Source organism: Streptacidiphilus sp. ASG 303 (genome assembly GCF_020991365.1).
GTDB lineage: Bacteria > Actinomycetota > Actinomycetes > Streptomycetales > Streptomycetaceae > Peterkaempfera.
In genome coordinates this window covers 1-57671 of record NZ_JAJLRA010000005.1, presented here as the reverse complement: position 1 = coordinate 57671, position 57671 = coordinate 1, and the positions used below count along the sequence as shown (strand labels likewise).

At 77.2% G+C, this 57671-nt stretch carries 51 protein-coding genes, 1 other RNA gene, 1 pseudogene and 1 riboswitch; of the genes and pseudogenes, 26 read left to right on the top strand and 27 right to left on the bottom strand.

The features are described from left to right. The first annotated feature begins 20 nt into the window (after positions 1-20). The 3 genes from LO771_RS09055 (at position 21) to LO771_RS09045 (ending at position 4110) form a co-directional block, all read left to right on the top strand. On the top strand, positions 21-2411 hold the full coding sequence (locus LO771_RS09055; RefSeq protein WP_230649628.1) for a germacradienol/geosmin synthase: 2391 nt from the start codon (positions 21-23) through the stop codon (positions 2409-2411). A gap of 105 nt (positions 2412-2516) precedes the next feature. After that, positions 2517-3299, top strand: coding sequence for an ABC transporter permease (locus LO771_RS09050; RefSeq protein ID WP_230650209.1), 783 nt, complete (start codon positions 2517-2519; stop codon positions 3297-3299). A gap of 226 nt (positions 3300-3525) precedes the next feature. After that, a complete protein-coding gene (locus LO771_RS09045; protein ID WP_230649626.1) occupies positions 3526-4110 on the top strand; it encodes a TMEM165/GDT1 family protein in 585 nt (194 codons plus the stop codon). A 148-nt stretch (positions 4111-4258) separates the two neighbouring features. Here the strand turns inward: LO771_RS09045 and LO771_RS09040 are convergent, their stop codons facing one another. Further along, complete coding sequence (locus LO771_RS09040) at positions 4259-4864, bottom strand: hypothetical protein (RefSeq protein ID WP_374228115.1); 606 nt, start codon at positions 4862-4864, stop codon at positions 4259-4261. Between the two features lie 205 nt (positions 4865-5069). Beyond that, positions 5070-6137, bottom strand: coding sequence for a peptidoglycan-binding protein (locus LO771_RS31015; protein ID WP_304944783.1), 1068 nt, complete (start codon positions 6135-6137; stop codon positions 5070-5072). A 396-nt stretch (positions 6138-6533) separates the two neighbouring features. Between LO771_RS31015 and LO771_RS09030 the strand changes: the two genes are divergently transcribed. Continuing rightward, on the top strand, positions 6534-8705 hold the full coding sequence (locus LO771_RS09030) for an MDR family MFS transporter (protein WP_304944782.1): 2172 nt from the start codon (positions 6534-6536) through the stop codon (positions 8703-8705). 70 nt (positions 8706-8775) lie between these two features. On the opposite strand, the gene LO771_RS09025 is transcribed toward LO771_RS09030, so the two are convergent. Beyond that, entirely contained in the window at positions 8776-9591 is an 816-nt protein-coding gene (locus LO771_RS09025) for a trans-aconitate 2-methyltransferase (protein ID WP_230649624.1), read from the bottom strand. A 126-nt stretch (positions 9592-9717) separates the two neighbouring features. Between LO771_RS09025 and LO771_RS09020 the strand changes: the two genes are divergently transcribed. Beyond that, positions 9718-10341, top strand: a complete 624-nt coding sequence (locus LO771_RS09020; protein WP_230649622.1) for a hypothetical protein — start codon at positions 9718-9720, stop codon at positions 10339-10341. Positions 10342-10431: 90 nt separating this feature from the next. Here LO771_RS09020 and LO771_RS09015 read toward each other — a convergent pair whose 3' ends face one another. Further along, positions 10432-10854, bottom strand: a complete 423-nt coding sequence (locus tag LO771_RS09015; protein ID WP_230649621.1) for a hypothetical protein — start codon at positions 10852-10854, stop codon at positions 10432-10434. Between the two features lie 291 nt (positions 10855-11145). Between LO771_RS09015 and LO771_RS09010 the strand changes: the two genes are divergently transcribed. Next, positions 11146-11490, top strand: a complete 345-nt coding sequence (locus LO771_RS09010) for an antibiotic biosynthesis monooxygenase (RefSeq protein WP_230649620.1) — start codon at positions 11146-11148, stop codon at positions 11488-11490. Positions 11491-11610: 120 nt separating this feature from the next. On the opposite strand, the gene LO771_RS09005 is transcribed toward LO771_RS09010, so the two are convergent. From LO771_RS09005 to LO771_RS08970, 8 genes are all read right to left on the bottom strand, one after another. Then, positions 11611-12672, bottom strand: coding sequence for a hypothetical protein (locus LO771_RS09005; protein ID WP_230649619.1), 1062 nt, complete (start codon positions 12670-12672; stop codon positions 11611-11613). Positions 12673-12695: 23 nt separating this feature from the next. After that, positions 12696-13262 carry a hypothetical protein gene (locus tag LO771_RS09000; RefSeq protein ID WP_230649617.1) on the bottom strand — a complete coding sequence of 189 codons (567 nt, stop codon included), beginning with the start codon at positions 13260-13262 and terminating at the stop codon, positions 12696-12698. 193 nt (positions 13263-13455) lie between these two features. Next, a complete protein-coding gene (locus LO771_RS08995) occupies positions 13456-14418 on the bottom strand; it encodes an ECF transporter S component (protein ID WP_374228114.1) in 963 nt (320 codons plus the stop codon). Next, complete coding sequence (locus LO771_RS08990; protein WP_230649615.1) at positions 14415-16061, bottom strand: ABC transporter ATP-binding protein; 1647 nt, start codon at positions 16059-16061, stop codon at positions 14415-14417. The genes LO771_RS08995 and LO771_RS08990 overlap by 4 nt, the downstream gene beginning before the upstream one ends. After that, positions 16058-17425, bottom strand: a complete 1368-nt coding sequence (locus tag LO771_RS08985) for an energy-coupling factor transporter transmembrane protein EcfT (protein WP_374228113.1) — start codon at positions 17423-17425, stop codon at positions 16058-16060. Before LO771_RS08985 ends, LO771_RS08990 begins: the two co-directional genes overlap by 4 nt. Positions 17426-17451: 26 nt before the next feature. Continuing rightward, positions 17452-18171, bottom strand: a complete 720-nt coding sequence (locus tag LO771_RS08980; protein WP_230649614.1) for an SCO2322 family protein — start codon at positions 18169-18171, stop codon at positions 17452-17454. Next, complete coding sequence (locus tag LO771_RS08975; RefSeq protein WP_255744018.1) at positions 18168-19586, bottom strand: prenyltransferase/squalene oxidase repeat-containing protein; 1419 nt, start codon at positions 19584-19586, stop codon at positions 18168-18170. The genes LO771_RS08980 and LO771_RS08975 overlap by 4 nt, the downstream gene beginning before the upstream one ends. Positions 19587-19708: 122 nt before the next feature. Next, a riboswitch (cobalamin riboswitch) is annotated at positions 19709-19783 on the bottom strand. 161 nt (positions 19784-19944) lie between these two features. Then, complete coding sequence (locus LO771_RS08970) at positions 19945-20664, bottom strand: TetR family transcriptional regulator (RefSeq protein ID WP_230649612.1); 720 nt, start codon at positions 20662-20664, stop codon at positions 19945-19947. On the opposite strand from LO771_RS08970, the gene LO771_RS08965 reads away from it, so the two are divergent. The 3 genes from LO771_RS08965 to LO771_RS08955 all read left to right on the top strand — a co-directional run bounded on the left by LO771_RS08965 (position 20663) and on the right by LO771_RS08955 (position 24127). Continuing rightward, positions 20663-22168, top strand: coding sequence for a glycosyltransferase family 4 protein (locus LO771_RS08965; RefSeq protein WP_374228112.1), 1506 nt, complete (start codon positions 20663-20665; stop codon positions 22166-22168). The genes LO771_RS08970 and LO771_RS08965 overlap by 2 nt on opposite strands. Positions 22169-22253: 85 nt before the next feature. Beyond that, positions 22254-23027 (top strand): class I SAM-dependent methyltransferase, encoded by a 774-nt coding sequence (locus LO771_RS08960; RefSeq protein ID WP_230649608.1) that lies wholly within the window; start codon positions 22254-22256, stop codon positions 23025-23027. Continuing rightward, positions 23024-24127: a prenyltransferase gene (locus LO771_RS08955; protein ID WP_374228111.1), complete on the top strand. Its 1104-nt coding sequence runs from the start codon at positions 23024-23026 to the stop codon at positions 24125-24127. The genes LO771_RS08960 and LO771_RS08955 overlap by 4 nt, the downstream gene beginning before the upstream one ends. A gap of 140 nt (positions 24128-24267) precedes the next feature. Here the strand turns inward: LO771_RS08955 and LO771_RS08950 are convergent, their stop codons facing one another. The 5 genes from LO771_RS08950 to LO771_RS08930 all read right to left on the bottom strand — a co-directional run bounded on the left by LO771_RS08950 (position 24268) and on the right by LO771_RS08930 (position 29040). Continuing rightward, a complete protein-coding gene (locus tag LO771_RS08950) occupies positions 24268-24540 on the bottom strand; it encodes a hypothetical protein (protein WP_230649606.1) in 273 nt (90 codons plus the stop codon). Positions 24541-24621: 81 nt separating this feature from the next. After that, entirely contained in the window at positions 24622-25737 is a 1116-nt protein-coding gene (locus LO771_RS08945; RefSeq protein WP_230649604.1) for a hypothetical protein, read from the bottom strand. Positions 25738-25801: 64 nt separating this feature from the next. Next, positions 25802-26719, bottom strand: a complete 918-nt coding sequence (locus tag LO771_RS08940; protein ID WP_374228125.1) for an N-acetylmuramoyl-L-alanine amidase — start codon at positions 26717-26719, stop codon at positions 25802-25804. 184 nt (positions 26720-26903) lie between these two features. Beyond that, positions 26904-28229: a hypothetical protein gene (locus tag LO771_RS08935; protein WP_230650280.1), complete on the bottom strand. Its 1326-nt coding sequence runs from the start codon at positions 28227-28229 to the stop codon at positions 26904-26906. A 145-nt stretch (positions 28230-28374) separates the two neighbouring features. After that, positions 28375-29040, bottom strand: a complete 666-nt coding sequence (locus tag LO771_RS08930) for a class I SAM-dependent methyltransferase (protein WP_230649600.1) — start codon at positions 29038-29040, stop codon at positions 28375-28377. Positions 29041-29549: 509 nt separating this feature from the next. Here LO771_RS08930 and LO771_RS08925 point away from each other — a divergent pair. Next, on the top strand, positions 29550-30629 hold the full coding sequence (locus LO771_RS08925; RefSeq protein ID WP_230649598.1) for an alcohol dehydrogenase catalytic domain-containing protein: 1080 nt from the start codon (positions 29550-29552) through the stop codon (positions 30627-30629). A 47-nt stretch (positions 30630-30676) separates the two neighbouring features. Here LO771_RS08925 and LO771_RS08920 read toward each other — a convergent pair whose 3' ends face one another. From LO771_RS08920 to LO771_RS08880, 8 genes are all read right to left on the bottom strand, one after another. Continuing rightward, on the bottom strand, positions 30677-31729 hold the full coding sequence (locus LO771_RS08920; RefSeq protein ID WP_230649596.1) for a CU044_5270 family protein: 1053 nt from the start codon (positions 31727-31729) through the stop codon (positions 30677-30679). A 105-nt stretch (positions 31730-31834) separates the two neighbouring features. Beyond that, the gene (locus tag LO771_RS08915) at positions 31835-32254 is read right to left on the bottom strand and encodes a hypothetical protein (protein ID WP_230649594.1); all 420 of its coding nucleotides are present in this window, start codon (positions 32252-32254) and stop codon (positions 31835-31837) included. Between the two features lie 61 nt (positions 32255-32315). Further along, on the bottom strand, positions 32316-33017 hold the full coding sequence (locus tag LO771_RS08910) for a peptidase inhibitor family I36 protein (protein WP_230649592.1): 702 nt from the start codon (positions 33015-33017) through the stop codon (positions 32316-32318). A 376-nt stretch (positions 33018-33393) separates the two neighbouring features. After that, complete coding sequence (locus tag LO771_RS08905; RefSeq protein ID WP_230649590.1) at positions 33394-33609, bottom strand: hypothetical protein; 216 nt, start codon at positions 33607-33609, stop codon at positions 33394-33396. A 280-nt stretch (positions 33610-33889) separates the two neighbouring features. Beyond that, entirely contained in the window at positions 33890-35854 is a 1965-nt protein-coding gene (locus LO771_RS08895; RefSeq protein ID WP_230649588.1) for an alpha/beta fold hydrolase, read from the bottom strand. 962 nt (positions 35855-36816) lie between these two features. Then, complete coding sequence (locus LO771_RS31280) at positions 36817-38088, bottom strand: ATP-binding protein (protein WP_230649586.1); 1272 nt, start codon at positions 38086-38088, stop codon at positions 36817-36819. Beyond that, positions 38085-38948 carry a lipopolysaccharide assembly protein LapB gene (locus tag LO771_RS08885; RefSeq protein ID WP_230649584.1) on the bottom strand — a complete coding sequence of 288 codons (864 nt, stop codon included), beginning with the start codon at positions 38946-38948 and terminating at the stop codon, positions 38085-38087. The genes LO771_RS31280 and LO771_RS08885 overlap by 4 nt, the downstream gene beginning before the upstream one ends. Further along, a complete protein-coding gene (locus LO771_RS08880) occupies positions 38945-39412 on the bottom strand; it encodes a hypothetical protein (RefSeq protein WP_230649582.1) in 468 nt (155 codons plus the stop codon). The genes LO771_RS08885 and LO771_RS08880 overlap by 4 nt, the downstream gene beginning before the upstream one ends. Positions 39413-39530: 118 nt before the next feature. Between LO771_RS08880 and LO771_RS08875 the strand changes: the two genes are divergently transcribed. The 3 genes from LO771_RS08875 to LO771_RS08865 are packed head-to-tail and all read left to right on the top strand — an operon-like array spanning position 39531 to position 42314. After that, entirely contained in the window at positions 39531-40370 is an 840-nt protein-coding gene (locus tag LO771_RS08875; protein ID WP_230649580.1) for a Nif3-like dinuclear metal center hexameric protein, read from the top strand. Between the two features lie 32 nt (positions 40371-40402). Beyond that, positions 40403-41146, top strand: coding sequence for a zinc ribbon domain-containing protein (locus tag LO771_RS08870; RefSeq protein ID WP_230650186.1), 744 nt, complete (start codon positions 40403-40405; stop codon positions 41144-41146). A gap of 4 nt (positions 41147-41150) precedes the next feature. Further along, positions 41151-42314 carry a bifunctional RNase H/acid phosphatase gene (locus LO771_RS08865; RefSeq protein WP_230649578.1) on the top strand — a complete coding sequence of 388 codons (1164 nt, stop codon included), beginning with the start codon at positions 41151-41153 and terminating at the stop codon, positions 42312-42314. A gap of 72 nt (positions 42315-42386) precedes the next feature. On the opposite strand, the gene yaaA is transcribed toward LO771_RS08865, so the two are convergent. Both yaaA and LO771_RS08855 read right to left on the bottom strand, forming a co-directional pair. After that, positions 42387-43190: a peroxide stress protein YaaA gene (gene yaaA, locus LO771_RS08860; protein ID WP_230649576.1), complete on the bottom strand. Its 804-nt coding sequence runs from the start codon at positions 43188-43190 to the stop codon at positions 42387-42389. 218 nt (positions 43191-43408) lie between these two features. After that, entirely contained in the window at positions 43409-44998 is a 1590-nt protein-coding gene (locus LO771_RS08855) for an NAD(P)/FAD-dependent oxidoreductase (RefSeq protein WP_230649574.1), read from the bottom strand. A 390-nt stretch (positions 44999-45388) separates the two neighbouring features. On the opposite strand from LO771_RS08855, the gene LO771_RS08850 reads away from it, so the two are divergent. The 13 genes and pseudogenes from LO771_RS08850 to LO771_RS08795 form a co-directional block, all read left to right on the top strand. Continuing rightward, positions 45389-46825, top strand: coding sequence for an MFS transporter (locus LO771_RS08850; RefSeq protein ID WP_230650183.1), 1437 nt, complete (start codon positions 45389-45391; stop codon positions 46823-46825). Then, the gene (locus LO771_RS31275; RefSeq protein ID WP_230649572.1) at positions 46822-47454 is read left to right on the top strand and encodes a MarR family transcriptional regulator; all 633 of its coding nucleotides are present in this window, start codon (positions 46822-46824) and stop codon (positions 47452-47454) included. The genes LO771_RS08850 and LO771_RS31275 overlap by 4 nt, the downstream gene beginning before the upstream one ends. A gap of 330 nt (positions 47455-47784) precedes the next feature. After that, positions 47785-48894 carry a hypothetical protein gene (locus LO771_RS08840; protein ID WP_230649571.1) on the top strand — a complete coding sequence of 370 codons (1110 nt, stop codon included), beginning with the start codon at positions 47785-47787 and terminating at the stop codon, positions 48892-48894. 97 nt (positions 48895-48991) lie between these two features. Further along, positions 48992-49390, top strand: an RNA gene (gene rnpB, locus LO771_RS08835) — RNase P RNA component class A. Positions 49391-49712: 322 nt separating this feature from the next. Continuing rightward, positions 49713-51419 carry a proline--tRNA ligase gene (locus LO771_RS08830; protein WP_230649569.1) on the top strand — a complete coding sequence of 569 codons (1707 nt, stop codon included), beginning with the start codon at positions 49713-49715 and terminating at the stop codon, positions 51417-51419. A gap of 882 nt (positions 51420-52301) precedes the next feature. Further along, the gene (locus LO771_RS08825; protein WP_230649567.1) at positions 52302-53048 is read left to right on the top strand and encodes a site-specific DNA-methyltransferase; all 747 of its coding nucleotides are present in this window, start codon (positions 52302-52304) and stop codon (positions 53046-53048) included. A gap of 295 nt (positions 53049-53343) precedes the next feature. Then, positions 53344-54387: a UvrD-helicase domain-containing protein gene (locus tag LO771_RS08820; RefSeq protein WP_230649565.1), complete on the top strand. Its 1044-nt coding sequence runs from the start codon at positions 53344-53346 to the stop codon at positions 54385-54387. 95 nt (positions 54388-54482) lie between these two features. Continuing rightward, positions 54483-54758 carry a transposase gene (locus LO771_RS08815; protein WP_230649563.1) on the top strand — a complete coding sequence of 92 codons (276 nt, stop codon included), beginning with the start codon at positions 54483-54485 and terminating at the stop codon, positions 54756-54758. 12 nt (positions 54759-54770) lie between these two features. After that, positions 54771-55265 carry a transposase gene (locus LO771_RS31615; protein WP_374228124.1) on the top strand — a complete coding sequence of 165 codons (495 nt, stop codon included), beginning with the start codon at positions 54771-54773 and terminating at the stop codon, positions 55263-55265. Next, complete coding sequence (locus LO771_RS08810; protein ID WP_230649561.1) at positions 55253-55759, top strand: hypothetical protein; 507 nt, start codon at positions 55253-55255, stop codon at positions 55757-55759. The genes LO771_RS31615 and LO771_RS08810 overlap by 13 nt, the downstream gene beginning before the upstream one ends. Positions 55760-55940: 181 nt before the next feature. Continuing rightward, complete coding sequence (locus tag LO771_RS08805; protein WP_230649559.1) at positions 55941-56174, top strand: hypothetical protein; 234 nt, start codon at positions 55941-55943, stop codon at positions 56172-56174. 118 nt (positions 56175-56292) lie between these two features. After that, positions 56293-57393: a PD-(D/E)XK nuclease family protein gene (locus tag LO771_RS08800; protein ID WP_230649557.1), complete on the top strand. Its 1101-nt coding sequence runs from the start codon at positions 56293-56295 to the stop codon at positions 57391-57393. A gap of 142 nt (positions 57394-57535) precedes the next feature. Further along, a pseudogene (locus tag LO771_RS08795) lies at positions 57536-57671 on the top strand (IS5/IS1182 family transposase); the annotation flags it as partial.

Genomic DNA, 57671 nt, shown 5'->3' with positions numbered 1-57671 from the left:
GAGGGAGAGTCGAGGCACGGATGTCGCAGCCCTTCAGGCTTCCGCAGTTCTACGAGCCCCACCCCGCACGGTTGAACCCCCACCTGGGGACCGCCCGCGTCCACTCCAAGGCGTGGGCCCGCACGATGGGCATGGTCGAGGGCTCCGGGGTGTGGGACGAGGACGACCTCGACTCCCACGACTACGCCCTGCTGTGCGCGTACACCCACCCCGACGCGCCCGCCGACGCCCTGGACCTGGTGACGGACTGGTACGTGTGGGTCTTCTTCTTCGACGACCACTTCCTGGAGAGCTTCAAGCGCACCCGCGACCTCGACGGCGCCCGCGCGTACCTCGACCGGCTGCCCGCCTTCATGCCGGAGCAGCCCGGAGGGGAGCCCCCGGTGCCGCAGAACGCCGTCGAGCGCGGCCTCGCCGACCTGTGGGCGCGCACCGTGCCCGCCATGACCGGGGGGTGGCGGCGCCGCTTCGCCGAGGCCACCCGCCACCTGCTGGACGAGTCGCTCTGGGAGCTGGCCAACATCGACGCCGGCCGCGTCGCCAACCCGCTGGAGTACGTCGAGATGCGCCGCAAGGTCGGCGGCGCGCCCTGGTCCGCCGGGCTCGTCGAGTACGCGGCGGGCGCCGAGGTGCCCGACGCCGTCGCCGGCAGCCGGCCGCTGCGGGTGCTGCGGGACGCCTTCTCCGACGGCGTCCACCTCCGCAACGACCTCTTCTCCTACCAGCGGGAGATCGAGGAGGAGGGCGAGCTCTCCAACGGGGTGCTCGTCTTCGAGCGGTTCCTCGGCTGCACCACCCAGGAGGCCGCCGACGCCGTCAACGACCTGGTCACCTCCCGGCTGCAGCAGTTCGAGCACACCGTCCTCACCGAGCTCGGCCCGCTCTTCGCCGAGCACGCGCTCGACCCGGCGTCCTGCGCCGCGGTCCTCGCCTACGCCAAGGGCCTCCAGGACTGGCAGGCGGGCGGCCACGAGTGGCACCTGCGCTCCAGCCGCTACATGAACGGCGCGGCGGACGGCTCCGGACCGCCGCCCGGCCCCGCCCTCCCGTCCGGCCCGTCCGGCCTCGCGCTCCCCTCCGGCCCGCCCGGCCTGGGCACCTCCGCCGCCCGGGCCGCCGCCTCCCTCGCCGCCTCCCTCCCGAAACGGCTCGCCCGCCACGCCCGCCCGACGCACCGGCCCGTCGGCCCGGTCCGCATCCCCGACCTCCACATGCCGTTCACCACCACCCTCAGCCCGCACCTGGACGCCTCGCGCGAGAACGTCGTGGTCTGGGCCCGGGGCATCGGCATGCTCGCCGCCGTCCCCGGCGTGCCGCACTCCGGCGTCTGGGACGAGGAGCGGCTGCGCGCGGCCGACTTCGCCCTCTGCTCCGCGGGCATCCACCCCGACGCCTCCTCGGAGCAGCTCGACCTGACGACGGGCTGGCTCACCTGGGGCACCTACGGCGACGACTACTACCCGGCCGTCTACGGCCGCACCGGGGACCTGGCCGGCGCCAGGGCGTGCACCGAGCGCCTGGCCGCCTTCATGCCGGTCGGCGGCGAACCAGCGCCGCCCCCCGCCACCCCGCTGGAGGCCGGCCTGGCGGACCTGTGGCGGCGCACCGCCGGACCTATGGACCCGGACGCGCGCCGCCGCTTCCGCACCACGGTCGAGGACATGACCGGCAGTTGGCTCTGGGAGCTCGCCAACCAGGTCCACCACCGCGTCCCCGACCCCGTCGACTACATCGAGATGCGCCGGATGACCTTCGGCGCCGACCTCACCATGAGCCTGTCCCGCCTCTCCCGCGGCAGGTCGCTGCCGGAGGAGGTCCACCGCTCCCGGGCCGTGCAGGCGATGGAGCACGCGGCCTCCGACTACGCCGCGCTCATCAACGACCTGTACTCCTACCGCAAGGAGATCGAGTTCGAGGGCGAGGTCCACAACGCCGTCCTCGTCGTCCAGGACTTCTTCTCCTGCGGCCTGCCCGAGGCCCTGGACGTCGTCGCCGACCTGATGGCCTCCCGGATGCGGGAGTTCGAGCACGTCGTCTCCACCGGGCTGCCCGCCCTGGCCGAGGAGCACCGCCTCGACGCCGGGGCCCGGGCCGTCCTCACCGGCTACGCCGAGGAGCTGGAGCACTGGATGGCGGGCATCCTCGTCTGGCACCGCGGCTGCCGCCGGTACGACGAGGACGAGGTGCGGCGCGCCGCGGGCATGCCCGCCGGGGCCCCCGGCCCGCTCGTCCCCGCCGGCCCGCTCGTCCCCGCCGGCCCGCCCGGCCACCCGGCGGTGCCCGCCCCGGCCGTGCCCGGCCGCGCCGCGCCGCGCGGCTCCCTCGCCGCCCTCGCGGGACCGACCGGGCTCGGCACCGCCGCCGCCCGTGCCGTCCCCCGGCTCCGGACGGCCGGACGCACCCGGGCGTGAGGGCCGGACCGCGGCCGGGCGTGCCCCGGGACCCATGATGGGACCGTGACAGGAGCGGCGGCGGCGGCGGTGGCGGTGGTGGCGGCGACGGGCCCGGGGGCCGGGGTGCGGGCGGCGGCGGGCGGATCCTCGCTCCTGCCGGTGACCCCGGCCCTGGGGGCGGTGGTGGCGCTGCTCCTGGCGGCCGGGGTCGCGGTCGCGGGCTGGGGGCGGCTCGGCCACGGCCGGGCGGTGCTGCGGGCCGGGCTGCGGGCGGCCGTGCAGCTGGCCGCCGTCGCCGCCGTGATCGGGTGGGTCGTCCGCTCCCTGCCGCTGTCGCTGCTCTTCGTCCTGCTGATGTTCACGGTGGCGGTGCGCACCGCCGGCCGCCGGATGACGGCCGGACCCGACTGGTGGTGGGCGGCGGCCCCGATCGCCGCGGGCACCGTCCCGGCCCTGCTGCTGCTCGTCGGGGGCGGCCTGGTCCCGGCGAGGGGCATCTCGCTCATCCCGGTCGCCGGCATCCTCATCGGCGGCGCCCTCACCGCCACCTCGCTCTCCGGCCGCCGGGCGCTGGACGAGCTGGCCCAGCGCCGCGGCGAGGTGGAGGCCGCGCTCTCGCTGGGCCTCCCCGACCGGGACGCCCGGCTGGAGATCTGCCGCACCGCCGCCGCCACCTCCCTGGTCCCCGCGCTCGACCAGACCCGCACCGTGGGCCTCGTCACCCTGCCGGGCGCCTTCGTCGGCATGCTGCTCGGCGGGGCCTCCCCGGTGGCCGCGGGCGCGGTGCAGCTCCTCGTCCTGGTCGCGCTGCTCGCGGTGGAGGCGGCCGCCGTGGTCGTCGTGCTGGAGCTGGTGGGGCGGGGTCTGGTGTCCCGCGGGCCGGGGGACGGTCCGCCGGTCCGGTAGGGTGGGAGGCGATCGAAGGGGAGTAGCCCTCCACCGGACCGTCGACACACTGGCCGCCGCGGCGGCCCGGCGCCCGGGGCATCCTGCGAACGCGGCGCGGTCCGCGGCGGCGGTGCCGGCGAGACCTTCGGCCGCAGTGCTGTACGCCCAGCGCTGCCGTGCCGAAGCGACCCCCGAGGGACCTCCGGTGCGGGAGCCCGAACCGACGAGGAAAGACCCCCATCCGATGAGCATCACCGTCGCCGCGATCACCTTCGGCATCATCTTCCTGGCGGAACTGCCGGACAAGACCGCCCTGGCCAGCCTGGTCCTGGGCACCCGCTACCGGGCGTCGTACGTCTTCGCCGGCATCGCCGCCGCCTTCGCCGTGCACGTCGCCCTCGCGGTCGCCGCGGGCAGCCTCCTCGCGCTGCTGCCGCACCGCTGGGTCGAGGGCGTGGTCGGCCTCCTCTTCCTCGGCGGCGCCGCCATGCTGCTCCTCCAGCGGGAGGAGGGCGAGGACGGCCACGCCGCCAAGGAGCCGTCGTCGACCGGCTTCTGGAAGGTCGCCGGGTCCGGCTTCCTGCTGGTGCTGGTCGCCGAGTTCGGCGACCTGACGCAGATCACCACCGCCAACCTCGCCGCCCGCTACGCCGACCCGCTCTCCGTCGCCCTCGGCTCCTGGCTGGCGCTGTGCGCGGTGGCGGGCGTCGCCATCGTCGGCGGCCAGAAGCTCATGAAGCACGTGCCGCTGCGGGTCATCACCCGGGTGGCGGCGGTGGTCATGCTGGTCATGGCGGCCGTCAGCATCGTCGGCGCGATCCGGGGCTGACCGCGTCTGCACCGGCCCCCGCCGCGGGCCCGCCGGACCAGCGCGGTCCCGGCGGGCCCGCGGCCGGGCACCGGACCCCGGGGGTTCGACCCCCGGGGTCCGGCCGTCCGGGCCGGGAGGTCAGCGCCGGGAGGTCAGCGCCGGGAGGTCAGGGCCCAGCCGTCCCCGGGGCGGCCGGGCCGCCGTCCGTCCGGACCTCCTGCAGCAGGCCCCAGGTGAAGTCGGCGACCGCCCGCCGGGCCGTCCCGTCCGCGTCCGGCGCCGTGAACGCCAGCCGCCACCGCCCCGGCGCCGTGCCCTCCATCGGCCGCGCCGGGGCGAACGCCGCCGCCACGTCCCCGACCGTGCAGGACCAGGGGGCCAGGTCCTCCAGGGTCCGCAGCGGGGGCGGGGCCGTACCGGGCGCCCGCACCAGCCACTCGTTGAACACCGCTCCGCCCGGCGCCAGCAGCACCTCGAAGCGCAGCTCCGGCCAGAGCGGCACCGGCCAGCGCAGGACCCGCAGCTCCAGGTCGCCCACCCGCCGCCGCCCCGCCGACTCCGGCGGCCCGAGGACCGCCCGGTAGCGGCGGTCGCCGCGCGGGAAGCCGCGGGAACGGATCATGGCCTGCCAGCGCCGGTTGGCCTCCCGCATCGCCGTGCGGTCGGAGCCGAGCCGCAGGACCGCGTCCTCGACCTCGCCGGGCCGGAAGTCCGCCATCCGGCGGAGCAGCACGAGCTGGAACTCCAGGGGGCCGAAGCCGTCGATCGCCACGGCGTCCAGGATGCCGCGTGCCGCAGCCCCCGGCCCGCGCGCCCCGCCCGCGGCTCCCGCGCCCGGCCCCCGGCTCGCGTGCCAGGCCCCCGGCTCGCGGGTCCTCCGCCCACCGGGAGCGGTGCGGCGACGGTGCGGGCGGACCGGTACGTGCGGGCCGGTACGTGCGTCCTGCGGGGGCGGGCCGGCGGGCGGCGGCGCCCGTTCAGGGGAAGGCGATCTCCAGCCGCTGCCGCGTGTTGGGCCCGTACACGCCCCGCGGGTCGCCCTGCACGCTGTACCAGACCTGGAACTGGGCGACGGCCTGGAAGGTCTTGTCGTCGTACCGGCCCGACGGCTTCCCGTGGTACGTCGAGGCACGGGCCAGCCGCTGCTGGAGGTCGACCACCTCCGGCCCCTCCATGCCCATCGAGAGGGTGGGCGGCCCGGTGGGGGAGGCGCTGGGCGCCGGCGGCCCGGACGGGGCGGCACTCTGGGCGGCCGTCCGCCCCGGTGCCGGGGCGGAGGGGCTTCCCGGCCGTGCCGTGACGGAGACGGCCGGGGCGGCCGGGGCGGTGGAGGCGCTCGCGGTGGCCTTCGCGGGCGGGGCCGACGCCGTTGCGGTCTGCGACGCCCCGCCGGGGACGGCCCTGGGCGAGGGGCGGCCGCGCCTCGGGGCGGGGGAGGCGGGGAGCGGCGTCGGGTTGCCGACCAGGGCGGACGCGGACGGGGAGGGCGCCGCGACCCGGTCCGCGCCGCCGTCGCCGCCCCCGGAGAGCGCCACGACGGTGCCCGCGACGGCCGCCACCGCCACCGCGCCCACGGCCACCGCTCCGCGCCGGCGCCGCCGCCGGTCCGCGGCCTGCCGTCCGGCCGCACGGGAGTAGGGCACGTGGGCGGGGGCGTCGGCGGTCTCCAGCGGGAACATCCCCAGGTCGCCCGGGGCCGGTCCGTCGGCCCCGGCCGGGTGCACCGCCACCGGGCCGGCCTGTCCGGCGTCCTGGGCACCGACCGCGGCGCCCGGCGCACCCTGCACGCCCGGCGCCCCCTGCACGCCCGGCGCGCCCTGCACGGCCGGTTCCGGCGTGAAGGGTCCGGGGGGCGGTACCGCGCCCTGCGGCGGCACGGCGCCCGCATCCGGACCGCCCGGCTGCTGCACGTACGGCCGCACCAGCGGCGGACCCTCGATCCGCGGCAGCACCGCCGTGTCGACCGCGTCGCCCGCGCCCGGCGGGCAGGCGCAGGGACCGGTGCCGCGCTCGGCACCGCACGCGGGGCAGCGCTGTCCTGACATCCGGCCGGTCCTCCTCGGGACGAACTGCGGTGGTGCCGGTCGGAGAGCGCGCAGGCGGCAGCCGGTCGGCGGGCGGGGACCGGCGGCGGACGGGGCGCGCCGTACGGGGACGGGTCGGCGCGCGAGGCCTCGGTCGCGCCCGATTATGCAGGATCACCGGCCGGTCGCACAGCGTGGACCGGGGGCCGGGGGCGGAGTGCCCGGATTGGCCCTCCGGTGCCGCTTTGGATCGGGTCACGCCTGTTCGGTGACCGTACGCGGCCTTTCGCGCCCTCCCGCGGGCGGCTGCCCCCGAAAGGGCGAAACAGGACACAGCTGACAGAATGAACGGGCGGGGGCGGCGCCCGGACCCGGCTCCGGGCCCGGCACCGGGACCCGATGTTCCGAGGAGCTGGCATGGCGGACCACGAAGCCCGGCCCGACCGCAGGAGAGCCCGCGCCGACACCGCCGCGCAGCGCTCCGGCGCACGACCCCCCGCCCCGGCCGCCGCGCCCCCCGGCGCGCACCCCCCTGGCGCGGACCCCTCCGGCGCGGACCCCCGGAACGCACCGCACCCCGGCGCGCCCGCCCCCGGGCTGTGGTGGTCCATCGGCGCGCTGCTCCTCGCCATGCTCCTCGCCGCCCTCGACCAGACCATCGTCTCCACCGCGCTGCCCACCATCGCCGGGGACCTCGGCGGCCTCGACCACCTCTCCTGGGTGGTCACCGCCTACCTGCTGGCCGCCACCGCCGCCACCCCCCTGTGGGGCAAGCTCGGCGACATGTACGGGCGCAAGCGCCTCTTCCAGGGCTCCATCGCGGTGTTCCTGGCGGGCTCGGCGCTCTGCGGACTCGCCCAGGACATGGGCGGCCTCATCGCCTTCCGCGCCCTCCAGGGCCTGGGCGGCGGCGGCCTCATCGTCCTCACCCAGGCGATCGTCGGCGACCTCGTCCCGCCCCGGGAACGCGGCCGCTACCAGGGCCTGTTCGGCGCCGTCTTCGGCGTCACCAGCGTCCTCGGCCCGCTCCTCGGCGGCCTCTTCGTCGACACCCTCGGCTGGCGCTGGGTCTTCTACGTCAACCTGCCCCTCGGCGTCGCCGCCCTCGCCGTCATCGCCGCCGTCCTGCCCCGCACCGGCACCACCCGGCGGCACACCGTCGACTACGCCGGGACCGCCCTGATCGCCGCGGCCGCCTCCTGCCTCGTGCTGGCGGCCTCCCTCGGCGGCACCGCCTGGCCGTGGGGCTCCTGGCAGACCGCCGCCCTGGGCGCGCTCGGGCTCGGGCTCGCGCTGCTCCTCGTCCTGGTCGAGCGGCGCGCCGCCGAGCCGGTCCTGCCCCCGCACCTCTTCCGCAGCCGGACCTTCACCCTCGCCGCGGTCATCTCCTTCGTCGTCGGCTTCGCGATGTTCGGTGCGCTGACCTTCCTGCCGACCTTCCTCCAGGTCGTCCACCAGGTCTCGCCGACCCTCTCCGGCCTGCACATGCTGCCCATGGTCCTCGGCATGCTGCTCACCTCCGTGGCCTCCGGCCAGATCGTCAGCCGCACCGGCCGCTACAAGGCGTTCCCCGTGGCGGGGACCGCCGTCACCGCCGTCGGCCTGCTGCTCCTCTCCCGCCTCACCGAGGACAGCGGCACCGCGGTGACGAGCCTGTCCTTCCTCGTCCTGGGCCTCGGCCTCGGCCTGGTGATGCAGGTCCTCGTCCTGGTGGCGCAGAACTCCGTCGGCTACGAGGACCTGGGCGCGGCCACCGCCGGCGCCACCTTCTTCCGCTCGATCGGCGCGTCCTTCGGCGTCGCCGCCTTCGGCGCCGTCTTCTCCTCCGGCCTGCGGACCCGCCTGGCCGACGCCCTCGCCGGGGTGCCGCTGCCGCCCGGCACCGACGCCTCCGCCGCCACCCGCGACCCGCGGACCGTCGCCGCCCTGCCGCCCGCCGTGCAGGACGCCGTCCACCACGCCTACGCCGAGTCCATCACCCGGGTCTTCCTCTACGCGGTGCCGGTCGTCCTGGTCGCGTTCGTCCTCGCCTGCCTCCTGCAGGAGCAACCCCTGCGCCGCACCGTCACCACCCCCGACCTCGGCGAGGCGATCGGCGCCAACCCGGTCGAACGCTCCTCCGCCGACGAGACCGCCCGCGCCCTCACCGTCCTCGGCACCCGCGAGGCCCGCCACGACCTGTACCGGCGCATCACCGCCGACGCCGGCCTGGACCTCCGGCCGGCCTCCTCCTGGCTGCTCCTCATGATGCGCCGGTACGGCAGCGTGGCCCCCGGCGACGTCGCCGACCGCCGCGTCGTGCCCCGCCGCACCGTCGAGGACGCCGCCGTCGAGGTCGAGGCGCGTGGCCTCGCCGCCCGTGACGGCACCCTCGACATGCGCCTCACCCCGCGGGGCGAGGAGGTCGCCGACCGCCTCCTCGCCGCCCGCCGCGCCCGGCTCGCCGCCCTGCTCGGCGACTGGGACGAGACCCGCCACGCCGACCTCGCCGCCCTGCTGACCCGCCTCAGCCCCGACCTGTGCGGCGACGCCGACGACCTGCCCTGCCCGCCCGTCCACACCCCCTCCCGCCGCGGCGCTGCGGTCTGAGTTCGCCCCGGGGGGCCGGGGGACGGGAGGCCGCGGGGCGGGAGTCCCGGGGGACGGCAGGCCGGGCGGCTCAGCGGGCGCGGGCCAGGAAGAGGTCGGACACGCCCACGACGTCGATCCCGCCGCCGTGGGCGTCCAGCACCCCGGCGATCCCGGCCAGGGCGGACGCCCGCCGGTCCTCGGGCAGCATGCGGTACGCGGAGATCGAGGACAGGTACCCGACCCAGTGCTCCGTCCCGTACCGGTGCTCCTCGCGGAAGCGGACCGACCGCAGGCCGGTGAACCGCCCGTCGCGCCGGCACTCCTCCGCGGGCCAGCCGGTCCCCTCGGCCCAGGCCGCCTGCTCGTCCTCCCACGCGGACAGCGGGTCGCTGTGCGGGACGCGGTCGACCCCGTGGCGGGCGTCCACCTCGGCGAGCGCCGTCCGCAGCCCCTCGTCGCGCACGGCGCGGCCGTTCCAGAAGAGCGCCACCGCCCCGCCGGGCGCGAGGGCGGCGTGCACCAGGTCCCAGCGCCGGTCCCGGTCCAGCCAGTGCCAGCACGCCGCCGCCGCCAGCAGCCCGTACCGGCGGCCGCCGGGCTCCCACTCCTCGAAGGCGCCCACCTCGACCCGCACCTGCGGGTACGGCGCGGTGGTGCGCGCCAGCACCTCCGCCATCCGCGGGTCGGGCTCCACGCACACCAGCGGCACGCCCCGCGCCGCGAACGCCGCCGTGGCCTTGCCGGTCCCCGCGCCGACCTCCACGGCCGGGCGGCCGCCGAGCGCCGCGTACGCGAGCACCTCGTCCACCAGCGCGTCCGGATAGCCGGGGCGGTAGGCGTCGTACACCTCCGCGACCTCGCCGAACACCCTGCTGCGCACCACGTCCCGCCGCTCCGCGTCCACGCCTGCTCCCGGTTCCTTGATCGCCCGGCGGCCACCCTACGGGCGCTGGCCGGCCGGGCGCAGTCCGTTTCCGGCCCTCCCCGGGTCCGTGACGGCGGCTCCGGGAGAGGCGCTACCCTCCCCGCCGTGGACGCGACGCACCCGGCCCCGCCCGGCCCCGCCCCCCTGGTGCTGCTGGTCGGCGGCTGCTCGGGCATCGGCAAGACGAGCATCGCCCGGGCGCTGGCGGCCGCCTACAGCATGCCCCTGGTCGAGGTCGACGACGTCGTCGAGGCCCTGCTGGTGATGACCACCCCGGAGCAGCAGCCCGACCTCCACCACTGGCGCACCCGCCCCGAGGACGCCTGCGGGCCGCCCGGGCGCATCGCCGAGGTGCAGCTCAGGACCGCCCGCGCCCTCGCCCCGGCCCTCGCCGCCGTGGCCGCCAACCACGTGGCGACCGGCACGCCCGTCGTCGTCGAGGGCGACTACCTGCTGCCGTCCCTCGCGTCGCCCGCCGGACCGGTCCGCGGCGTCGTCGTCCACGAGGACGACGAGGACGGCCTCGTCGCCAACTACCTCGCCCGCGAGCCGGACGCCGGGCCGCAGCGCCACCGCGCCCGCGCCTCCCTCGCCTACGGCCGGCTGCTCGCCGCCGAGGCCGCCGCCGCGGGCGTCCCCGTCCTGTCCCCCCGCCCCTGGCACGACGCCCCCGCCCGCACCGCCGCCGCCCTCGGCCTCCCGCCCCTGCACCTGTCCGACGCGCCCTGAGGACGCGGCGCGCCCCCGCCCGACGGTGCGCGGTCCCCGGGCGGCGGGCGGGCCACCCGAGGCCGGTGCGGCCGCCCGACCGCGGGCGGCTCAGCCGGACATGGACCCCCAGTACATGACCTCCACCGGCTCGCCGTCGGCGTAGAGCACGGTGCACCTTCCGCGCCCGTGCGCCGGGTAGCCGATCCGCCCGTTCTCGCGGGCCTCGAGCCACTCGGCGCGTGTCGGCCTGCCGCCGGGCGCCCAGGCCCGCACCTCCTCCCCGGTCAGGGGCCGTAGGGTCGCCCACTCCTCCTCGGCCTCCGGGTCGATCAGCAGGTGCAGGGACGCCGCCGACCCGGTGCCCCTGGTGGCCATGTACTCGCACCACGCCCCGTCCGCCCAGAGGCCGTCGATGTCCCGGCCCTCGAACCCGCCTCCGACGTCCGCCAGCCCCTCCTCCTGCGCCCGGCGGAACGCAGCGGACAGATCCTCCGCCCAGGGACCCGACCGGTACCAGCGGTCGCCGCTCATCGCCGTTCTCCTTCCTCGTGGGAGGGGAAGATCCTAGGCGGTGGCACGGACACCGGCCCCGGGCGGCGGCCGCCGCCCGGGGCCGGTGTCCGCCGCCGGAGCGCGGAGGGGGCCGTGCCGCCCGCCTTCCGCGCCCCGGCCCGGAGGAGCCGGTGCGGAGGGAGACCCGGTGCGGAGGGAGGGCGGAGCCGCTCCGGAAGCCGCACGGGCCGCGGCCGCCCGCCCGGCTGACGCCGTGCGCCGGGGCGCGTCCGCCGCGAGGGCTCCGCAGCGGTGCGGCAGGATGGACGCATGAGCGTCGTGAAGATCAACGTGCTGACGGTCCCGCCGGAGCAGCGGGAGGTGCTGGAGCAGCGGTTCGCCGCGCGGGCCGGCGCCGTGGAGGGGTCCGACGGCTTCGAGTGGTTCGAGCTGCTGCGGCCCGTCGACGGGACGGACCGGTACCTCGTGTACACCAGGTGGCGCAGCGAGGAGGACTTCCAGACGTGGATGTCCGGTCCGATGCAGAGCGCGCACCGGGGCGGCGGTCAGGGCGGCGGTGAGGAGCAGGGCGGCGGGCAGGCCCGGCCGGCCGCCACCGACTCGTCGCTGTGGTCGTTCGAGGTCGTGCAGCAGGCGTCGCCGAAGCTCGGCTGAGACCGGCCGCCGCGAGGCCGCCGGCGCCCGTCCCGGCAGAGACCGGACGGGCCGGACGGCGGAGGGCCCCGGACCTCCCGCAGGAGGTCCGGGGCCCTCGGCGCCCGTCCGGCGGTGCCGTCAGGTCTGCAGCAGGTGCGTCACCAGACCGCGGTACTTCTGGAGCGCGAGGCGCAGTTCCTCCGTCTCGCCCTCGCCCTGGCCCTGCCAGCCGCCGCGCAGGGTGCGGCGGCGCTCCTCGATGCCCTCGGTGATCATCGCGGCGACCTTGTCCAGGAGCTGGTCGGCCTCCTCGACGGCGTGCTTCGGGCCGTCCACGAAGCCGACCATGATCTCCCGCCAGCGGGCCTGGAGGTCCTCCGCCGCATCGCTGCGCAGGAGGTGGTCCTCCTCGGCGGCCGCGCCCGCGGTGCCCGTACCGCCGGCGGCGTGCCGCGGCCGGTCGGTCCGGCCGGACGCGGCGGTGGCTGCCGCGGCACCGGCGGCGGCTGCCGCCGTCCCGCCGGTGCCGGTGCCGGTGCGGTCGGCGGTAGTGCGGTCGGTACCGGTGCGGTCGTCCGCCGTCCGGCCGGTGCTCGTGCTGCCGGTGACGCCGATCCCGGTGCCGGTGGTCCGGTCGTCGGCCGTGTCCGCGCGGTGGCCCGTGCCGATCCGGTCGCCGGTGCCCGTGCGGCCGGTCTCCGTTCGGCCGGTCTCCGTGCGGTCCGTCTCCGTGCGGTCCTTCGACAGGCCGCCGCGGTCCGCGATGTCGCCGCGGTCCCCCGTGGAGTCCCGCCCGTCAGTGCTCGGCGCACCGCCCTGCGCGGCGGTGTCCCGTGCGGTGGTGTCCCGGGCGGCGGTCCCGCCGGCCCCGGCCCCGGCCTCGGGGTCGTGGTGGGGGTCGGTGACCGAGCCGGTGACGGGACCGGGCGGGGTGCCCGGAGGCGTGACGGTCCGCGGGTCGGGACCGGCGGCCTGCTGCGCCGCGCGGGCGGCGGCCTCCTCGCGGCGCGGTTCGCCGGGCGCCGTCGCCGGACGCTCCGGGGTGCCCGCGGTCCGGTACCCGTACACCGAGTCCTCGGACGCGGCCCGGCCGCTCGGCGGCTCCTCCGGTGTCCTGGCCGCCTGCTGGCCCTCGTCGTCCCGGCCCTGTGCGCGCCGCAGCAGTTCCTCGCCGCGTTCGGTGCTTCTGCGCTCGCCCATGGGGGTGTCCTCTTCCTTCGTCGTCAGTGGCTGGTGGTGGGGCGGGGGGTGCCGGACCCTGCCTCGACGAGCTCGGCGAAGAGCTCGCGGGCGCGGACCACGGCCTCGCGCATCTCCTCGGTGGTGGCGCTGCCCTCCTGGGCCTTCCGGGCGACGGCGTGCGCGCTGCGGTAGCTCTGCAGCGTGCGGGCGTGGTCGACGGAGAGCGCCGCCAGGGCCTCGTCGCGCTCGTCGGCGGGGTAGCCGCGGTCGCGCATGACGCGGCCGATCAGCTCGTCGGCGTCGACCAGGGCCTGGCCGGGGGCGTCGACGAACTCCTCCTGCAGCCCCGCCCAGTCGGCCCGGTAGCGCTCGCGGGCCTCGCTGCTCAGGGGACGGACGTCGAGGTCGCGGCGCAGGCGCAGGCGCTCCTCCAGGTCCTCCTGGGCCTTCTCGGGGGTGCCGTGCTCGGCGACCGCCCGGTGGTACTCGGGGCCGAACTGCCGCTCCAGGCGGCGCCTGCGCATCCGGGGCCTCAGGGTCAGGGCGGCGAGGGCCGCGACGACGACCACGGCGACCACGATCAGGGCGATGGTCGCACCAGTGCTCATGACAAGCCTCCTGCTGGGTGGGCGGGGCCCCCGGCGGGCGGCCTCCGTGACGACCGTGCGTGACCGGCTCGAAGGGTCGCCTGCCCCCATCCGCGGGCACGACACCCGTACGGTCCGATGTCCCGGAGGAGCCGTCACGTCCCGTACCGCCGGGGCCCGGACCGCCCGCCGCAGCGCCGTGCGGCGGCCCGGATCAGCGTCCGGCGGTGCCCTCGGCGGAGCCGTCCCCGGCGGTGGACGGCCCGGCCTGGCCGTCCACGAAGGAGACGGGCGCGTCGAAGGCGGCGCGGCGCGAGGCGCGGCGCAGGGCCCGCAGCACCGGTCCGCCGACGGTGAGGCAGAGGACGACGGTGACGGCGGCGCGCGGCAGGTCCCAGCCGAGGGAGGTGGCGAGGCAGTACGCGGTGAAGCGCGCCAGGTTGGCGGTGAGCGGGTCGCCGGGGACGAAGGAGACGGAGCTGCTCATGCCGCCGAGGTAGGGCCAGCCCTGGAGGTTCATCACGGTGCCGTACAGGACGGAGGAGACGGCCCCGTACGCGGCGAGCAGGACGCGTTCGCGCCGCCCGCGCAGGCCGGCGGCGCCCGGGAGCAGCCCCGCGCCCGTGCACACCCACCCCATGGCCAGCATCTGGAACGGCAGCCAGGGGCCCACACCGCCGGTGAGCAGGCCGGACGCGAACATCGACAGCGCGCCCAGCACGAAGCCGAAGCCGGGCCCGAGCACCCGGCCCGCCAGCACCATGAGGAAGAACATCGGCTCGATCCCGGCCGTGCCCGCGCCCAGCGGGCGCAGGGCGGCGCCGGCGGCGGCGAGGACGCCGAGCAGGGCGACCGCCTTGGCGTCCAGGCCGGGGCCGCCGTCGGCCCGGCCCTCGGCGACCTGGGCGACGGCCACCGCCAGCAGCAGCGGCAGCAGGGCGGCGAAGAGCCAGGGCGCGTCGGCGGAGTGGCCGACGAGGTCGGCGCCGGGGGAGGCGAGCAGCGGCCAGCCGAAGGCGGCGACGCCCGCCGCGGAGGTCAGCGCGAGGGCCGCGGCGGACCGCCGGCCGAGGGGGACGGGCCGGGTGGCGCTGCGGTGTCCGGTGCCGGTGCCGGTGCCGGATGCGGCGGTCCCGGGCGCGGCGGTCCGGGGCGCCGCCCCGGGTGCGGGGGTCACGCGGGGCTCCCCGGCGCGGCGCCGACCGGCGTGAGCGCGTCGCGGACCTGACTGACCGTCAGCCAGGGCTCGGGGGCGAGCACCTTCGCCACCTGCGGGGCGAAGGCGGGCGAGGCGGTGACCACCGAGGCGGTCGGTCCGTCGTCCACCACCTCCCCGTCGGCCAGCACGACCGTGCGGTCGGCCAGCTCCGCGGCCAGCTCCACGTCGTGGGTGGCGAGCAGCACGGCGCAGCGCGGCTCCTCGGCGGCGAGCCCGCGCACGATCCCCACCAGCCGCTCCTTGGCCGCGTAGTCCAGCCCCCGGGTCGGCTCGTCGAGCAGCAGCAGGGCGGGCCGGGCCGTGAGGACGACCGCCAGCGCGAGCGAGAGCCGCTGGCCCTCGGAGAGGTCGCGCGGGTGGCTGCCGTCCGCGAGACCCGGCAGCAGCCGCTCCACGAGGGCGCGGCAGGTGCCGGGCTCCGCCCCCGCGTCGGCGTCGGCCGCGGCGCACTCGGCGGCGACCGTCTCCCCGTACAGCAGGTCGCGCGGGTCCTGCGGGACCAGCCCGACCTGCCGGACCAGCTGCGCCGGCCGGGTGCGGTGCGGGACCAGCCCGGCGACCCGCACCGAGCCGGACGCGGGCGCGTGCAGGCCCACCAGGCTGCCCAGCAGGGTCGACTTGCCCGCGCCGTTGCGCCCCATCAGGGCGGTGACCGAACCCCGGTGCAGGACCAGGTCGACGCCGCGCAGCGCCGCCGTGCCCCCGCGCCGCACCGCGAGGGAGCGCACCTCGGCGACGGCCTCGCCGGGCGGCCGCCCGGCGGGGGTGCGCGGCGCCGGTGCGGCGGCGGCGAGGCGCGCCCGCAGCGGGGCGGCCCGGCGCCGGGCGTCGCGGACCGAGAGCGGCGGCGGCGACCAGCCGGCGGCGCGGCCGAGGCCCACGACGGGCGGGAAGACCGGGGACGCCGCCATGACCTCGGCCGGGTCGCCGGTCACCGGGGGCAGGCCGGGGCCGGGCAGCAGCACCACCCGGTCGGCGTACTGCACCACCCGCTCCAGGCGGTGCTCGGCCAGCAGCACGGTGGTGCCCAGGTCGTGGACGAGCCGCTGGAGCACCGCCAGCACCTCCTCCGCCGCGCCGGGGTCGAGCGCGGAGGTGGGCTCGTCCAGGACGAGCAGCCGGGGGCCGACGGCGAGGACGGAGCCGATCGCCACCCGCTGCTGCTGGCCGCCGGAGAGGGAGGCGGGCGCCCGGTCGCGCAGCTCGGCGAGGCCCATCAGGTCGAGGGTCTCCTCGACGCGGCGGCGCATCACCTCGGGCGGCGTGCCCAGGGACTCCAGGCCGTAGGCGAGCTCGTCCTCCACGGTGTCGGTGACGAAGTGGGCCAGCGGGTCCTGGCCGACGGTGCCGACCGCGTCGGCGAGGTCGCGCGGCCGGTGGGTGCGGGTGTCGCGCCCGGCCACCGTGACGCGGCCGCGCAGCACGCCGCCGGTGAAGTGCGGCACCAGGCCGGAGACGGCGCCCAGCAGCGTGGACTTGCCCGACCCCGACGGGCCGACCAGCAGGCACAGCTCGCCCTCGGGCACGTGCAGGTCCACCCCGGCCAGGGCGGGGGCGTCGGCGTCGGGGTAGGTCACGGAGACCTGCTCGAAGGTGATCACCGGTCGGCCTCCTTCCGTTCCTCTGCGTCCTTCCGTTCCTGCCGCGCCCGCCGCCCCCGCGGGTGCCCCGGTCCCCCCGCGGCGGTGCGCGCCCCGGCTCCCGTGCCCTCCCGCGTGCCGGCCGCCTCCCGCGGACCCTGCCCCGCCGTCCGCGGCGGGACCGGTGCGGCGACCGCCGGGACCAGGCCCAGCAGCACGGCGGCGGCCGGCAGCAGCGGCAGCGCGGGCGCGGTGAGCGGGACGGCCGGCGGGTGGAAGGCGCCCGGGTCGCGGGTCGACAGCCACACCGTCAGCCCCGCGACGGCCGCGCCCGAGCCGGCGGTCAGCCACTCCCGGGCCGCCCACGGGTCGGGCCGGTGGCGGGTGCGCAGCGCCCGCCGCCCGCCGAGCACCAGTCCGCCCGCGGCGGCGGCCAGTCCGGCGGCCAGCAGCGGCAGCGCCCACACCGTGCCGGTGTCGGTCAGCAGCCCGTACACCGCGACGCACACCCCGGTCAGGCCGGTGAGGGTGAGCGCCGCCGTGGTGCGGCGCACGGCGGGCGGCACGTCGGCGGTGCGGCCGAAGCCGCGGGTGTCCATGGCGGCGGCCAGGCCGACCGATCGCTCCAGGGCCCCCTCCAGGACCGGCAGGCCCACGCTCAGCAGCGCCCGCACGCCCCGGTCGGGGCGCCCCCGCAGCCGCCGGGCGGCCCGCAGCCGCCGCACGTCGGCGACGAGGTTCGGCGCGAACGTCATGGCGACGACCACCGCCACCCCCGCCTCGTACAGGGCGCCCGGCAGGGAGCGCAGCAGCCGGGCGGGGCTCGCGAGCGCGTTCGCCGCGCCGACGCAGCCCAGCAGCACGGCCAGCCTCAGGCCGTCCTCCAGGGCGAAGGCCAGGGCCTCCGCGGTGACCCGGCCGCCCAGCCGCACCCCCTGGGCCCAGTCGGGCAGCGGCACCTCGGGGAGGGTGAACAGCACGCGGGTGCCCGGGACCGGCGAGCCCAGCAGCACGGCGAAGACCAGCCGGATGCCGAGCACCACCAGGCCCAGCCGCAGGAACGCCCCGTACGACCGCGACCAGGGGGCGTCGCCGCGCCGGGCGGCGACGACGTGCCCGGCGACGGCCGCGGCGAGGAGCAGCAGCAGCGGGTTCGTCGTGCGGGAGGCGGCGGTGCCCAGGCCCAGCGCCCACAGCCACCACGCGCCCGGGTGCAGCTGCCGCGGCCCGGCGGCGGGACGGCGGGCCGTGCGGCGGCGGCCGGCACGGTCGCGGGCGGGCCGCCGCTGCTCCCCGCCGCCGGCCGTGCGTGCGGCGGGGACCGCCGCGGCCGCGGGGCCGGCGGGCGGGGCCGCGGGGCGCGGACCCGCTGCCTGCGGGTCCACGGACTGCGGGTCCACGGACTGCGGGTTCACGGCGTACGCCGGCGGCGGGCCCGGACGACGGCGCCGGCCGCGACCGCCGCGACCACCGCCCCGCCCGCGGCCAGCCCGACGGACGGACCGCCGCCGTCACCGCTCCCGCCGCCCTTCGCGGGCGCCCCCGCCGCGTCCGCGGTGCCCGCGCCGACGGCCTCGCCGCAGCCGGACCGGGGGTACCCGGCGATGGCGCACAGGATGGCGCTGGCGTCGTAGCGCAGCGGCGGCACGGTCGCGGCCAGCACCTCGGCGCTGTTCGCGTCCTCGGGGACGACCGCGCAGGCGGTGCGCCGGGCCGGGGGCCGCTCGCCCGCCGGGGCGTCGGCGGGGGTGCCGAAGTCGAGCACCACGGCGACCCGCTTGCGGCCCGCGCGGGCCGCGGTGCCGCCGCAGACCGCCGCGAAGCCGGCGGCCGCGCGCGGCCGGGCGGCGCCGCTGCCGCCGTCGGGGCTCACCGCGAACCGCCAGCCGTCCACGCCGCCGTCCTGCGGCCGGTAGGTGGCCGGCCCCTGCTGCTGGTACGTCCAGGAGCCGCTGCTGCCGTCCCAGAACGACCAGTAGCGGTACCCGGTGGCCTGCGCCGGGGCGGCGGCCAGCAGCGGGAGCGCGGCGGCCGCCGCGAGGACGAGGGCCCGGGCGGCCGGGCGCGCCGCGGCGCCCGGCCGGACGCGCGCCCGGGTCCCCGTCCCGGTCCCGGTCCCGGTCCCCGTCATCGGTCGTCGCCGCCGCCGGCGGCCGCGCCGTCCCGCGCGTCGTCGGCGGGGGCGGCGGACGCGGGGGCGGCGGCCGGGGCCGTGCCCGCCGGTCCCCGCTTCCCCCGGCGGCTGAGGAACACCCCGCCGCCGATGCCGGCGGCCAGGCCCATGCCGATCAGCCACACGGGGGAGAAGCCGCCGTTCTCGTCCTCGTCCGCGCCGGTCACCGAGGAGCCGGGCGCCTTGGTGCCGTCGGGCGCGGCGGAGGCGGCCGAGGCGGCGGCGGAGGGGAGCGAGGCGGGGGCCGGGCCGGAGTTCACCAGCATCTGGACGACGTTGCTGCCGCCGAAGTTGTACGGGTCCAGCCCGGTCGCCTTCGCCACCAGCAGCAGCGTCGCGGCGGACGCCGGGTTGACGCCCTGCTTGCCCTGCATCCAGGCGTAGCCGTTGCCCGCCAGCCAGTCGGCGGCGTCGGACGCCTGGTCCGGGTGCCCGGCCGCGACCAGGCCCAGCACGGCCCAGGAGGTGGCGTTGTAGTCGGGCGCGGGGGCGGCGCCGGGGAGCGACTGCATCAGCCGCTGCTTGCCCGCGGCCAGCCGCCCGACGAGGAAGTGCGCGTCCGCCTCGGCGGAGCTCTCGCGGGGCAGGGCGCCCTTCGCCCCGGCGGCGCAGTCCGGCGCGGCGGCCGGCTTCTCCCGGCGCGCGCCCGGCGCGACGGGCAGGGCGCCGCCGGCCGCGGCGAGCAGGGCCTGGGCGGAGGCGAGGTCGTTGGGCTCCAGCGCGCCGGACTTGTCGGGCTGGTACGCGAACGCGCCCCGCTTCGCCGCGGGGGCGTCGCAGCCGAGCTGGAAGGAGGCCAGGCCGTCGTAGGCGCTGCGGTCGTGCTTGCGCACCTGGGCCGGGTCGGCCTTGGCGGCGACGAGGGCGTTGACGGCGAGGCCGGTGGAGTTCCCGTCGCTGGCGCCGCCGGGGTTGTACGACCAGCCGCCGTCGGGGTTCTGGTGGCGGCGCAGCCAGGAGACGCCCCTGGCGGTGGCGGCGTCGTGGCCGCCGAGGGCGGTCAGGGCCTGGACGGCGAGCGCGGTGGCGTTGCTGTCCTCGGTGGCCGCGGTGCACGCGTCGGCGGTGTCGGCGCGGAAGGACGGCCAGCCGCCGTCGCCGCACTGCTGCCCGGTGAGCCACCGCACGGCGGCGTCGGCGGGCCGCACCTGGGCGGTGTGCAGGGCGAGCAGCGCCAGGGACTGCCGCCAGACGCCGTCGTAGGTCGGGTCGTCCTTGCCGTACAGGCCCGGGGGCACCGCCACCGGCGAGGGGGAGGCGGCGGACGCGGCCGGGGAGGCGGAGTCGTCGGCGAGGGCCGGTGCGGCGGCGGTGCCGGTGAGGAGCGCGGCGCAGGCGAGCGCGGCGCCGGCGCGGGCGGCGGCGGAGAGCATCAGCGGGTGTTGCCTTTCGGTGAGCGGTCGTGGCCGCCACCGTGCGGGCGCCGGCCGTCCGTAGACCTCGACGGGTGCCGGACGTCCGCTGCCGCGGGCCCGGGAAGCCGCTCGCCTCCGCCGGGCATTCCGACTCGCCCGCCTGGGGGGCGGGCTCACGGCTGCGTGGTCAGTGCCGGACTTGCACCGGCTTCCCCCGGACGGGAGGCGCATGGAGTTGTGTCGCGGACACTCTAACGGGCGCCCGCACGGGACCGCCCCGGGGGCGGGACAGGGGCCCGCGGGGCCGGGGCGCGCGGGTCCGGAACCCGCGGGGCCGCCGGGGCCCGCGCCCGGCGCGGACGCCCGGGAGGGGCGCTCACCCCAGGGTCAGCAGCCGGGCGGCGGTCTCCAGGTCGCCCCGGACCTCGGCGATGGAGGACCGGCCGGAGAGCCACGAGACCAGGGCCGACTGCCAGGTGTGCCCGACGACCCGGACGGCGGCGAGCTCCCCCGCGGTGGGCGGCCGGTCCAGCCCCATGGCGTCCACGACGACGGCGGTGGTGAGCCGGCCCACCCGGTCGGCCTCGGCGCCGGCCGACCGGTCGGCCGAGGTCAGCGCCCGCACCATCGCCTCGGCGAGCCGCGGCTCGCGCTGCAGTCGGTGGAAGGCGCGCATCAGGACGTCGGCGACCCGGGCCGCGGGGTCGTCCCCGGCGGGCGGGCGGCGGCGCAGCCGGTCGCGCATGAGCTGCAGCCGGTCCTCCATGACGGCGACCAGCAGGTGCGTCTTGGAGGGGAAGTAGCGGTACAGCGTCCCCAGGGCCACGCCCGAGCCCTCCGCGACCTCCCGCATCTGCACCGCGTCGAAGCCGCCCCGGCAGGCCAGCGCCGCAGCGGCCTCCAGGATGCGGCGCCGCCGCTCCTCCTGCCGCCCGGTGAGCGGTGCGCCCCCGGTACCGGCAGGATGGGAGGCGCCCGCCCCCGCGGTGCGGGCGCGGCCCGGCGCGGCCCGGCGGGCGTGCCCGGCCGGCCCGGTACGGGCGGCCGGTCCGGCGTGCGCGGCCGGTTCGGCGTGCGGGGTCGGACCTGCCGTCATGGGTGCCCCCCGTGGTCGGCTCCGGCGTGGCGCGAATCACCAGCCCTGCCTCCGGCGGGAGGCCCGCGGGCCGGTATCTTCGAGTTCTCCCAGATGTTCGATACTGAAACCTGTTCTACCCCACCCGCGGCGTCCGCGCCCGGGGCGGTGCGGGAAGAAGGAGCCGAGGGTGACCGCTCAGACCCAGGGGGCCGCCCGGGAGGCCGAGCAGCCGCTGCGCGTCGCGCTGCTGTCCTACAAGGGGAACCCGTTCTGCGGCGGCCAGGGCGTCTACGTCCGGCACCTCTCCCGCGAGCTGGCCCGCCTCGGGCACCGCGTCGAGGTCCTCGGCGGACAGCCCTACCCCGTGCTCGACGAGGTCGACGGCCCCGGCTCGGTCTCCTTCACCGAGATCCCCAGCCTCGACCTGTACCGCCAGCCCGACCCCTTCCGCACGCCCCGGCCCGGCGAGTACCGCGACGCCGTGGACCTGCTGGAGGTCGCCACCATGTGGACCGGCGGCTTCCCCGAGCCGCTCACCTTCTCGCTGCGCGCCCGCCGCTTCCTCGCCGCCCGCCGCGGCCGGTACGACGTCGTCCACGACAACCAGACCCTCGGCTACGGCCTGCTCGGCCTGGAGCGGCACGGCTTCCCCCTGGTCACCACCATCCACCACCCGGTCACCGTCGACCGCGAGCTGGAACTGGCCTCCGCCGCGGACCTCAAGCGCCGCCTGTCGGTGCGCCGCTGGTACGCCTTCACCCGCATGCAGAAGCGCGTCGCCCGCCGCCTGGACCACGTGCTCACCGTCTCCGGCAGCTCCCGCGACGAGATCGCCGCGCACCTGGGCGTCGACCGCGCCCGCATCGGCGTCGTCCCCATCGGCGCCGACACCCGCCTGTGGTCGCCGGACGCCTCCGTGCCGGTCGTCCCCGGACGGATCGTCACCACCTCCAGCGCCGACGTGCCGCTCAAGGGCCTGGTCCACCTCGTCGAGGCGCTCGGCAAGGTCCGCACCGAACGTGAGGCGCACCTGGTCGTCGTCGGCCGCAGCCGCGACGACGGGCCGGTCGCCGAGGCCGTCCGCCGCCTGGGCCTGGAGGGGCACGTCACCTTCCGCAGCGGCCTCACCGACGCCGAGCTGGTCGACCTCTACCGCTCCGCCGAGGTCGCCTGCGTCCCCTCCCTGTACGAGGGCTTCTCGCTGCCCGCCGCCGAGGCCATGGCCACGGGCACCCCCCTGGTCGCCACCACCGGCGGCGCCATCCCCGAGGTCGCCGGACCCCACGGGGAGACCTGCCTGGCCGTGCCGCCCGGCGACGCCGGCGCCCTCGCCGCCGCCCTCGGCCGGATGCTCGACGACCCGGAGCTGCGCGCCCGCATCGGCGAGGCCGGCCGCGAGCGCGTCCTGGCCCGCTTCACCTGGGAGCGCGCCGCCGCCCTCACCGCCGACCGGTACCGCGAGGCCGTCGCCACCGGCGCCGGGCAGCGGGCGCGCACCGGCCCCGGCTGGCGTTACGTCTGACGACCGCACCCCCGTACCCTTCCTGACGCACCACCACGCCACCGGGACCGTGCCGGCCGGCGCCGCAACGAATGGGAGCCACGCAGTGCTGACCGTCGACTTCTCCCGCTTCCCGCTCGCCCCCGGCGACCGGGTGCTCGACCTGGGCTGCGGCGGCGGCCGGCACGCCTTCGAGTGCTACCGGCGCGGCGCCGACGTGGTCGCGCTGGACCGCAACGCCGAGGAGATCGCCGAGGTCCGCCGGTGGTTCGCGGCCATGGACGAGGCCGGCGAGGCCCCCGCGGGCGCCCGCGCCACCGCCATGGAGGGCGACGCCCTCGCGCTGCCCTTCGAGGACGACTCCTTCGACCGGATCATCGTCTCCGAGGTGATGGAGCACATCCCGGACGACAAGGGCGTCCTCGCCGAGATGGTCCGCGTCCTGAAGCCCGGCGGCCTCATCGCGGTGACCGTGCCCCGGTGGCTGCCCGAGAAGATCTGCTGGGCGCTCTCCGACGCCTACCACGAGGTCGAGGGCGGCCACATCCGCATCTACCGCGGCGACGAGCTGCTGGAGCGGATGCGCGAGGCGGGCCTCGAGCCCTACGGCACCCACCACGCCCACGGGCTGCACTCCCCGTACTGGTGGCTCAAGTGCGCCTTCGGCGTGGACAACGACCGGGCGCTGCCGGTGAAGCTGTACCACAAGCTGCTGGTCTGGGACATCGTCAAGCGCCCGCTGGCCACCCGCCTCGCCGAGGCCGCGCTCGACCCGCTGATCGGCAAGAGCTTCGTCGCCTACGCCACCAAGCCCCACCTGCCCGCCGCCGCTGCCGCCGGTACCGGCACCGGCGCGCAGGAGAGCGGGGAGGGCGCGTGACCGCCGCCGAGGACCTGGCCGTCCCCGACGCGCTCGTGCTGCCCGGCGTCCTCGACGCCGCCCAGGCCGCCGCCACCGTGCGCACCATCCTCGCCGACCAGCGGCCCGACGGCGCCATACCGTGGTTCACCGGCGGGCACCTCGACCCCTGGGACCACACCGAGGCCGCCATGGCCCTCGACGCCGCCGGCGAGCACGCCGCCGCCGAGGCCGCCTACCGCTGGCTCGCCGCCAACCAGAACGCCGACGGCTCCTGGTACGCCTCCTACACCGACGGCGTGCCCGACAACCGGGCCAGGGAGACCAACTTCTGCGCCTACATCGCCGTCGGCGTCTGGCACCACTACCTCGCCACCGGCGACGACGCCTTCGTCGACCGGATCTGGCCCGCCGTGCGCCGGGCCGTCGACTTCGTCGTCGGCCTCCAGCTGCCCGGCGGCGCGGTCGCCTGGCGCCAGGACGAGGACGGCACCGCCGTCGGTGAGGCCCTGCTCACCGGCTCCTCCAGCATCCTGCACGCCCTGCGCTGCGCCCTCGCCCTCGCCGACCACCTGGAGGAGCCCCAGCCCGACTGGGAGCTCGCCGCCGGCCGCCTCGCCCACGCGGTCGCCCACCACCCCGAGCGGTTCCTCGACAAGGACCGCTACTCGATGGACTGGTACTACCCCGTGCTCGGCACCGCGCTGCGCGGCGCCGCGGCCCAGCGGCGCATCGCCGAGGGCTGGGACCGGTTCGTCGTCCCCGGCCTGGGCGTGCGCTGCGTCTCCGACCGGCCCTGGGTCACCGGCGGCGAGAGCGCCGAGCTCGCCCTCGCCCTGTGGGCGGTCGGCGAGTCCGACCGCGCGGTCGACGTCCTGCGCTGGATCCGCCACCTGCGGCACGACGACGGCTCCTACTGGACCGGCTACGTCTTCGAGGACGACGCGGTCTGGCCGGAGGAGCGCACCACCTGGACCGCCGGCTCGATGCTGCTGGCCGTGGCGGCGCTCGGCGGCGACCACGCCACCGTCGCCGTCTTCGGCGGCGAGCAGCTCCCGGCCGGGCTCGCCGTGGCGGACTGCTGCGAGGCCGGGGCCGCACGCGACGGCAGCCGCGCCTGAGGGCGCGGCCGCCGGTGTCGGTGCCGGTGGTGCTGTCGTGCCGGTGGGTGCTGCCGCGCCGGCGGTGCGCCGGGCGCGGGGTGCGCCGTTCCTCGGTGGTCCGCCCCCGCGGGCGTGCCGTGGGCCGTGGGCGTCGCGGGTCAGCCGCGGCGCGACACGACGCGGGCCAGCAGCACGCCGACGGCCGCGTACACCACGGCCGCGATGCCGTAGTTGACGGTGGTGCGCAGCTTGGCGTTGTCGATGGCGAAGAGGTTCCGGGACCAGGTGGCCAGCCAGTCGGCCGCGTCGTGGAACCACTGGACGACCGTGTTCGCGCGGTTGGCGTCGAACAGGAACAAGAGGATCCAGACGACCAGGACGGCTGCGGCTATGTTGGCCAGCAGCCTGACGATACGTGACAGTCCGCTCATGGACAGCGTCTTGCCCGTGCCGCACGAGCCAAACGCCCCGCCCGGAGTGCTCCGGGCGGGGCGTCCTGGACCGGCGGCGCGTCAGCCGCGCTCGATGCCCGACGTGTCGGTCAGCAGGCCGCGGCGGCCGTCCTGCAGCTGGGCCACCAGGGCCGCGCCGCGCTGCTCCACGGCCAGGAACCAGGTGCCCGGGGTCAGCTCGCCGACCGGCGGGCCCGCCGGGTCGTCCTCCGGCGCCAGCGGGCGCGGCGCGGGCACCGCGAACCAGAACGGCGCGAAGTCCGGCGCGGGGGCCGGGGCGGGTGCGGGGGCGTGCGCGCCGGCCGGGCCGCCGAAGGAGCCCTCCTGCGGCTGCTGCCCGCCCGGACCGGGCTGCTGCGCGGCGCCGCCCCAGGGCTGTCCGCCCGCGGGCTGCTGGGCGGCCGGGTAGCCGTAGCCGCCGTCCTGCCCGGGGCCGCCGGGGTAGCCGCCCTGCTGCGGGCCGCCGGGGTGGCCGCCCTGCTGCGGGTGGCCGGGGTGGCCGCCGGGACCGCCCTGCTGCGGGCCGCCCGGGTAGCCGCCCGGGTACGCGCCGCCCTGCTGGGGGCCGCCGGGGTGGCCGCCCTGCTGCGGGTAGCCGGGGTGGCCGCCCTGCTGCGGGCCGCCCGGGTAGCCGCCCGGGTACGCGCCGCCCTGCTGCGGGGCGGGCGCGGGCCGGGCGTCGGGGAGCAGCTTCGCCTGGAGGGCCGGCACCAGCGGCGTCGCGACCGCGGCGCCCGCGGTGACCAGCGCCGCCAGGAGCATCAGGTAGGTGCCGAAGGCGTGGTCCACGGAGTCGCCGAAGTCCACGCCGTCCGACGACGGCAGCGCCGCGAAGTAGCCGGAGCCGTTGGCGAACAGCGTCCACACCGCGCTCCAGGCGGCGAAGACGGTGAGGGCGGTGCCCCACTGGCCGAGCCGCAGGCCGGCGACCTGCTTGGCCTGCGCGGCCTCCCCCTGGGAGCGGGCGAGCAGCACCAGCGCCGCCCCCGCCAGGCCCGCCAGTACGACCGAGCCGAGAGTGACGAGGAAGCCGCTGTGCCAGGTGTTGTACGAGCAGGTGTCACCCGTGCAGTTCTTCTTCGCCGCCGAGTACAGCGGGAGGAAGGACGAGACGAGCAGCAGCAGTGCCCCGACGGCGACGGCGGCGTCTCCCCGTTTGAGAGAGCGCAGATTCACGGACGGTTCCCCTCGGTCGTGTCGCCGTGTTCGGCGTGAGTTGACGTTCGAACGGGACAGGAGCCTATCGACCCGGGCCGGTGAGGAAGGCGGTGAGGGCGTCGGCGAGGCCCTCCGCCGCGCGTCCGCGCCACTGAGGGTCCTTCATGCGCCGGGCGTCGCCCGCGTTGCGCATGTTGCCGCACTCGATGAACACCTTCGGCACCCGGGAGAGGTTCAGCCCGCCGAGGTCGCCGCGGACGTCGAGGCCGTCGTGCCCCAGGTACGTGGAGTACGCCTGGCCGGTCGCCGCCGCGAAGCGGTCCCGCAGCAGCAGCCCCAGCGTGCGGGACGGGCCGGTGATCGGCGCGGTGTCGGCCTTCCCCTCCTCGACCCGGGAGGGCAGGATCACGTGGAAGCCGTGCCCCCGGGCCGGTCCGCCGTCCCCGTGCACCGACACCGCGGCGTCCGCGTGCTCGCGGTTGCCCGCCGCCGCCCGCTCGTCGACGCAGGGGCCCCAGGCGCGGTCGCCGTCCTGGGTGAGCACCACCCGCGCCCCCTCGGCCTCCAGGAGGCGCTTCGCCCGCCGCACCACGTCCAGGGTGAAGGACGCCTCCGGGTAGCCGTCGTCGGTCGAGGTGCCCGTGGTGTCGCACTCCTTGCGGCCGTTGCCGATGTCGACGCTGCGGGCGATCTCCGCGGTGTGCGCGCCGTTGTGCGGGTTGTGGCCCGGGTCCAGCACCACCGTGCGGCCCGCGAGCGGCCGGCCGGCGTCCGCGGGCGGGACGGCGCGTCCGGAGGCGGACGGGCGGGGCCGGCCGGTGGGGGACGCGCTCCCGTCGGGCGACGGACCGCCGGAGGGCAGCGGGCCGGCGGGGGAGGCGTCCACGGAGAGGGAGCCGGACGCCGCGGCGTCCGGCCGGCCCCCGCCGCCGCCCGGCAGCGCCTGCCAGCCCAGCCACCCGGCCAGGCCGAGGGCGCCGGCGGTCCCGGCGGCGGCCAGCAGCCGCACCGCGGGCCGCAGACGCGGGGTCCGGTCGCCGTAGGGGGTGCCGAACAGGCCGTCGTCGGGCCCGTCGTGGTCGTCGTGCGGGCCGCCGCCGGGGGCGGGCGCGGCGGCGGAGGCGTTCCCGTCGTCGGGACCGTCGTCGGGGCGGGGGGAGTGGCGCAGGAAGGGCACGGTCGGGTCAGATCCCATCCCCGGTCCGCGACGCGAGGCCGTACCGGTGGGCGATCGGGTTCCAGGAGAGGACGAAGGACTGCTTGCTGCGGGTCGCCCGGGCGCTCCAGGCGTCGGCCTGCTGCCGGTCCGCGGTGCGGGGCGCGCCGCCCGCCGCGCAGCCGTCCGCGATCACCCGGTCGGCCCACCGGCGGTAGGCCCGGTCGGCGTCGGCGGACTGCTGCCAGGCCGAGCGCAGCAGCGCGGCGGCGGACCGGCCGCCCTGCAGCGCGCCCAGGTCCAGCCGGCCCAGCTCGGCGAGCAGCTGCTCGCGCTGGCCGGCCGCCTGGTCGAAGACGGCGGCGGCGCTCCGCATCGCCGCCGGGTCGGCGCAGCTCTCCACGGTGGCGACGGCGTTGCCGACCTGCCTGCGGGCCCCGGCGTTGCGGGACAGCAGCCGGTCCAGGGCCGCCGCCTGGGCCCGCGCCGCGGCCGGGTCCGCCGAGGCGGCGGGGGAGGACGGCGCGTCCGACGCCGGTGCGGAGGGCTGCGACGGACCGCCGGGCGGCGGCGGGGCCGGGGTGCCGCTGCCGACGGGGGACGCCGGGACGGAGGAGGAGGCGTTCGCGCGGGAGCCGCCGGAGCCGCCGCCCAGGGCCCACACCAGGCCCCCGCCCAGGGCCGCCGCGGCCAGCACCACGACGGCCGCGAGCAGCGCGGTCCGGCGGCCGTGGCCCGCGCCGCCGTCCTCCGGCGCGCCCGGGGGCATGCCGGGGACCGGCCCGGGCTGCTGCGGCGCGCCGTACGGCTGGGGGTACCCGTACGCCGGGGGCGCCGGGAGGTGGCCGTGGCCCTGCTGCGGCCCGGGCGCGCCGTAGCCCTGCTGCGGCCCGGGGTGGCCGTACGCGGGGGAGGGCTGCGGGTACCCGTACGCGGGGGAGGGCTGCGGGGGGCCGTAGCCCGGCGGGGGAGGGCCGAACCCGGCGGACGCTCCCGGACCGGCCGGGCCCTGCGGGTCCTGGGGCTGCGGGTCCTGGGACTGCGCGGGCTGCGGGACCTGGCGCGGGGACGGCGGGGGCGGCGGCGCGGGGGCCGCCGCGGGGGTGTCCATCGACGTCGGCAGGTACGGGCGGCCGCCCGGAGGAGGCCCGCCGGGACCGTCGCCCCCGGGCCCGCCGCCGGCCGGTCCCCCGTCCCCGCCCGGGGCGGCGGGGGCGCCGCCCCGGCCGGACCCGGGCGCACCGGTGCCCCGCAGCCGCTGGGTGCTGCCGTCGCCGCGTCTCACCCAGCCGCCGGCCCCGTCGCGCGCCGTCGGGTCCCAGACCGCCGGTGCGCCCTCGTCGTCGTTCGCCATCCCGTCTCCCCGCACGGTCGCCGCGGGCCCGCCGCGCCGCGGCCCGTGGAGCTCTCCGGCCGCACGCCCGTGCCGCCGCAGGGGCCACCGTACCGGGCACGGGACCCGGGGTCCGCGCGCACGCCCCTCCCGGCCGGGCCGGTGGTCACGCCGCGCGGCGCAGCACCCGCAGCGAACCGGTCACCGAGACCTCCTCGAACCCCTCGGCCAGCGCCCGCAGGTACACCCGGTAGGGCGCCTGCCCGCCGTCGGCCGGGTCGGGGAAGACGTCGTGCACCACCAGCAGGCCGCCGTCGGCCAGGTGCGGCACCCAGCCCTCGTAGTCCGCCGTGGCGTGCTCGTCGGTGTGGCCGCCGTCGATGAACACCAGCCCCACCGGCGACCCCCACACGGCCGCCACCTGCGGCGACCGCCCGACCAGGGCGACGACGTGGTCCTCCAGCCCGGCGGCGTGCAGGGTCCGGCGGAAGCGCGGCAGGGTGTCCATCCGGCCGACCTCCGGGTCCACCAGCGTCGCGTCGTGGTACTCCCAGCCCGGCTGCTGCTCCTCCGAGCCCCGGTGGTGGTCGACCGTCAGCGCCACGGTGCCGGCGGCGCGGGCGGCCGCGGCGAGCAGGATCGCCGAGCGGCCGCAGTAGGTGCCGATCTCCAGCACCGGCAGCCCGGTGCGCGCGGCGGCGTCCGCGGCGGCCGCGTACAGGGCCAGGCCCTCGTCCACGGGCATGAATCCGGTCGCCGCCTCGAACGCCGCCAGGACCTCCGGCCCCGGGCGGGCCGCGGTGCCGGTGGTCCCGCCGATGCCGTGCGCCATGTGCTGCTCCCTGTTCCCCGGACGGGCCCCGCCGCTTCCGCGGCCGGGCCGGTCCGCCGTGTGCCGGTGCCGTCCGTGCGGTGCGCCGTCCGTGCCGTCCGCCGTCCGTGCCGTGTGGTGGGCGCGGGCGGTGCGCGCCGCGCGTCCGGTGGACCCTACTCGACGGCGCGGACCCGCCGCCGGACCGGCCCCGGGCTGCGCCGGCCGGTGGTTACCGGCGGGTAGAGGACCGCCCGCCGGGGGTTCCGGAGGCCTGCCGCATGCGTTATACATGGTCCCGCGGCCGGAACACCCTCCGGCCCGCCCCGTGGACGGCGGCCCAGGGCCGCAGCGGACGGCCCCGGCGCGGCCGCAGGTGCGGACGGCCGCGCCGGGGCTCCCCCCTCCCGGGCCGCACCCGGCCCGTGCACCCGGGGCCAGCCCCCGGTCCGCAGTCCCCGCACCGCACCGGACCGGACCGGCCCCGGACCGGCCCCGGACCGGCGGGACGAACCGACGGGAGCCGTGCCGTGCGCGCAGCGATCCTCCACGAGACCGGCCAGGAGCACCTGGAGGTCCGCGACGACGTCGAGACGGTGCCGCTCGGACCGGGCACCGTCCGCGTCCGGCTGCGCGCCGCGGGCCTGTGCCACTCCGACCTGTCCGCGATGAGCGGCGTCCTGCCGCAGCCCGCGCCGTTCGTCCCCGGCCACGAGGGCGCCGGCGACGTGGTCGAGGCCGGGCCCGGGGTCACCGGCCTGGAGCCGGGCGACCGCGTGGTCCTCTGCTGGATGCCGCCCTGCGGCGCCTGCCCGCACTGCCGCCGCGGCCAGGGCCACCTGTGCACGGCGAGCCTCTCCCGGCTGCGCACCCCCGGCTTCCGCTTCGCCGGCGGCACCGGCCTGTACGGCTTCTACAGCGTCGGCGCCTTCGCCGAGGAGGTCGTGGTCGCCGCCGGGAGCGCCCTCAAGGTGCCCTCCGACGTGCCCTACGAGGTGGCGGCCCTGGTCGGCTGCGGGGTCACCACCGGGGTGGGCGCCGCCGTCAACACCGCCGCCGTGGCCCCGGGCTCCACCGTGGCCGTGATCGGCTGCGGCGGCGTCGGCGTCGCCGCCGTGCAGGGCGCCCGCGTCTGCGGCGCCGCCCGGATCGTGGCCGTCGACCCGGTCGCCTCCCGCCGGGAGCGCGCCCTGGCCTTCGGCGCCACCGACGCCGTCGCCCCCGAGGAGCTCAGGGCCGCCGGGCGGCGGCTCACCGAGGGCGGCTTCGACTACGTCTTCGAGGCCGTCGGCCGCTCCGCCACCGTCCGCGCCGCCTACGACGCGGCCCGCCGCGGCGGCGCCGTGGTGGTCGTCGGGGCGGGCGCCCGCGACGACCGGGTGTCGTTCTCCCTCGGCGAGCTCTTCTTCGACGAGAAGCGGATCCTGCCCTCGATGTACGGGGGCGGCGACGTGCGGCGCACCGCCGACCGCGTGCTGGACCTGTGGCGAGCCGGGCGGATCGACCTGGAGGGCATGGCCACCCACCGGGTGGCGCTGGAGGACGTCGGCGACGCGCTCGCCCTGATGCGCGCGGGCGAGGGCCTGCGCACCCTGGTCTCCTTCGGCTGAGCCGTCCCGCCCGGCGCCGGGCGGGACGGCCGGTCCGCGGCGCCGGCTCACCCGTCCCGGCGGGGGAGCTCCCCCGGCCGGTCGGCGATGCCCTGGCCGAGGACGGCGGTCGAGGTCACGGCGGTGCCCGCGCTGCCCCACGGGCCGTCCCGGAGCAGGACCTCGCGCTCGCCGAGGAGCCGCAGGCTGCCCCGGTTGAAGATCCACTCGGTGCGTTCGCCCCCGTGGTCGCGCACGACGGCCGTGCCGTGCCGTCCGGCCGCGTCCACGGCGTCGGGCACGACCGCCACGCCGGGGATGCGGGCCGCGGCGCGGTACAGGGCGGCACCGGTCCCGGGCGGCACCGCCGTGCCGCGCAGCAGGTCGCCGATGGTGGTGAACGCCTCCTGGTCCGGGCCGGTGGTGGAGCCGGTGCCGGGGCCGTGGCCGGGGACGGTCTCGGCGTAGATCCTCCGCAGCAGGGCGCCGGGGTCGGCGGGGAGCCGCTCCAGGAGCCGGTAGGTCGGACTGTTCAGCGTGCCGTCGCCGGGGGCGTCCAGCCACCGCGTGCCGCCGCCGTCGCGCTGCAGGGTGGGCCCGCTGCCGTCGACCGACGTCCACTCCTCGCGGTCCGCCGACACCCGCTCGGTCCGCCCGGTGTCCCCGTCCAGCGACGTCGTCCAGCCGGTGACGCGGACGTAGCCGTACCGGTGGCCGGGGACCGGGGATCCGGGCCCCTCCGCGGCGGCCAGGGCGGCGCGCTCCAGCAGCCGCACCGCGCCCGGCGAGGCCGCGTGCCGCGCGTGCCCGCGCTCCCGGGTTCCGGGAGAGCCCGCCGGGGCCGTCCCCGTCGGCAGGCCGCCGACGCCGACGGTGAGCGCCAGGGCGCCGGCGGCGACGGCCGCGGCCGCCGCCGGGAGCAGGGCCGGGCGCCGCCGCCGGCCGGACCGTCCGGGGGAGGGCGGGGCCGCGGGGCCGGCCGCGCGGGCCGGGCCTCCCCCGGGGCGGTGGTGCCGCTCGGCGCGGGGGTCCGGATCCGCCGGACGCGGCAGGAGGCGGCCGGCCTCCCCGGGCACCGGTTCCTCGTGCTCCCCGGACCGCTGCCGGAAGGGGATGGTCACCTGATCTCCTCTCAGTGGTGCGGAACGGGGTGCGGGACGGGGTGCGGACCCGGGGCGCGGACGGGCCGTGCGGGGCCGCCGCCCGGTGGGGCCGCCCCGGGGGGCTCAGAACCGTCCGACGCCGCCGAGGATCCTGCCGTCCCGGTCGAAGACGCTCACCTGCCCCACCTGCCCGCCGGTGTGCGCCCAGGCGGCGAACGCCCCGGCGATGCGCTGCGCCTCCCGGCTCTCCCCGGAGGCCAGGTCCGTGGAGACGTAGGCGTTGCCGGTGCTGCCGTCCCACTGACCGGACAGCGCCGTCACGTGCCGGACCGCCTCCCTCTGCTCCGCCGTCCCCTCCCGGTCGGTGCGGGCCAGGAAGGCCCTCCTGTCCTCCGCCGGGACGGTGGGCACCCCCGAGGGGAAGGCGCTGACGGTGTGCACCTCGCTCGGCACGGCCACGGTCTCCGTCGAGCAGGAGGAGGCGCCGAGGACGGCGGCTGCGGCCAGGGCCGCGGCGGCGAGGGGTCGCTCCAGTCGCTCCAAGGGGGCCCCTTCCGGGGGACGGGCCGCCTCCGCCGGGGCGGTGGGGCGGCGGGGGCGGTCGTCAGACGACGAGGGCGTCCGCCCTGTCGTTCCAGCTGCCGCCGGTCCGGTAGCCGACCTTCGTGAAGTCCTTCACGCATGCGTCGGCGGGCAGGAGCAGTTCCGGATCCGGCATGAGCGGGCGCCAGTCGTAGAGCCCGCCGCGGCCCACCGCCTTGAGGTCGCAGGCCGAGCTGGCCTTGTCGCGGAAGTCCCACTCCTGCAGCCGCTTCGTCCCCGGGGCGGACCAGCGCAGCATCCTGCCCCGGTAGCCGGCGTCCTGCCAGAGGCAGACGTAGGAGGCCGGGCAGGACTCCGTGGAGCGGGCGTAGCCGGGCGGGACGGGGTCGGCGGGGGCCGTGGTGACGGGCCCGACGCCGTAGCCGTCGCCGTCCGTGGGGTCGCCGTCGCCGGCGGCCTCCGCGGCGGCCCGCGCGGCGCCGGAGCGGAGCGTCCGGGGCTGCGGGTGTGCGGCGTCGTAGGCGGCCACCGCCGCGTCGGCCTCGGCCGTCGTGTCGAAGCAGCCGACCGACCCGTCCGGGAACTCGTTGCAGACGCTCGCGCCGTCCCAGCCGTCCGCCAGGTCGATCGTCCTGCCGTCGTGGTCGGCGAGCACGCCGCCGCCGGTTCCGCCGCCGTCGGCGGCGTGGGAGGCGGGGACCGGTGCGAGCACGAGGAGGGCCGCCGATAACGCCGTGCCCGTCATGCGCCTGCTGCCGCGCAAGTCCGCCTCCCTGGACGTCCGGGGGGAGGCGTCCGCCGCTCCCCCCTGAGCAACGGGCGGCATCCTAGGGAGCAAGGAGGAAGTCGTCAAATTCCTTCACAAATGGACATGGTGACGTCCATTTCGCCCGTCCCCGGGGGTGCCCGTCCCCGGGGTTCGCCCGGCCCGGGGGCGTGTCCCGGGCTGCGGCCCCCGCCGACCCCGCCGACGGACCACCCGGGCGCCCCCCGCCCGGGCATCGTCCCGCCTCCGTCCCGGCCGCGGGCCCCGCCCCGGACGCCGCTCCGCCCCGCCGCGGGGCGGCGGGGCGGAGCGGCGGGTCCCGGACCGGTCGGCGCCGCCCCCGGTCCGGGCCCCGCGGTGCGGAAGCGGCCGGCTACACCCCGCCGGACATCCCGGGGAAGGACCACCCCGGGGCCGGCGGCCCCGACAGGGCGCTCCCCGCACGGCGGTGGCGGCCGTGCCCGGCCTCCGGCTCCAGGACGGCGTCGTCGTTGCGCGCGACGGGCCCGCGGTGCCGGCCGGCCCCGGCGCCCGCAGCCACCGCCTCGGCGGCGCGCTTCTCTGTGGTGTCGGTGAAGGCTTCGGACATCAGATGCGTTCTCCGTGGGAGGGGTCAGGACTGGACGGTGCCGCACGGCGGTGCACGCCGTGCGGGTGCACCGCGGGACCCGGTCGCGGACCGGGGCCGGGCCGCCGGGGCGGCCGCTCGGGTGGATCACCCTACCCAGGCGGTCACGGCCGGTGCACGCTCGGTCCCGCCCCGTCGGCGGACCGCCGCGGCGCGCCCCGGAGGGCCCGCCCGCGGGACGGGTGACGGACCGTCGTCCGACCGGCCGTCACCCGGCGCTCCCGGCCGCCGCGCCCGCAGGTCAGGAGGGGCGGCCCGTGCGGAGGAAGCCCGCCAGCAGCTCCCGCACGACGGGCGCGCCCTCCTCCGCCAGGAGCTCGTGCCCCGCCCCCGCCGACTCCACACACCGGAAGTCGGACCCCTCCGCGCGCCCCGCCCGCAGCAGCCGCTCCCGCAGCGCGCGGGAGTGCGCCACCGGCACCACCTCGTCGCGGTCGCCGTGCACCACCAGCAGCGGCGCGGTGATGCGGTGGCAGACCTCCAGGACGTCGCGGGGCCCGCGTGCGTCGTCGACCGTCGCGCCGCCGCCGAGCCGGGCGGTGAGCGCCCGCACCGGGGCGGCCGCCTCGGCGAGCAGCCGCGCCCCGGAGAGGAACGGCGCCACGGCCGCGCAGCGCGACACGTGGCCGTCGGGGGCGTGGGCGGCGGCCAGCAGGGCCAGGAACGCGCCGTAGCTGATCCCGAACAGGGCGGGCGGCTCCAGTCCGAGGGCCGCCCGGCGGGGCGCCAGGTCCGCCAGCAGCGCCAGGACGTCCTCCAGGTCGGGGCCGCCCCAGGCGCCGTGCAGGCACAGGGCGTGCTCGGGCCCGTACCCGGTGCTGCCCCGCTGGTTGGGCGCGACCACGGCCAGCCCCTCGGCCGCCAGCCGCTGCAGCGTCGGGTCGAACTCCAGCCGCCAGGCGTCGGCCGGTCCGCCGTGCAGCGCCACGACCAGGTGGCGCGCGGTGGACCAGCCGGCCCCGCCGTAGACGACGGCCTCCATCGGACCGGCCGCCCCGCACAGCTCCACGGCGGCGGCGGGGTGCCAGCGGCCGCCGCCGGGCCCGGCGCTGCCGTCGAGGCGCCAGCCGGGCGGCCCGGGAGGCGTGTCCGGGGACGGCGTGTCCGGTGACGGCGTGCCCGGGAACGGGGTGCCGGGCGGCGGTGCGCCCTGCGGCGCGCGGGGCGGTACGGGCGCGGCCGCCGGGCGCCGCGCCGCGTCGACGTCGAGGGTCGCCAGCGCCGCCGGGTGGTCCGGGGCCGAGTACGGGATGCGCAGCCCCGCCCGCGACCAGTGGGCCACCGCCCCGAACCGGCCCGCCGGTGCGGGCAGCAGCTCCAGCCCCCCGCCGGACGGCCGCCACAGCGCCAGTGCCGAGCCCGCGCCCCGGTCGAGCTGCACGGCGACGCGCCGCTCCGCCGCCGGCCCGGGGGAGGCCGCGGCCTCCACGGCCACCGGCCGCACCAGCGCGCCCGGCACGTGCAGGCACTCGGGGAAGCGCAGCGGCTCCTCCGCGCCGAGCACGCCCCAGCCGAGGCGGTCGGTGCCCGGGGCGTCGCTGCGCACGACGGCGAGCCGGGTGTCCGGGTCGAAGAGGACCAGGCGGTCGCTGCTGCCCTCGGCGATCTCCAGCAGCGGCGACACGGTGCCGTCGGCGAGGTCCAGCGCGACGCTGCGGACGGTCCCGCCCGCGACCCGGTCCAGGGCCAGCAGCCGGCCCTGCCGGTCGAGCCACACCCCGCCGCCGAAGAGCCCCGCCAGCTCGGCGGCGCGGCGGGGTGCCGATCCGTCCCCGGCGACCAGCCAGACGGTGGTGACGTGCCGGGCGTCGCCCGCCAGGGCCACCGCGACGGGGGCGCCGGGCCCGGCGCCGGGCGGCACGGGCACCGGCAGCAGCCGCAGGGCGGCGGCGCGCAGCGTCCCGACGGGCTGCTCGCCCTCGGGGGAGAGGACCGCCGACCGGTGCAGCTCCCCGTCGTGGCGGCAGACCAGCACCCGGCCGTCGGCCAGTGCCACCAGCTGGGCCTGCAGACTCTCCGAGCGGCGTCCGGCGGGCGGCAGCGGCACGGGCGCGGGCGCGGCCCCGGGCCGGTCCAGCCGCCAGCTCTCGGCGTACCACCCGCCGCCGTCGGCGGCGGCCAGGCAGGCCGCGTGGGAGCCGTCGGCGGCGAAGGTGAAGGAGACGCGGCGCAGGGCCGGTGCGGCGGTCCGCGTGGTGAGGGTCATGCGGAGGCCGTCCGTGCGGCCTCCGGCCCGGAGGGGGGCGCGCCGCGGAAGGGCCGGGCGCGGCCGTCCGGCCCGGCGCCCGCGGCCGGTGCGGCGGTCGGACGCCCGGGCGGCCTCCGGACGGGCGGCGGCGCCGTCCGCGGCCGGACCGGCCGGGGGCGTCCGCAGCGGCGCGTGCCGGGCCGTGTCCGGTCATGTGCGCCGGTGGGGCGCAGGGGCCCCTCCCGCCCGTCGGCGGGGGAGGAGGGACTCCGGTGCGGTGCACCGCAGGACGGAGGGCCGACGCCGTCCCGGGCGTACCCGGACGGCTCGGACGAGGCGGCGGGGCGCCGTGCCCGGGGGCACGCCGCGCGCCGGACGGGCGCGGCCGGCCACGGCCCGGGGGTCGGCGGCCGGACCGCGCTCCGGAGGGCGCCGGCGGTGGACCCCCATCCACCACCGGCACCCCCGGGCGCGGCCGCGGCCGCCCGTGCGTCCTCCGCCGGCCTGCGGCCCCCGGTCACGTGCCGCGGTGTGCCCTTCCCCATGCCTGCACATCCCTGCCTCGGACCCGTGGCGACCGCATGCCGGCCGGCTTCGGAAACCGGGGCGGGAATGGACGTTCTTCCGGTCCCCCTGACCCATCCGGCCCATTCCCGCCCCGTCGCAGCACCGAAGGTACGGGCGGTTCCCGGCGGCCCTCAACGCGATCACCGGCCCTTCACCCGTACGGGTGGTCCGCGGCGGATTCCGCTCCCGCGGCCGGTCCGCAGCCCCCATCGTCACGCGCCCCGCGCCCGCGCGTGCCGCACGGCCGCGGCCCGGTCCGCCCCGCGTCCGACGGCCGCCCGGCCCGCGTTCGACGGCCGTCCGGCCCGCGCCCACGCCCGCGCCCGCGCCCGCGCGTGCCGGAGGACCGGACGGCGGCCGCCCCGCCCGCCCTCCGGTCCGCACCCCGTCCGGGCCCCGCGGGCCCGCCCTCGTCACTCCCCGCGGGCGAGCCTCCGCCGCACCTCGCGCGTCCGCAGGTACGCCGCCACGTCCTCGTACCGCTCGCCCTGGTTGGCGAACTCCACGTACGCCTTCGCCCGCTGCAGCCAGTCCAGCGTCGAGGGCCGCACCCGGCCCGCCGCCGCCAGCAGCCCCGGCGTGCCGAGCGGGGGCTCGCCGCCCGTCGCCAGCGCCTCCTCGATCAGCTCGTCCACGGCGTGCTCCACCACGGCCCGCAGGTCGGCCCCGGAGTACAGCGCGGTGCGGGCCGCGACCGCCGCCGCGTCCACCCCGTCCCGCCCGGGGACCGCGGCCGCGTGCACCCGCAGGATGTCCGCGCGGGCGGCCTCGTCCGGCGGCGGCACGAAGACCACCCGGTCGAAGCGGCCCGGCCGCAGCATCGCCTCGTCCACGTCCCAGGGGGCGTTGGTGGCGGCCATCACGGTCAGGCCGGTGTTGTCGGAGCCGATCGCGTCCAGCTCCTGCAGCAGCACGTCCACCAGCCGCCGCGCCTCGGACCCGCGGTGCTTGTGCCGCGCGTACGCCAGCCCGTCCAGCTCGTCCAGGAAGAGCACGCACGGGCCGACGGCGCGGGCCGTCTCGAAGGCCTGGTGCAGGTTGCGCTCCGAGACGCCCTGGTAGGGGTCGATCACGTCCTCGATGCGGACGTTGAGGAACGGCAGCCCGCACTCGCCCGCCGTGGCCCGCGCCAGCAGCGTCTTGCCGCACCCGGGCGGCCCGTACAGCAGGACGCCGCCGCCCGCCCGCCGGCCGTACCGCTCGAACAGCTCCGGCCGGGAGCGGGGGAGCACCACCATGCGGTGGACGAGCTTCTTGACCTCCGCCATGCCGCCGACGTCGGCGAAGGTCGTCGACTCCGGCCCGGCGTCGTCGTACGGGCCGCCGGCGGCGCCGTCCGCCCCGTCGGCGCGCACCCGCAGCCGGTCGGCGCCGCTGCGCTCCGCCACCCGGTCCTCGACCTGCCGTTGCAGCGCCGCCACCCCCTCCACGACGCCGGCCTGGCGGGCCGCCTCCAGGCAGGCCCGCGCCAGGTCCAGCCGGTCGGCCTCCAGGGCGGCCGCGCCGACCTGGAGCAGCGACTCGGGGGGCAGCGCCCCCGCCTGGAGCAGCACCTCGAAGTGGGCCAGCGACTCCCCGCCGCGGCCGTCCGCGAGCAGCGCCTCGGCGAGGATCAGCCGCAGCATGGCGTCGTCGGGGCCGGCCTCCACGGCCCGCCGCAGCGACTCGATCCGGTCCTCGCTCACAGGACCCCTCTCTTCATCAGCCCCCGCACCACCGGGGGCGCTATCCAGGAGTACGCGCAGAACGCCAGCCAGGCGAGGGCCGCCGGGGTGGCCGCCGCCCCCAGGCCGACGAGCCGCAGGGCGGCGTGGACCACGACCACCGTGATCCAGATCTGGAAGGCGCTGAAGCGCCGGAACGGCCGCAGCGGCCGCAGCAGCCAGTGGTCGGCCGCCCGCAGCTCGCGGGCCGCCGCCACGGCGTGCCGGTTCTGCGGGTTGTTCGCGGCGGCGGCCCGGAAGCCCGCGTAGGCGGCACCGGTGTCGCCGCGGTGCGAGGCCGCCAGGCCGCGCAGGGCGTGGGCGCCCGCGTCGTCGGGGTCGGCGGCCAGCAGCCCGGCGGCGATCCGCCGGGCCTCGTCGTGGTCGCCGCGGGCGATCGCCAGCACCGCCCGGGTGTGCGCGACCGGCCGGGCTCCGGGCTCGGCGGCCGCGGCCCGCTCCAGGAGCAGCCGGGCCTTGTCGTGCTGTCCGGCGAAGCCGCACATGCGGGCGTAGGTGCAGAGCAGCCAGACGTCCTCCGGGTCCAGCGCCAGGCCCTGCAGGCAGGCCCGCTCGGCCTCGGGGGTGCGGCCGAGGTCGGCGAGGGCCTGGGCGAGGACGCCCAGCAGGCCGGTGTCCGGGCCGTGGGCGGCCAGCCCGCTGCGGGCGATGTCGACGGCGGCCGCGTCCTCGTCCGCCAGGTGGTGGGCCAGGGCGCGGATCCGGAACGCCCGCGCCGAGACCGCCTCCTCGCCCGTGACCCGGGACAGCTCGTCCAGCGCCCGGTCGGGCCGGCCGCGCTCCAGCCAGTGCCCGGCCAGGTCCAGGGCCCCGGCGCTCATCCCGCCACCGCTCCGGACACCGCCCCGGCCAGGGCCGCCGTGCCCGCGGTCTCCAGGGCGCCGAGGACGAGGACCGCCGCGAGCCCGGTGCGCAGCAGCGGCGCGTGCTCCCCGCCCCGCAGGACGAAGACCCGGTCCCGCTCGCGCTGCAGGTGCGCCTGCACCAGGTACGCCGCCACCGCCAGCACCCGCAGCACCGGCAGCTCGGTCGCGCCGATCCGGGAGCCCCCCGCCACGAGCAGCGCGGCCGTCGCCGCCAGGGCGGCCGCACCGGCCGCCGCGACGCCCGCCACCCTGCCGCGCGGCAGGCCGAGCCGGACGGCGTTCGCCACCGCGACGGCGGTGCCGGCCAGGGTGCCGCCGAAGAAGGCCACGTACCCCTGGGAGGAGAGCCGCCACGGGCGGCCGGTGCCGGGCGGCTGCCGCTGCAGCGTCGGCTGGAGGAGCGGATCGGTCGATGTCACGCGCGCAGTCTGGCGCACCCGGCCGACCGGTGACCAGCCGGACCGGCCGCCGCCCGGCGGCCCACCCCGCCGACCGGCGGGGGCGGGCGCCGGGCGCGGTGCGCGGTAGTCTCGACCCGTGCCCAGACTGTCCGACGTCATCAGCGTGCTCGAGGAGCTCTACCCGCCGCGGTGGGCGGAGCCGTGGGACGCGGTGGGCCTGGTCTGCGGCGATCCGCACGCCGAGGTCTCCCGCGTCCTGCTGGCCGTGGACCCCGTCCAGGCCGTCGTCGACGAGGCCGTGGCCTGGGGGGCCGACCTGGTGGTCACCCACCACCCCCTCTACCTGCGGGGGACGAGCAGCGTCGCCGCGACCACCCCCAAGGGCCGCGTCGTGCACACCCTGATCCGCAACGGCGTGGCGCTGCACGTGGCCCACACCAACGCCGACCACGCCGATCCCGGCGTCTCCGACGCCCTCGCCGAGGCCGTCGGGCTGCGCGTCACCGGTCCGCTGGTGGCGGACCCGACCGACCCGGCGGGCCGCCGCGGCACCGGCCGCGTCGGCGAGCTGCCCGAGCCCGAGCCGCTCTCCGCCTTCGCCGTGCGCGTGGCGGCGGCCCTGCCCGCCACCGCCGCCGGGATCCGCATCGCGGGCGACCCGGACCGCCGGATCGCCCGCGTCGCGGTGTGCGGCGGTTCCGGCGACAGCCTCTTCGAGGCGGTGCGCGCCGCCGGCGCCGACGCCTACGTCACCGCCGACCTGCGCCACCACCCGGCGTCCGAGGCGTCCGAGACCGCGCCGGTCGCCCTGGTCGACGCCGCGCACTGGGCCACCGAGTGGCCCTGGCTGCGGCTGGCCGAGCGCGACCTCGCCGCCGAGGCCGAGCGGCGCGCCTGGGCCCTGGAGATCAAGGTCTCCACCCTGGTCACCGACCCGTGGACGGCCCACGCGCCCATGCCGAACCCCACCGACTGACCGTCCGCCCCCACGCATCCCAGGAGCCTCCGCTGAACGCCGCGCCCGCCGACCAGATCCGCCTGCTGGACCTGCAGGCCCTCGACTCCCGCCTCGACCAGCTGGCGCACCGGCGCAGGAGCCTGCCCGAGCACGCCGAGATCGAGAAGGCCACCGCCGACCACACCGCGCTGCGCGACCTGGTCGTCGCCGCCGAGACCCAGCTCGGCGACACCACCCGCGAGCAGACCAAGGCCGAGCAGGACGTGGAGCAGGTCCGCGCCCGCGCCGCCCGCAACCAGCAGCGGCTGGACTCCGGCGCCGTCACCTCGCCCAAGGACCTGGAGAACCTCCAGCACGAGATCGGCTCCCTCGCCCGGCGCCAGTCCGACCTGGAGGACGTCGTCCTCGACGTCATGGAGCGGATGGAGTCCGCCCAGACCCGCGTCACCGAGCTGACCGCGCGCCTGGAGCACGCCACCGTCGTGCTGGAGGAGGCCGTCGCCCGCCGCGACGCCGCCTTCGCCGAGATCGACGCCGACGCCGCGAAGGTCGCCCGCGACCGCGAGGCCGTCGCCGCCGTCATCCCCGCCGACCTGATGAAGCTCTACACCCGCCTGCGCGAGCAGCAGGGCGGCGTCGGCGCGGCCCGCCTGCACCAGCGGCGCTGCGAGGGCTGCCACGTCGAGTTCTCCACCGCCGACCTCAACGCGGTGAAGGCCGAGCCCGCCGACGCCGTGGTGCGCTGCGAGAACTGCGGCCGCATCCTGGTCCGCACCTCCGACTCGGGGATCTGACGCCGTGTCCGACCGCAGGCTCGTCGTGGAGGCCGACGGCGGCTCCCGGGGCAACCCGGGGCCCGCCGGGTACGGCGCCGTCGTCCGCGACGGCGACACCGGCCACCTCCTGGCCGAGGCCGCCGAGTACATCGGCCGCGCCACCAACAACGTCGCCGAGTACCGGGGCCTGATCGCGGGCCTGCGGGCGGCGCACGCCATCGACCCGGACGCCCGCGTGGACGTGCGCATGGACTCCAAGCTGGTCGTCGAGCAGATGTCCGGCCGCTGGAAGATCAAGCACCCGGACATGCGGCCGCTCGCGGCCGAGGCCCGCTCCGTCTTCCCGGCCGGGCGGGTCGCGTACGCGTGGATCCCGCGCGAGCGCAACAAGGACGCCGACCGGCTCGCCAACGAGGCGATGGACGCGGGCAAGGCGGGGCGGCAGTGGGAGCCCCGGCCCCTCGCGCCCGCCCGGACCGCCGCGGAGCCCGCCGCCCCCGCCGCGGCGCCCGCCGCGCAGGAGCAGGCCCCGGCCCGCCCCGCCGGCTGGTCCGGCGACGTCGGGACCGCCACCACCTTCGTGCTGCTGCGCCACGGCGAGACCCACCTCACCCCGGAGAAGCGGTTCTCCGGCAGCGGCGGCAGCGACCCCGAGCTCTCCGACCGGGGGCTGTGGCAGGCCGAGCGGACCGCCGAGGCGCTCGCCGCCCGCGGCACCGTGCAGGCCGTCGTCTCCTCGCCGCTCAAGCGCGCCCGGCAGACCGCCGAGGCCGCCGCCGCCCGCCTCGGCCTCGACGTCCGCATCGACGAGGGCCTGCGGGAGACCGACTTCGGCGCCTGGGAGGGCCTGACCTTCGCCGAGGTGCAGGAGCGGTACCCCGCCGAGCTCGACGCCTGGCTGGCCTCCCCGAAGGCCGCGCCCCCCGGCGGCGAGAGCTTCGCCGCCACCGCCCGCCGGGTCGCCCTCTCCCGCGACAAGCTCCTCGCCCGCCACCCGGGCCGCACCGTGCTGCTGGTCACCCACGTGACCCCGGTCAAGACCCTGGTGCGGCTCGCCCTCGGCGCCCCGCCCGAGGCGCTGTTCCGGATGGAGCTCTCCGCCGCGTCGCTCTCCGCCGTCCAGTACTACGCCGACGGCAACGCCTCGCTGCGGCTGCTCAACGACACCGGCCACCTGCGGGGCTGAGCCGCCGGCCCGCGTCCTCCCGCGACGGGCGGGCGCGGGGCCGGGCGGGCGGGTACGGCCCGCGGGCGGTCCTCAGAGCTCGCGGACGACGACGTCCAGCTGCCGCGGCCGCCCGGCCGCGGCCGGCTGCTCCTCCACGGTGTACTTGAGGTCGCGCAGCGCCGTGACCAGCCCGCCGGTGTCCCGCGGCTCCGCCCCCGCCTGGAGCAGGTCGCGCACCAGGCGGCCCTTGGTCGCCTTGTTGAAGTGGCTCACCACCGACCGCTTCACCACCCCGCCGGCCTCGCGCTCGTGCAGCACCCGCACGGTCGCCGTCCGGGCGGCCACCTCGCCGGCGGGCCGCCACGCGGCCGCGTACGCCGCCGAGCGCAGGTCCAGCACCGGGCCGGCGTCCGCGGCGGCGGCCTCCGTCAGCGCCTGCGCCGCCTCGCGGCGCCAGTACGGGCCGAGCGCGCCCAGCGGCGGCAGCTTCACGCCCATCGGGCAGCGGTACGGCGGCACCCGGTCGGTGATCCGCAGCGCCCCCCACAGGCCGGAGAAGACCAGCAGCGACCGCTCCGCCGCCGCCCGCGCCGGCCCGGCCAGCGTGCCCAGGTCCAGCGCGTCGTACAGCACGCCGGTGTACAGCTCCCCGGCGGGCAGGGCGGGCGCGGTCCGCAGGGCGGCGTTGCGCGCCACCTCCCCGCGCAGGGTCCCGCCCAGGCCCAGGACCTCCATCGCGGCGTCCTCGCCGCCGTCCGCGCAGAGCGCCACCAGGGCGTCGAGCACCCGCGCGCGGGCGGGCGCCAGCGCGGGCAGCGACAGCCCGGCCGGGTCGAGCGGGGCGCCCTCCCCCGACGCGGCCTTGCCCTCGGACGGCGGCAGCAGGACGAGCACGGCGGGACTCCTCGGTGGTGCGGGCGGGGCGGTGGTGCGGACGGGCACGGCCCGCGCGGACGGAACGGCCCGCGCGGACGGCACGGCACGTGCCGGACGGACGGGCGGGCGGCCCGCTGCGGGCCGCCCGCCCCCAACCCTACGCACCCGGACGGCCCTGCCCGGACCCGCGCCCGCCGCCCCCCACCGGTCCGGGCGGCCGCACCCCGGGCCGCGCCCTACGCCGCCGGGCCGTCCTCCAGCACGGCCATCGCCGCGTTGTGCCCCGGGATGCCGCTCACGCCGCCGCCGCGCACCGCCCCGGCGCCGCAGAGCAGCACGTTGCGGCGGGTGGTGGCCACCCCCCAGCGGGCGGCCGGGGAGCCGTCGCGGCCGCCGTCGGCCGCGTACGGGAAGGCCAGGTCGCGGTGGAAGATGTGGCCGCCGGGCAGCCCCACCTCGCGCTCCAGGTCGAGCGGCGTCTTGGCCTCCAGGCACGGACGGCCGTCGGCGTCGACCGCCAGGCAGTCGGCGAGCGGCTCGTCGAGGACCGCGTCCAGCTGCGCCAGGGTCGCGTCCAGCGCGCGCTGCTTCGCCCCCGGGTCGCCGAAGAGCCGGGCGGGCAGGTGGAGGCCGAAGAGGGTCAGGGTGTGGGCGCCCTGCCCGGCCGTCTCCGGGCCGAGGATGGACGGGTCGGAGAGCGAGTGGCAGTAGATCTCCGACGGCGGCGCCTGCGGCACCCGGCCCGCCGCCGCCTCGCGGTAGGCGGCCTCCAGCTGCCCGTACGACTCGGCGATGTGGAAGGTGCCGGCGAAGGCGTCGCGCGGGTCCACGGAGGAGTCGCGCAGACGGGGGAGGCGCCGCAGCACCATGTTGACCTTCAGCTGGGCGCCCTCGGGGGCGGGCCCGGACGGCTCCTCGCCGAGCAGCCGGTCCAGGACGGCGGGCGCCGCGTTCACCAGCACGTGCCGGGCCGCGGCCACCGCCTCGCCGTCCGGGCCGCGGTAGGAGACCTCCGCGTCCCCGCGGCCGTCGCCGCCGCCGATCGCGGTGACCTCGCAGCCGGTGCGGATCTCGGCGCCGGCCGCGCGCGCGGCCTCCTCCAGCGCACCCGTGACGGCGCCCATGCCGCCGACCGGCACGTCCCAGTCGCCGGTGCCGTTGCCGATCACGTGGTAGAGGAAGCAGCGGTTCTGCAGCAGGGAGGGGTCGTGGGCGTGGGTGAACGTGCCGATCAGGGCGTCGGTCAGCACCACGCCGCGCACCAGGTCGTCGGCGAACGCCTCCTCCACCGCCTCGCCGAGCGGCCGCTCGAACAGCGCCTCCCACGCCGCGTCGTCGCCGACCGTCCGCCGCAGCTCCTCGCGGGAGGGCAGCGGGCCGGTGAGGGTGGGGAAGACCCGTTCGGCGACCCGGGCGGTCGTTCCGTAGAAGCGCTGCCACGCCTCCCACTCCCGGTCCGAGCCGGTCAGCGCCCGGAAGGACTCCCGGGTGCGCGCGCCGTCCGCCGCGTCGACCAGCAGGCCGGTGGGCACGCCGCCGCGCACGGCGGGGGTGTACGAGGAGATGCGGCGCCGCCTCAGCTCCACCCGCAGGCCGAGGTCGGCGACGACCTTCCGGGGCAGCAGGCTCACCAGGTACGAGTAGCGCGACAGCCGGGCGTCGACGCCGGCGAACGCCCGGGTGGAGACGGCCGCGCCGCCCGCCTGCCCGAGTTTCTCCAGCACCAGGACCCGGCGGCCGGCCCGCGCCAGGTAGGCGGCGGCGACCAGGCCGTTGTGGCCGCCGCCGACGATGACGGCGTCGTGGCGGGAGGCGGTGTCTGTCACGTCGTGCTCCGGGGGTGCGGGACGGTGCCGGGGGGGGCGCCGGACCGTGCGGGCGGTGCAAGATCCCGACAACCTACGTCGCGCACCGCGCCGTCCGGAAGACCCCGCCGGACGCCCCCGACCCGGCGTCCCCGGCCCGCACGCCCCCGACCGCACGCGCCTGCCGGACACCCCTGCCGGAGACGCCGGTCGGGGCGCCGACCGCAGGGCCCGGCCGCCGCCCCTGGTGCCCGCCCACGGAAAGTTGTACCGTCACAACGGTTGTACGAACCCAACCTTCGAGGTGGCCCGCCCGTGTCCGTGCCCGAACCCCGCGCCGCAGCAGCCCCGGGGGGCGCCCCCCGCGCCGCGTCCGCCCCCGGGAGCGCGCCGGAGGCCGCACCCGCCCCCGTGCCCACCCGCCGGCGCCGCGTGCTCGTCCTCGCGATCTGCTGCCTCAGCCTCTTCATCGTCGGCCTCGACGTCACGGTCGTGAACATCGCGCTGCCGTCCGTCCGCACCGACCTGCACGCCCCCTCCTCCGGCCTGCAGTGGGTCATCGACGCCTACACCCTCGTCCTCGCCGCGCTGCTGATGCTCTCCGGCTCCACCGCCGACCGCGTCGGCCGCCGCCGCACCTTCCAGACCGGCCTGGCCCTCTTCGTCCTCGGCTCGCTGCTGTGCAGCCTCGCCCCCGGGCTCGGCTGGCTGATCGCCTTCCGCGCCCTCCAGGCCGTCGGCGGCTCCATGCTCAACCCGGTCGCCATGTCGATCATCACCAACACCTTCACCGACCCCCGCGAACGCGCCCAGGCCATCGGCGTCTGGGGCGGGGTGGTCGGCGTCAGCATGGCCCTCGGGCCGGTCGCCGGCGGCCTGCTCGTGGAGTCCGCCGGCTGGCGTTCGATCTTCTGGGTCAACATCCCCGTCGGCCTGGCCGCGCTCGCCCTCACCGCCGCGTACGTCCCCGAGTCCCGCGCCCCGCACCCCCGCCGTCCGGACCCGGTGGGACAGCTGCTGGTCGCCGTCCTCCTCGGCTCCCTCACCTGGACGATCATCGAGGGCCCCGGCCGCGGCTGGACCTCGCCCGCCGTCCTCGCCCCCGCCTGCGCGGCCGCCGGCGCCCTCGCCGCCTTCCTGGCCTGGGAGCGCCGCCGCACCGAACCCCTCGTCGACCTGCGCTTCTTCCGCAGCGTCCCCTTCGCGGGCGCCACCGCCACCGCCGTCTGCGCCTTCGCGGCCCTCGGCGGCTTCCTCTTCCTCAACACCCTCTACCTGCAGGAGGTCCGCGGGTACGACCCCGTCCGCGCCGGCCTGTGGACGCTGCCCATGGCCGTCCTCACCCTCCTCTGCGCCCCGCTCTCCGGCCGCATCGTCGGCCGCTCCGGCCCGCGCCTGCCGCTGCTGACGGCAGGGGGCGCCATGACCGCCAGCGCCCTGCTGCTCACCACGCTCACCGCCGACTCCTCCGCCGCGCTGCTCCTCACCGCGTACGCGCTCTTCGGCCTCGGCTTCGGCATGGTCAACGCGCCCATCACCAACGCCGCCGTCTCCGGCATGCCCCGGGAGCGGGCGGGCGTCGCCGCGGCCGTCGCCTCCACCAGCCGCCAGGTCGGCCAGTCGCTCGGCGTCGCCGTCATCGGCACGGCCGCCGTCTCCGCCGTCTCCGGACCCTTCGCGCAGGGCTTCCCGGCCGCCAGCCACGTCGGCTGGTGGATCACCGCGGGCTGCGGGGCCGCGGTGCTCGTGCTCGGTATCATCACCTCCACCCGCTGGGCGGGACGGACCGCCGCGGAGGTGGCGGCCCGCCTCGACCCCGACCACCGGAAGGCGCCGGCCCGCACGTGACCACGTCCGACGAACCCGCCTCCGCGTCCGCCGCCCCGGACCCGCCGCGGGCCCGCCCCTCCGCGGACACCGGGGCTGCGGACACCGGGGCCGGGGACACCGGGGCTGCGGACACCGGGTCCGGGGCCGCCGGGGCTGCGGACACCGGAGCCGGGGACACCGCGTCCGGGGACGCCGCGTCCGCTCCCACCGGGGCCGGGGCCCCCTCGGCCGCCCGCCGCGCCCTCGCCGCCCGCACCTGGCACAACCTCCGCGCCCTCGTCCTGGAGGAGAACGACCGCCGCCGCGAGGTCGTCGACGCCCTCGGCATGAGCTTCGTCCGCATCAAGGCCCTGCGCCGCCTCGCCGCCGCCCCCGCCACCCTGCGCGCCCTCGCCGCCGACCTGGCCACGGACGCCCCGTACACCACCGTCGTCGTCGACGACCTCGCCCGCCGCGGCCTGGTGGAGCGCACCCCGCACCCCGAGGACCGCCGCGCCAAGATCGTCAGCGTCACGGAGGCCGGCCGCGCCGCCGCCGCCGAGGCCGACCGCATCCTCGGCGAGCCCCCGGAGGCGCTGCTCGCCCTCCCCCCGGACGACGCCGCCGCCCTCGACCGCATCACGGCCGCCCTCCGCAAACGCTCCTGACGGTCCGTCACCCGAGTGGTCCCGGCCGGAAGCGCGACCGCGACCCCCGGCCGCGGACCCCTCGCCGTTGAGTCCCGCCTCTGCCGGAACGGTCCATCTGTCACAGCCCCCGGCTACGTCGACGGCCGTGGGAAATCCCGGTGCCGCGGTGCAGGCGCTGTGGTTTCCTTGCGCCGTCACGCCCGTCGCCGGGGTCCGCCCACCCCTGCGCCCACAGAGGGAAGAACCGTCATCACCGCCATACGCAAGGCCGCCCGCGCGACCCTCACCGCTGCCGGGTGCGCGGCGCTCCTCGCCGCCGGTACCGCCGGCTGCGGCACCGTCCGGCAGTTGTCCGCTGCCGAGAAGGTGCACTCCGCCGCGGAGCGGCTGACCGACGGCCGCACCCTCGCCGGCGAGCTCTCCCTGCAGGCCACCCCCACCCAGCTCCGCGCCTTCGCGGGGCTGTCCGGGGACTCCATGGGGCAGCGCGACGCGGAGTCCTTCACCGATCTGCGCCTCGCCTTCTCGGTCTCCGCCGACCGCCCGCTCAAGGACGTCCCCGCGCTGAGGTCCGGCGTCGTGGCGCCCGGCACGGCCGGACTGTCCGGCGACCGCTCGGTGGACCTCTCCTGCACCCTGCGCCGCAGGGACGGGGGCGTGCTCGTGGAGGTCCGCCAGGTCGACGGCCGGATGTACGGGCGCGTCGACCTCGACGCCTTCGCCGCCCTGGTCGGCGCCGATCCGGGGGACATGGACGCCATGGAGTCCGACATCCCCCCGGAGCTCGGCACGTTCCGCAAGGCCCTGCACGGGGAGTGGATCTCCCTCGACCCGGCGCTCCTGCGACGGGTCACCGACGCGGCCCGCAGGCAGGCGGGCGGCGCCCCCTCCACGGGCCCCTCCCCGGACCCCGCCGCGCAGCGGAGGCTGCTGGACGTCGTCGGCGCGGTCCTCGCCGACGACGTCTCCTTCGAGGACAAGGGCACGGAGGGCGGCGCCGACCGCGTCGTCGTCTCGGCCCCGGCCCGCACCCTGGTGCGCGACCTGCAGAAGGCCGTGCGGCCGCTGGTCCCCGGTGCTCCGGGCTCCTCCGGGCTGCCCGGAATCCCCGGAATCCCCGGAATCCCCGGAATCCCCGGCCTGGGCGACGGCCTGCCCGCCGACGCCGCGGAGGGGATCCCCGACCGCCCGGTCTCCGCCGACCTCCTCATCAGGGACGGCGCGCTCGCCTCCGTCAGCGTGGACCTCGCCCGGCTGGAGCCGAAGGCGTCGTGGAGCGACCACCTGCCCCTCCGCCTGACCTTCTCCCGCACCGCGCCCCCGGTGCAGGCGCCGCCGCACGCGACCCCGCTCACCGCGGAGGACCTGGACGGGATGGCCGCGTTCATGTCCGACGGCGAGGACTCCGGATCCGACAGCGGCTCCTTCGACAGCAGCGGCCCGCCCGACGGGGTGTGAGCCGCGGGGGCGGCGCGCCGCCCCTCCCGCCGCCGCGCGGCCGTCCCGCCCGGGCGGGCCGCCCCCTCCGGGTCGGATAGCATGGCCGTACGGCGGACGAGCCGGCCGGGCGGTCGCGACGGGTCCACGGACCCGCCGAGGAACGTCCGGGCTCCACAGGGCAGGGTGGTGGGTAACGCCCACCCGGGGTGACCCGCGGGACAGTGCCACAGAAAGCAGACCGCCGGGGGCCTCGGCCCCCGGTAAGGGTGAAACGGTGGTGTAAGAGACCACCAGCGGCCGGAGTGATCCGGACGGCTCGGTAAACCCCACCCGGAGCAAGGTCAAGATGGGGTGCCCTCGGGCGCCCTGCGCGGATGATCGAGGGCTGCCCGCCCGAGTCCGCGGGTAGACCGCACGAGGCTGTCGGCAACGGCAGCCCTAGATGGATGGCCGCCTCCCCGGGCGCCGCAAGGCCCCCGGGAGACAGAACCCGGCGTACAGGCCGACTCGTCCGCCCCTAGCTCTCTGAGCTGGGGTTTTCCGGGCCTCGAGTGCTAGTGCCCCACGTTTGCCCCACATGGGTTCTGCGCTCATGCGCCGAGGGCACTGTCCAGTGCGCCCCTGCCGTGCTCCTCGTGGTCCGAGAAGAGGTGACCGTACGTGTCCAGGGCATCGTGCCGTGAGGGCCTTCCGGGGTGCACGCGCACCCGATGGGCGGCCCGAAAACGGGGCGAGTCGGGCGGCTCCGCGCCACTAGGATGCGACCCCCGTCGTGGTGCCGGCGCGAGCCCCGCCACGACATCCCGCAGCTTCGCTGAGAGGACGGTTGCCGGTCCATGCGCTGGTCCCAGCTGTACGCGCCCACCCTCCGGGAGGACCCCGCCGACGCGGACGCGGTCAGCCACCGCCTGCTGCTCAGGGGAGGGTTCGTCCGCCAGCTGATGGCCGGCCACTACTCCCTGCTGCCGCTGGCGGTGCGCGTCCGCGCCAAGATCATGGACATCGTCCGCGAGGAGATGACCGCGATCGGCGCCCAGGAGTTCGTTCTGCCCGCCCTGCACCCGGCAGAGATCTGGCAGCGCAGCGGCCGCTGGGAGGCGATGGGCGAGGAGATGTTCCGGCTCAAGGACCGCAAGGGCGCCGACCTGGCCCTCGGCATGACGCACGAGGAGATCTTCACCGTGCTGTCGCAGGAACTGCGCTCCTACCGCGACCTGCCGCAGATGTGGTACCAGTTCCAGACCAAGTTCCGCGACGAGGCCCGGCCCAAGAGCGGCCTGCTGCGGGTGCGCGAGTTCACCATGAAGGACTCCTACAGCTTCGACGCCGACCAGGCCGGCCTGGACCGCTCCTTCGACCTCCACAAGGCGGCCTACGAGCGGATCTTCGCCCGGCTCGGCCTGCCCGCCGTCGCCGTGCAGGCCTCCAGCGGCTCCATGGGCGGCAGCGCGTCGGTGGAGTTCATGTGCCCCTCGCCGGCGGGGGAGGACCTCGTGGTCCACTGCCCGGCCTGCGGCTACGCCGCCAATACCGAGAAGGCGACCTCCGCCCTGCCCGCGGTCGTGGACGGCCCCGGCCCGGACGCCCCAGAGCCGTTCGACACCCCCGACGCGCGCACCATCGAGGAGCTGGCACGCCTCCACGGGGTCCCGGCCGAGCGGCAGGTCAAGACCCTGGTGTACGTGGTCGACGACGCGCTCACCCTCGTCCTGCTGCGCGGCGACCACTCCCTCGTCGAGCAGAAACTGGTCGACGCCCTCTCCGCCACCGTCGTGCGCCCGGCCAGCCCCGAGAAGATCCGGGACGCCCTCGGCGCCGCCCCCGGCAGCCTCGGCGCCGTCGGCGTCACCGGCCTCCCCGTCCTCGCGGACGAGGCGCTGCGCGGCCGTACCGGCATGACCACCGGTGCGAACACCGACGGGGTCCACCTGCGCGGGGTGTCCCTGGAGCGGGACGTCGCCGTCCGGCAGTGGGCCGACCTGCGCGAGGTCACGGCCGGCGAGCCCTGCCCGCAGTGCGGTTCGCCGCTGGAGGTGCTGGTCACGATCGAGGTGGGCCACATCTTCAAGCTCGGCCGCAAGTACACCGAGACCCTGGAGGTGTCCGTGCTCGGGCCCGACGGCGAGCGGGTGGTCCCGGTCATGGGCAGCTACGGCATCGGTGTGGAGCGGGCCCTGGCCGCCGTCGTGGAGACCCACCACGACGACAAGGGCATCGTCTGGCCGGCCGCCGTCGCCCCCTTCGAGGTGGCCGTGGTCGTCCTCGGCGGCAAGGACGAGCAGGTGGCCGCGGCCGCCGAGGACCTGTACGCGCGGCTGCGCGCCGAGCGCGTGGACGTGGTGCTCGACGACCGCGACGAGCGGCCCGGCGTGAAGTTCCGCGACGTCGAGCTCGTCGGCATCCCCTACCGCCTGACGGTCGGCGCCCGCGGCCTGGCCGAGGGCGTCGTCGAGGTCACCGTCCGGGCCACCGGCGAGGCTTCGAAGGTTCCGGTGGCCGAGGCAGTCGAGCACGTCCGCAAACTGCTGACCGCCGCGGCCTAGCCACCGCCCCGGCCGACCGGGCCGTCGCCGTACCGCGGCGGCCCGTCAGCCGATTGCTCGGTGGAACGCCTCGCCGAACAGCGTCTGCGGGTACTGCCGCAGGATCTCCGCCACGCTGCGCGCCTGGGTCTCCTATTGACGCCGCGTTTGTCGCGCCTGTGCCCCCGGCGCTGCACTCCGCTACCTCCGTGCCGACGATCCCCAGCACCGCCGTCCCCACCAGCGCTGCCGGCAGCAGCACCGTCACCACCGCCAGCGCGGCGCCCCTCCTCACCTGTCCCGGCCGGCACGGACGTCACCCGCCCCGGGGCGCACGGTCGGCACCGGGCCGGTCCGTCCACGGGCATGCTGCATCGAGGTCTCCTCGCACGGTAGGGGAGCGCGGTCGCGTGCTCTCCCGTCGAAAGGCCGCACCGCACCGCGCCGTTGCTTCACCTGCTCCACGTCCTGCACGGCAGGCACACCGCACTCCGGGAGCGATGGGGCCGGTGGCGCCCGGGAGTTTCCGCTCCCGGCTGCGCCGCCTCGCCGCGACGGCCGCCTCACGCCGCCCGCGTAATCTCAGCGCCGCCACCACGGACTGCTCCCTCCTCCCACGGCTCGGATCCCGGACCAGGGCACGGTTCTCCCACAACGCCCGCACGGAAGCGCGCACGCAAGGAGGGGAGAGGTGCCGAACGGCAACCGCCCGCGGGACCGGAACTCCCGCCCGCAGGGCATGGCGCCGACCCTAGGCACCCGGCGTGACAACGCCAAAAACGCCCCGGACGGCCCACGGGCAGCGCCGTTGCTATAGCGGCCGCGGATTGCGCGCCGTCACCGCGCCCCGCCTACCGTCCGGCGCACCGACCCCGCCACCGCCCACTTCGGAAGAGACGCGCCATGACCTTCACCCTCCACCATGGCGACGCCCTGACCTTCCTGCGCACCCTGCCCGACGCCTCCGTCGATGCCCTGTTCACCGACCCGCCCTACAACTCCGGCGGCCGCACCAGCGTCGAGCGCACCGCCCGCACCGCCCGCGCCAAGTACACCTCCGGCGACGCGGCCCACACCCTGGCGGACTTCCCCGGCGACAACCGCGACCAGCGCTCCTACGGCTACTGGCTCACCCTGCTGCTCACCGAGGCCCACCGGGCCACCGTCGAATCCGGCACCGCGCTCGTGTTCACCGACTGGCGCCAGCTCCCGGTCACCAGCGACGCCCTCCAGGCCGCCGGCTGGACCTGGCGCGGCGTCGCCCCCTGGCACAAGCCCGCCGCCCGCCCGCGCAAGGGCGGCCTCAAGCAGGACTGCGAGTTCGTCCTGTGGGCCACCAAGGGGCCCGTCGACGCCGAGCGCAACCCCGTCTACCTGCCCGGCCTGTACTCCGCCTCCCAGCCGCGCAAGGACCGCCTGCACATCACCCAGAAGCCCGTCGAGGTCATGCGGCAGCTGGTGCGGCTGTGCCCGCCGGGCGGCACCGTCCTCGACCCCTTCGCCGGCTCCGGCACCACCGGCGTCGCCGCCCTCCAGGAGGGCCGCCGCTTCGTCGGCAGCGAGCTGTCCGACCGCTACTGGCACATCGCCCACCGGCGCCTCACCGACACCGCCCGGGCCCTCGCGGAGCCGACCGGTCCGGCAGCGTAGACCGGGAGCCGTCGGCCTCCCGTCCCCCGAGCCTGCTCGGAGATTCGCGGCGCTGCGAACGGTGATTCACCGGCGATGATCTGCAGCCGCTCGGCCCTTATGATGTCGCCGCAGTTCGTCGAGTATGCCTTGCAGATCTGGGTGAATCGGCCGGAGTTTCCGGGTCGCGGGGCATCCGAAGGTGGCCATCGGGTGCCCCGCGTGGTGCCCGGCACCATGGAAGATCGCTTGATCCTGCCCATTCTGGATAACGGGCCTGAGCTTCGCAGTTCTTACCGCAGGCGGTAAGGCGGCGATGGAACGGGCCCGGAAGATCCAGATCTGGGCCGAGCACAAGGCGGAGATCGGCGGCGGCGACCTGGTCCACCTCGACGACAACAGCTCCGGGATGCGCTATCTCCGCCACCGCTACCAGCACATCGTCGTCGACGAGGCCCAGGACCTCAGCCCCGCTCACTGGAAGATGCTGCGCGCCATGGTCGCGCCCAGTCCGGACGATCTCTTCATCGCCAGTGACACCCATCAGCGGATCTACGATCGGCATGTCACCCTCTCCACCGTCGGCATCAACATCCGAGGCCGCTCCTCGAAGCTGACGCTCAGCTACCGCACAACCCAGGAGATCCTCGACCAGGCCACCAAGGTCGTTCGCGGAGCCATCTATGACGACCTAGACGACGGGACCGACACCCTTGACGGCTACCACTCCCTACTGCACGCCCCGGTCCCCGAGTACGTCGCCTGCGTCGACTGGACCGACGAGATTACCCAGCTCGCAGAGACCCTCAAGCAGTGGCGCTCGGACATCACCCAGCCTTCCCCGAACGGCATCACGCGCGATGCGGCCGGCCGTCTCGCCGTCTGTGTCGCCGACGGTGAGATGGCCGGCCGCGTTGCCGAGGACTTGAGGAAGAAGCACGGCATCACCACAGCGACCCTCACCAAGGACGGCCCCCAGGGGGGCGGCGAGGTCCACATCGGTACGATGCATCGCTTCAATGGGCTTGAATATCAAAAGCTCGCGATCATCGGTGCGAGCGACGGAGTTCTCCCACGTACGGCCCTTATCGAGCAGTATCAGGCCGACCCGAATCGGTACGAACGCGAACTCAAGAAGAGCCGCAACCAACTCTTCGTCGCCGCCACCCGAGCCCGCGATGCGTTGCGCATCTCCTGGCACGGTAAGCCCAGTCGGCTCCTACCCTTGCAAGCCGGGACGAATTACTCTCCGAGGTCGAGCTTGCCACCGCCGAGTGGGGGAACTGGTACAACTACCGCCGCCTTCACGGCGAGACAGGCCACGTCTCGTCAGCCAAGTACGAAGCCGACTAATACCTGAGAGCTCATCACACGATCTTGCGAAAGAGGCCCGGTCGGTCGTAACCCTTGAGGCATTGGGCCGTTCGGGTGGGTGTGAGGAGCAAGCCGTGGATCGTGGACGATGACCTGTGGGCGCTGATCGAGCCGCTGCTGCCGCCGAGGCCGCGGCGTTCTCCCGGCCCGCGTCCGGTGGACGACCGCAGGTGCCTGCAGGGCATCCTGTTCGTCCTCCACGCCGGGATCACCTGGCAGCAGCTGACTCTGGAGCTGGGCTTCGGCTCCGGTCAGACCTGCTGGCGGCGTCTGAACCGCTGGCAGGAGGCCGAGGTCTTCGACGCCCTGCACCGCATACTCCTGGCCGAGCTGAACGCGGCCGGCGAGCTGGACTAGTCCCGTGCCTGCATCGACGCTCCCCCATGCTCCGCCCGGGGGCACCCCCACCCACGTGCGGGCGAAAAAGAGGGCTCGGCGACGGACCCCTCGCCGGTCGACCGCCGCACGAGGGGCAGCAAACACCGCCTGGTCACCGACGGCGGCGGCCTCCCGCTGAAGGTCATCACCACTGTCGCCAACGCGGGCGACGTCACCCAGACCCCCGCCCTGGTCGACGGCGTCTCGCCGGTCGCCGGACGGGTCGGCCACCCGCGCAAGCGTTCCGACGCCGTGCTTGGCGACAAGGGCTACGACAGCAACCCCAATCGCCGTCAACTGCGGCGACGCGGCATCCTGCCGGCCGTCTCCCGCCGCGGCGAGCCCGAGATCCACGGCCTGGGTACGAGCTCTTACAGAGTCATGGCGAGCAGCCCGAGGACGAGGAAGAGGGCCTTGTCGGCGGGCACCGCTACTATCCGGGATGCCTCACGGGACGACGAACGGAGTCAGGAATGGGCGACGTGAACGAATCAGCGGTCAAGCGGAAGTTGGGTATCCCGAACTGGCGGAACCTGTCCAAGGATAAGGTGCTCAAGTTCGCGGCAGCGATGCCCGAGATGGCCACCGAGGTGCGGCTCAAGCTCATCGAGCAGTTCCCTGCCTTCAAGGACCTAGGCAAGGCCGACATCGATGCAGTTACGGAGGCGCACAAGTCCACTCTCGCAGCCAACGAGAACAGTCAGAACCACTTCTACAAGGCTTCGCAGGACCAGCGGGACGCCCTGCAGGCCGACCTCGGTCGGGACGACCTCAGCTGGGCACAGCGGGAGGCCCTCTACGACCGCCTCGACCAAAACGTGCGGCAGGTATCCGAGAAGGACAGCGAGAACAAGCAGTTCCTGGGGGCGGGGATGAAGATGGTGGCAGCCGCCGGTGCAGCCGCCCTCGGGCTGGCCGTGGTATTCGTCGGCGGCAAGCTCGCTGGAGCGAGCCAGGACGGTTCCGAGGAATCTCAGTAGAGCCGGCACTCCGCTGGAGCGCGACGACACCAGCGCGCCCGACTGCCCGCGCTGAGGCCCGGCACCCTTGAGGGCTGGCAGCCAGTCGGCCGAGGGTTCCGCAGCGACCTGCACGGCCGCCGGTCACGCGGACACCGCATCCTGCTGACCGGCATTCGGTGCCGCCCCGTAGGCTGCGGCCATGACGACCGACTCACCGATGCCGTCCCTGCCGTTCCCCTCGCCCGACATCGCCTTGCTCCGGCTGATTGTCGGCAACGCCATCGCGTCGGTCCCCAGCGACGAAGCCTCGGTGGAGGAGGTGGTCCTCCACGCAGTCGTCCACGGCCGGTATGAGGGCCGTGTCCAGGGCGAGGACGAGTGCCCCGGCTGCGACTTCCGGGGCGAGCTGCCCAAGCACAGCAACCGCGGCTGAGCAAGGAACCACTCGCATGGGAGACGAACGGCTGAACGAGCAGTGGTGGTCCGCTGTCTGGGCAGACCTGGAAAGGCAGCGTAGGGCTCGTTCTTGGATGCCTGGTCCCTCGACTGTGATGGACGTCCTGCAAACCAGCAGGAAAGAGAGATCTCACCAACTCTTGATCGGCTGGCTGCTCGACCCCCGCCAGCCGCACGACCTCGGAACCGCCGTCCTCACCGGAATGCTGGGGGTGCTGGACAAGGCACACCTCGTCGAAGCCGAGGGTCTCGCTCGGGTCCGGGTGGACCTGGAGGTCGTCAAACCGGGCTCACGCGCGGACATCGTCATCTCCACCTCAGCGTTCAAGCTCGTAGTCGAGCTGAAGGTGCACGCGGATGAAGGCCGTGAGCAGACGAAACGCCTCGCCGACGACCACACTCAGCAGCAGGAACTCCTGCTGGTGTTCCTCACACTCCACGGTGACGAGCCGGCGGACGAACGCTTTACACCGATGAGTCTGCGCACCTTCGCCAGCCTGCTCCGGAGCGCTCTTGAACAGGCCCCTGCCCCGCTCACCTCCCATACGCGCCGTGGCAGGGAAACGGCAGGAGATCTTCTGGACACCCTGGAAAGGATGACCGGCATGGCTCCAACAGACCAGGCTGCGGCGCGGATCTGGCTCACCTACGGCGAGCACTTGCCCAGCGCCAAGGCCGCAGCACGCGACGTGCTCAAGCAACTGCCAACGGCTGTAGCGGCGGTGCTGAACCGACTTGACCTGAGCGAACCCGTGAAGGTTGTCGGCCCGTTTCCCTACCAGGCAGTTGGGCACAAGAAGATACGCGGAGACTTCGGCACGTACCCCGAGTTGGCGGTGCTCCTGGTCAAGCCAGGATGGTGTACTGCCGACGGCCGGCCTCGGGCTGGCGTTGGCTACGGGACCCGCGCCGAGCCTGACCCTTTCGACTTCGGTGGAGATCTGCGTCCTTTCCTGGGCATCCGCGCCGAGGATCTAAGGGTTAACGAGTACCTCTCAGCTGCCTGCGACCCCCAAGATCGGCCGTTCTGGGATCGGTGGCCGCGTTGGGAAGAGCTCGACTTGTCTCCCCCTGGCGAGGAAGACGATCTCGTTACGGCGTACTCAGATCGAGCAGCCGCGCGAATCACGGCGCTGTGGGAGCGTAATCACACCCTGATCGACCAGGCTGTGGCTCTCAGCGAAGCCAGCGGCTGACGGAGCAGCTCACCTGCAGTGGTGGACTCTCGCCGGTCAGCAGTCCACAAGCACGAGGCCCGGGACGCATCCGTCTCGGTCTACCGCATGTCTTACAGGACGTCTCATTTGGCGTAATCGCTAGTCTGGTGCCGTGGTGACGATGGTCGAGCGCATGGTGCCGGACGGGTTGTGGGAGCTGTTCCAGCGCGTGGTGCCGCCGGCGCCGACGCGGCCGCAGGGCGGTGGACGGCGGCGCTACGGGGACCGGGAGGTGCTGGCCGCGATCGTTTTCGTGG

Bases quoted from the DNA above. Each gene is read 5' to 3' on its own strand.
- LO771_RS08800 (WP_230649557.1), top strand. From the start codon at position 56,293: ATGGACGTCCTGCAAACCAGCAGGAAAGAGAGATCTCACCAACTCTTG.
- LO771_RS09045 (WP_230649626.1), top strand. From the start codon at position 3,526: ATGAGCATCACCGTCGCCGCGATCACCTTCGGCATCATCTTCCTGGCG.
- LO771_RS09010 (WP_230649620.1), top strand. From the start codon at position 11,146: ATGAGCGTCGTGAAGATCAACGTGCTGACGGTCCCGCCGGAGCAGCGG.
- LO771_RS09015 (WP_230649621.1), bottom strand. From the start codon at position 10,854: ATGAGCGGCGACCGCTGGTACCGGTCGGGTCCCTGGGCGGAGGATCTG.
- LO771_RS08820 (WP_230649565.1), top strand. From the start codon at position 53,344: ATGGAACGGGCCCGGAAGATCCAGATCTGGGCCGAGCACAAGGCGGAG.
- LO771_RS09000 (WP_230649617.1), bottom strand. From the start codon at position 13,262: ATGAGCACTGGTGCGACCATCGCCCTGATCGTGGTCGCCGTGGTCGTC.
- LO771_RS08975 (WP_255744018.1), bottom strand. From the start codon at position 19,586: ATGCTCTCCGCCGCCGCCCGCGCCGGCGCCGCGCTCGCCTGCGCCGCG.
- LO771_RS08805 (WP_230649559.1), top strand. From the start codon at position 55,941: ATGACGACCGACTCACCGATGCCGTCCCTGCCGTTCCCCTCGCCCGAC.
- LO771_RS08905 (WP_230649590.1), bottom strand. From the start codon at position 33,609: ATGTCCGAAGCCTTCACCGACACCACAGAGAAGCGCGCCGCCGAGGCG.
- LO771_RS09030 (WP_304944782.1), top strand. From the start codon at position 6,534: ATGGCGGACCACGAAGCCCGGCCCGACCGCAGGAGAGCCCGCGCCGAC.
- LO771_RS08965 (WP_374228112.1), top strand. From the start codon at position 20,663: ATGGGTGCCCCCCGTGGTCGGCTCCGGCGTGGCGCGAATCACCAGCCC.
- LO771_RS08980 (WP_230649614.1), bottom strand. From the start codon at position 18,171: ATGACGGGGACCGGGACCGGGACCGGGACGGGGACCCGGGCGCGCGTC.
- LO771_RS08895 (WP_230649588.1), bottom strand. From the start codon at position 35,854: ATGACCCTCACCACGCGGACCGCCGCACCGGCCCTGCGCCGCGTCTCC.
- LO771_RS08810 (WP_230649561.1), top strand. From the start codon at position 55,253: ATGGGCGACGTGAACGAATCAGCGGTCAAGCGGAAGTTGGGTATCCCG.
- LO771_RS31015 (WP_304944783.1), bottom strand. From the start codon at position 6,137: ATGTCAGGACAGCGCTGCCCCGCGTGCGGTGCCGAGCGCGGCACCGGT.
- LO771_RS08830 (WP_230649569.1), top strand. From the start codon at position 49,713: ATGCGCTGGTCCCAGCTGTACGCGCCCACCCTCCGGGAGGACCCCGCC.
- LO771_RS08970 (WP_230649612.1), bottom strand. From the start codon at position 20,664: ATGACGGCAGGTCCGACCCCGCACGCCGAACCGGCCGCGCACGCCGGA.
- LO771_RS08825 (WP_230649567.1), top strand. From the start codon at position 52,302: ATGACCTTCACCCTCCACCATGGCGACGCCCTGACCTTCCTGCGCACC.
- LO771_RS09055 (WP_230649628.1), top strand. From the start codon at position 21: ATGTCGCAGCCCTTCAGGCTTCCGCAGTTCTACGAGCCCCACCCCGCA.
- LO771_RS08930 (WP_230649600.1), bottom strand. From the start codon at position 29,040: ATGGCGCACGGCATCGGCGGGACCACCGGCACCGCGGCCCGCCCGGGG.
- LO771_RS09005 (WP_230649619.1), bottom strand. From the start codon at position 12,672: ATGGGCGAGCGCAGAAGCACCGAACGCGGCGAGGAACTGCTGCGGCGC.
- LO771_RS08935 (WP_230650280.1), bottom strand. From the start codon at position 28,229: ATGGCGAACGACGACGAGGGCGCACCGGCGGTCTGGGACCCGACGGCG.
- LO771_RS08950 (WP_230649606.1), bottom strand. From the start codon at position 24,540: ATGAGCGGACTGTCACGTATCGTCAGGCTGCTGGCCAACATAGCCGCA.
- LO771_RS08885 (WP_230649584.1), bottom strand. From the start codon at position 38,948: ATGAGCGCCGGGGCCCTGGACCTGGCCGGGCACTGGCTGGAGCGCGGC.